Consider the following 56,158-nt stretch of genomic DNA (forward strand, 5'->3'; position numbering starts at 1 on the left):
GGTGAAGCCCGCATTCGCGCAGCGCCCACTCCGCGACCAGCCGCAGCGCGTCGGTCGCGTAGCCGCGCCCGCGCAGGCCGGGCCGCATGCCGTAGCCGACCTCGCAGGTCAGCTGCGACCAGTCGACCCGGAACAGCCCGATCGTTCCGCAGAACGCGCCGCTCTCGCGGTCGATCACCGCGAAGTGCGCGGCCAGCCCGTACCGCCGGGGCTGGTGCACGCCCTCGGTCAGCCACCACGCCAGCAGCTCGGCGTCGAGCTCCTTCGGGAAGTTGGGCGGCAGGAAGCCCTCGCCCGCCCGGATGATCTCGATCAGCGCCTCGGCGTCGTCCAGCCCGTAGGCGCGCAGCTCCACCCGCCCACCGACCAGCGGCGTCTCGGTCCGGAACGTCTCTTCGCCACTCATCGGCAGGCCTCCACGAACCTCTGCGCGAACCACGGCGTGCCGGCCCAGTGCAGGTGCAGGTACGAGGCGACGACGCCGCCCCGCACGAAGCCTTCCGGCCCCGCCTTGGACCACTGCCAGGCCGCGGTCTCGCCCGCTCCCGGCTCGGTGACGGTCCGGTGGAACTCGTGCCCGTGCACGCGTTCACCCGCGCGTGCCACGGGCGAGTCGGAGACCGCGACGGCGGCACGGTAACCCAGCGTGAGCCGCGGCGCCATCGTCGCGGTCACTCCGGTCAGGACGCCGCACATCGGCTGCCCGTCCAGTTCCTCGGCCAGGTAGAGCAGCCCGGCGCACTCGGCGTACACGGGCCCGCCGAACGCGGCGACCTCCTTGCGGAGCGGCTCGTTGGCCGACAGGTCCGCCGCGTACACCTCGGGGAAGCCGCCGCCGATCACGATGCCGCGCGTGCCGTCGGGCAGCCGTTCGTCGCGCAGCGGATCGAAGCGCACGACCTCGGCTCCGGCGGCCGCCAGCAGCTCCTCGTTCTCGGCGTACCCGAAGGTGAACGCCTCGCCGCCCGCCACCGCGACCCGCACCGTCGCGCCCCGTTCCACGCGCTCGCCGCGCTCGATGCGTTCACCACGCTCGATGCGTTCACCACGTTCGGCGCGTTCACCACGCTCGATGCGTTCACCACGTTCGGCGCGTTCGGCCCCAGGCGCCCACGCCGGGCCCGCCAGTCCGGGCGCGCTCCGAGCGAGCGCCAGCACGGCATCGAGATCGCACGACTCGGCCACCAGCGCGCCCAGCCGTTCGACCGTCTCGACGGCCTCGGCGCTGCGTTCGGCCGCCGGAACGAGCCCGAGGTGGCGCGACGGCTTGGCCACGTCATCGCGCCGCCGCAGCGCACCCAGCACCGGAACGCCGAGCTCCTCCACAGCCTCACGGCACAGCCGCTCGTGCCCCTGCGACCCGATCTGGTTGAGGATCACGCCGCCGAGCTGCACGCCGTCCCCGTACGTGCGGAACCCGTGCACCATCGCGGCCACCGAACGCCCCGCCGCCGACGCGTCGACCACCAGGATCACGGGCGCGTCCAGCAGCCGTGCCGCATGCGCCGTCGAGGCGAAGTCCCCCTCGCCCGAGGCTCCGTCGTACAGCCCCATCACGCCCTCGACCACGGCCACATCAGCGCCCGCTGCCCCGTGCAGGAACAGCGGCGCGATCAGCTCCTCCGACGTGAGCCACGGATCGAGGTTGCGTCCCGGGCGCCCGGTCGCCAGCGCGTGGTAGCCGGGGTCGATGTAGTCCGGACCGACCTTGTGCGGCGACACCCGCAGGCCGCGCGCCGCGAACGCCGCCATCAGCCCGGTGGCCACGGTCGTCTTGCCGCTGCCCGACGCGGGCGCGGCCACGACGACGCGCGGGACCCGGGACATCACGACCGTCACCACTCGATGCCCTTCTGGCCCTTCTGACCGCGGTCCATCGGGTGCTTGACCTTGCCCATCTCGGTCACCAGGTCGGCGAACTCGATCAGGCGCGGGTCGGCGTCGCGGCCGGTGATGACGACGTGCTGGTTGCCCGGCCGGTCCTTCAGTACGGAGAGGACGTCCTCGACGTCGATCCAGCCCCACTTCATCGGGTAGGTGAACTCGTCGAGCACGTAGAACCGGTAGGTCTCGGCGGCGAAGTCGCGCTTGATCTGCTCCCAGCCCTCGCGCGCGTCGGCCTCATGGTCGGCCTCGGTGCCTGGCCGCTGGATCCACGACCAGCCCTCGCCCATCTTGTTCCAGGTGACCAGGCCGCCCTCGCCGCTCTCGCCGAGGACGTGCAGCGCACGCTCCTCGCCGATCCGCCACTTGGCCGACTTCACGAACTGGAACACCCCGATCGGCCAGCCCTGGTTCCAGGCGCGCAGCGCGAGCCCGAACGCGGCGGTCGACTTGCCCTTGCCGGGCCCGGTGTGCACGACCACGAGCGGCCGGTTGCGGCGCTCGCGCGTGGTCAGCCCGTCCTCGGGCACGTACTCCGGCTTGCCCTGCGGCATCTCAGGCCACCTCCCGCTTCCGTACGTCCCGGACGACACCCGCGAGCGAGTCGGCGGCGAGGTCCTCCAGCCGTACGACCTCGCCCTCCAGCAGCCCACCGAGCCGTCCCGCCAGCCCCAGCCTGACCGGCCCGGACTCGCAGTCGACGACGACCGACGCGACGCCGTTCAGCAGTCCGGCCGCGGCGGCCGGGTCGGGGCCGTGGGTGGCGCGGCCGTCGGTCACGACGACCAGCAGCGGGCGGCGGGCCGGGTCGCGCAGCCGTTCGACGCGCAGCACCTCGGCGGCGCGCAGGAGCCCGGCGGCCAGCGGGGTGCGGCCGCCGGTCGGCAGGCGTTCCAGCCGCCGCGCGCCCGCCTCGACCGAGGAGGTCGGCGGCAGCGCCAGGTCGGCGCCGGTGCCGCGGAACGTGATGAGGCCGACCTTGTCGCGGCGCTGGTAGGCGTCCAGCAGCAGGCTCAGCACCGCGCCCTTGACCGCGCGCATCCGCTGCCGCGCCGCCATCGACCCGCTCGCGTCGACCACGAACAGCACGAGGTTGCCCTCGCGGCCCTCCCGTACGGTCTCGCGCAGGTCGTCGGCGGCGACGATCAGGCCGGGGCCGCTGCGGCCGCGTGCGCGCTGGTGCGGCGCGGCGGCGCGCAGGGTCGCGGTGAGGTGCAGGTTGCGTGCGCCTGGCCGGGCGCCGGAGACGCGTCCGTACGGGCTGCGCGCCTTGGAGCGGCGGCCGGGCGCGCCGGTGCCGGTCCCGGGGACGGTGAAGAGCTTCGGCTTGTACGCGGCGTCCGCCGGAGCGGGCTGCTGCTCGCCGTGCTGTTGCTGCTGTGCCGGGCTCGATCCGTTGGACGGCTCCTGCTCCTGTTCAGGACCCGAACCGTCACCATCGACGGGACCGCCACCGGATGGGCCGGGTCCCGGGCCGTCGTCGTCGGGCGGCTGGGGGTCGTCGTCGTGCTCGTCCAGGACCTCGTCGAGCTTCTCGCGGTCCAGGCCGGGCGCGTCGAACGGGTCGCGGCGGCGCCGGTGCGGGAGCGCGAGGCGGGCGGCCGTCCGCACGTCGTCGGAGTTCACGCTCGTCCGCCCGTTCCAGGCCGCCAGCGCGATCGCGGCCCGCGCGGTGACCAGGTCGGCGCGCAGCCCGTCCACCTCGAACGCGGCGCACACGGCGGTGATCTGGCGGAGCGCGGCGTCGGTCAGCTCGACGCCGCCGACCAGGTCGCGGGCGGCGGCGATCCGTTCGGCCAGCTCGGCCTCGGCCTCGCGCCAGCCCGCCGCGAAGCCGGCCGGGTCGTCGTCGTAGCGCAGCCGCCGCCGGACGACCTCGGCGCGTTCCTCGGGCTCGCGGGTGGCGGCCACCTCGACGGTCAGCCCGAACCTGTCGAGCAGCTGCGGCCGCAGCTCGCCCTCCTCCGGGTTCATGGTGCCGACCAGCAGGAAGCGCGCCGCGTGCCGGACCGAGACGCCCTCGCGTTCGACGTAGGACTCTCCCATCGCGGCGGCGTCCAGCAGCAGGTCCACCAGGTGGTCGTGCAGGAGGTTGACCTCGTCGACGTACAGCACGCCGCGGTGCGCGGCGGCGAGCAGGCCGGGCTCGAAGGCCTTCACGCCCTCGGTCAGCGCCCGTTCGATGTCCAGCGAGCCGGTGAGCCGATCCTCGGAGGCACCGACCGGCAGCTCCACCAGGCGCGCCTGCCGTTCGGCACGCGAGCCGGGATCACCGGCGTCGGCATCGGCGTCACCGGCGTCAGCGGCGGCGTTGTGCGGCCCGTCGGGACAGGCAGGATCAGGGTCGTCAGGATCGCAGGAGAAGCGGCAGCCGGGCACGACGGCGACCGCGGGCAGCAGCCCGGCGAGCGCCCGGACGATCGTCGACTTGGCGGTGCCCTTCTCGCCGCGCACGAGCACCCCGCCGACGCCCGGCGACACCGCGTTGATCAGCAGCGCGAGCTTGAGGTCGTCCATCCCGACGATCGCCGAGAACGGGTAGCGCGCGGCGCCACCCCTGCTGCCTGAGGCCATGCCTCATGTCCTTCCCTCGGGTGTCCACGCCCGTGGCGGTCCTGTCCGACGGCCGGAGTCTCCTGGCTCCCGGATCGACGTCCTCCCCCAGCCTTCCAGCGTTGCCGCCGTGGCTTACGAGCGAGAGAGAACTCCCCTGGTCACAGTTGCGGGACAGCCCCGGAATCGCACCGGGTTCCTCCGCTTCCGTCGCAGGCCAAGGATGGCATACCGCCCTCGGGCGCCCAAGTCGCGGCGGGGTGACAGCACTATTGGCGTAGCGCCAATAACGTGTTCTACTGGACCCATGGAGCGATCCGACGAGCTGCCGTTCCGGCCCGGCGACATGTCCTGGAAGATCATGCGCGAGCCCGTCCTCGGGCTGGGCGCCGCGCCCACGCTGCTGCTGCAGGTGACGCATCCGCTGGTCGCGGCGGGCGTCGCGCAGTACTCCAACTTCGAGTCCGACCCGTTCGCGCGGCTGTGGCGAACGGCCGACATCATGCTGAAGCTGTCGTTCGGCGCGCCCGAGGTCTCGGCCAAGCAGTCGCGCATCCTGCGGCAGATGCACAAGCGCGTCGAGGGCGTGTCCGACGAGGGCGTCGCCTACCGCGCGCTCGACCCCGACCTGCTGATGTGGGTCTGGGCGACGCTCGTGCACAACGGGATCGACCTCTACCAGCGGACGTTCGGCCGCCTGAGCGACGACGAGCGGGAGCGCTTCTACTCCGAGCAGAAGCTGATCGCCTACGCGTGCGGCGTCCCCGAGGGGCACTGCCCGGAGACCTACGTCGCGTTCCGCGCCTACGTCCAGCGGGTCGTACGGGAGGAACTGCGCCCGACCACGATCTCGGCCAAGCTGCTGGACACCGAGCGCAAGCTGCCGATGCCCTGGCCGCTCGGCTCCGCCTACATCCACCTCAACCTGCTGGCCGCCGGCGCCCTCCTCCCTGCCCCGCTGCGGCGCGAGCTCGGCATCCCGTGGAACTCCCGGCGCGCGCTCACCTTCGCCGCGCTCATCGAGGCCAACCGCGCCGCCGCCAAGGTGACGCCCACCGCCGTACGGCACCGCCCCACCGACTACGTGGTGAACCGTGAACGTCCCCTCAACCTCTTCTCCCCGTCGCGCGGACGGCGGCGCGGGACGCTCCCCGGCCGCGCCGCATAGGCTGGCGGGGTGGCAGCTTCTCCGTCCTCACCTCGCGCTTCGCGGGCCGGCTATCAGCGGCTCCCCCGGGACGAACGCCGGGACCAGATCCTCGGCGTGGCCCGGCGGATGTTCACCGAACTCCCCTACGCCGACGTCTCCACGGCGGCGATCGCCCGGGAGTCCGGCGTGCAGCGCGGGCTGATCCACTACTACTTCGGCACCAAGCGCGAGCTGTTCCTCGAGGTGGTCCGGGGCCTCACGGTCGACTACAGCGACCAGGCCCCGCCGCCGGACGACGACATGCCGCTGCAGGAGACCGTGGACCTGTGCGTTCACCTGTTCCTGGACGCCGCGGAGACCAACGCCGACACCTGGCTCGCCGCGCTCGACGCCGAGGGCTTCGGCCAGGACCCCGAGCTGCGCCGCATCGTCAACAAGACGCGCGACATCACCGTCGAGCACATGCTGACCGTTCTGCACGTTCAGGAGCCGACCGACACCCTGCGCGCGGTGCTGCGCGCGTACTCCGGTCTGGCCGAGGTGGCGACCCGGCAGTGGCTCCAGGAGAAGACCCTGAGCCGCGCCCAGGCCCACACGCTGCTGGCGGGGTCCCTGCTCAGCCTCATCACCGACATCGCCCCAGCCGTCGAAAGCGCTGTGTTTCAAGAACCCCGGCCCACGGCCTCGCCTGGCGGCTCGTCCTGACCGGGCTTCGGCGAGCGCTGCACCGCTTCGCGATCTAGCCTCGTTCCTCGGCCAGACCTTCGGCCGCGCTCGCGCGGCAGATGGTGTCCTCAGGGAGCGAGGCGGGAGCCGAGGGGGCGTTCATGGACAGGGCGCGGACGGAGACCTCGGCGGGGACGGCGAACCAGACGGCCTTGCCCGGCACCGACGGGCCGAGCCGCGACAGCGTGCGCAGCATGCCCCAGCGCCCCTCCGACAGCTCGCGGACGATGCTGAGCCCGCGCCCGCAGTCGCCCGACGTCCAGGAGTAGCCCGGCAGCTTGGCGTCGGCGTGCGCGTCGAAGACCGCGCACCGCACCTCTGCCGAGTGGCCGTTGCCCTCGGGCTCGGCCAGATAGAGCCACAGCTCGTGCGGCCCGTGGTCGGACGCGTGCTGGTGCGCGTTGGTCGCCAGCTCGCTCACCATGAGCTGCGCGTCGCCCACCGTGTCCCGGGACACGCCGAGCGAGCCGAGCGCCTCGGCGAGCACCGACCTGGCGTGGCCGGCGCAGCCCGGACCGCGCGGCAGCGCCCAGACCCAGCCGGGCATCGCGCCCTGCCGGTCCGGCGGCGCCTGGGCGGGCACGCGACGGCGCCCGCCGCCCATATCCTCGAGCGACATACTGCCGTCGTCGTCCTCCGCGTCGTCCGCGGTCTCCATCGACGTTTTCACGGGTTCCTCCCGCGGTTCACGTGCCGATTCGTACGGTTTCCTACCGCCCCGTTACTTTCAGTCCCCGAGTCGTCACATTTTCAAGCGTGTCGTGAGAATCTCAGGTCCGCAACACCGTTGGGGAGATTGCTCTACCGTCTTGTGCAATCGCGTTGTAAAACTCGGGCCGGATACGAGACTCTCACCTTCATGACGTACCGGCCGACCGTAAGGGGCCGCCGGCTCGCACGCGAACTCCGCCGACTGCGCGAGGACCAGGGCCTCACCCTGCAGGAGGTGGCCGACCGTCTCGGCTGGTCGCGCGCGACGGTGTCCCGCCTAGAGACCCGCCAGACCCGGCCGCGGCACGGCGATGTCGCCAACATGCTGGACCTGTACGGCGTCGCGAGCCCGGACCGCGACGCCCTCATCACCCTCGCCAAGCAGGCGGGTCAACGCGGCTGGTGGACCGCGTACGCGGACGTGTTCACCGGCAGCTACGTGGCGCTGGAGGACGAGGCCGACGAGATCCGCGCGTGGGATCCGCAACTGGTGCACGGGCTGCTGCAGACCGAGGACTACGCCCGTACGGTCATCACCGCGGGCCGCATGCTTCCCGGCCCCGCCCACATCGAACGCCGCATCGCCGCGCGCAAGGCACGCCAGGCGCTCCTGGACAGACCCGACCCTCCGCACCTGAACCTCATCTTCGACGAGGCCGTCCTCTACCGTCCGATAGGGGGCGCGGAGGTCATGCGCGCGCAGCTGGAGTCGCTCGCCGAGAGCGCCCGGCGACCCCGGGTGACGATCCGGCTGCTGCCGCGCTCGGCGGGCGAGCACGCGGGGCTCGACGGCCGGTTCACGATCCTGTCGTTCGAGGAGCCCGCCGACCCAGATATCGCCTACGTCGAGGGCACGATGGGCGACGTTTACATCGAGAGTGAGCAGGCAATAGCCCAACATAAGGCCCGTTTCGAACGGATCGAGGCCCTCACCCTCCCGCCCGAGGAGTCCGCGTCCCTCCTCCACGAGGCTGCAAGGAGCGGCACGTGAACAAGGTGCAGACCGAAACCACCCCCACCGACCTCACCCTCAGCCGAACCACCTGGCGCAAGTCGTCCCACAGCGGCAGCGGCGACCAGTGCGTCGAGGTCGCGGCGCTGCCCGGCAACGGCCGCGCGGTGCGCGACTCCAAGGACCCGGACGGTCCCGCGCTGCTGTTCTCGGCCGCCGAGTGGCGGACTCTCCTGGACGCGGTCCGCTAACTCCACGCGCTCAGCCTCACGCGCTCGCGCTGAACTCCACGCGTTCGGCCGGCCCTGCTCGCGCACGATCGGGCAGGGCCCTTCGCATGCCCGGTACGCGGCAGGCGGCCCTTCCGTGAAAATAGAACGTGTTCTAGTATCTGCGGTGCGTACCGAACCGGAGGGTGCAGATCCGTGACCGCAGAACTGAAGCTCGGCATCAACGTCGGCTACTGGCAGCGTGACCCCGACGACCAGACCGAGACGGTGCTGGCCGCCGAACGTCTGGGATACGACTCGGTCTTCACGGCCGAGGCCTACGGGTCGGACGCGTTCACGCCGCTCACCTGGTACGCGGCGCGGACGTCGCGGATCAAGCTGGGCACGGCGGTGACGCAGATGTCGGCGCGGACGCCGGCGGCGACGGCGATGCACGCGCTGACGCTGGACGCGCTGTCGGGCGGGCGGATGATCCTCGGGCTCGGCGCCTCGGGGCCGCAGGTCGTGGAGGGCTGGTACGGGGTGCCGTTCCCCAAACCCCTCGCGCGCACGAGGGAGTATCTGGACATCGTTCGGCAGGTGTGGAGGAGGGAGGCGCCGGTCACTAATCCGGGGCCGCACTATCCGCTGCCGTACGTGGGGGGCGCGGGGCTCGGGAAGCCGCTCAAGTCGATCGTGCATCCGGTACGGCCGGAGATCCCGATCTACCTGGGGGCGGAGGGGCCGAAGAACATCGCGCTCGGCGCCGAGCTGACGCAGGGGTGGCTGCCGCTGTTCGTGGATCCGTCACAGATCGAGGCGCTGTTCGGGGCGTCGCTGGCGGGGCGTGCGGACGACTTCGAGATCGCGGCGACGGTCACGACGATCGTTACTGATGATCTGGACGCGGCCTTGGAGTTCGCCAAGATGCCGCTCGCGTTCTACATCGGCGGCATGGGCGCGCGCGACCACAACTTCCACCTCGACATGATCGGCCGGCTCGGGTACGCGGAGCAGGCCAAGGAGGTGCAGCGGCTCTTCCTGGACGGCGACCGGGCCGCGGCCATCCGGGCGGTGCCGGACGAGCTCGCCGACTCCATCTCGCTGCTCGGCCCGATCGGCCGCATCAAGGAACGCCTGCAGCTGTGGCGGGACAGCCCCGTCACCACGATGCTGATCGCGGGAGTGCGGGACGAGCCCACACTCCGCGCGATCAAGGACCTCGTCTAGAACGGGTACGGGGCGATGTCGCCCCGCATCGTCAGCCACTGCGTCTCGGTGAAGGCCTCGAGGTTGGCCTCGGGGCCGCCGAAGCGCGAGCCGTTGCCGGAGGCGCCGACGCCGCCGAACGGGATGACGGGCTCGTCGTTGACGGTCTGGTCGTTGATGTGGACCAGGCCTGAGGGGACCGCGTCGGCGATCGCCATCGCGCGGCCGACGTCGCCGAGGACGCCCAGCGACAGGCCGTACTCGGTGGCGGTGGCCAGCGCGACCGCCTCGTCGTCGGTGGAGAACGGCAGCACCGGCGCGACAGGGCCGAAGACCTCGCGGGCGTAGGCGGGCATGTCGGGCCGCACCTGCGCGAGCACGGTCGGGCGGTAGAACGGGCCGGTGTGCTTGCCGCCGGCGGCCAGGCGCGCGCCCGCGTCGACCGTGGCCGACACCAGCCCGTCGATGCGTTCGAGCTGGGCGTGGTCGATGATCGGGCCGAGCGCGACCTGCTCGGTGGCCGGGTTGCCGACCGGCAGCTTGTCGGCCTTCTCCGCGAGCGCCTCGACGTACTCCTCGTGCAGGCTCTCGTGGACCAGGTGGCGGCCGGTGGTCATGCAGATCTGGCCCTGATGCAGGAACGAACCCCACGCGCCCGCCGAGACCGCCCGTTCGATGTCGGCGCCGGGCAGGACGATCAGCGCGTTGTTGCCGCCGAGCTCCAGGTGGGCGCGCTTCAGCAGCCGCCCGCAGACCTCACCGATCGCGCGGCCCGCGGCGGTCGATCCGGTGAACGAGACGACGCGGACCTCGGGGGCCGAAACGACGGCCTGGCCGACGTCGGCGCCGCCGGGCAGCAGGTGCAGCAGGCCGGGCGGCAGGCCCGCCTCCTCGAAGAGGCGCGCGATCACCACGCCGCCGCACACCGCCGTACGGGGGTCTGGCTTCAGCAGCACCGCGTTGCCGAGCGCCAGCGCGGGCGCCACCGAACGCATCGCCAGCAGCAGCGGAAAGTTGAACGGCGCGATCACGGTCACCACGCCCGCCGGGCGACGCCGCGCGAGGCTCCAGCGCGGCTGCGCGGACGGCAGCACCAGGCCCTGCGGGTGGGAGGCGAGGCCCGCCGCCTCGTAACAGACGCCGGTGATGAAGCCCGTCTCGATCCCGGCCTTGGGCGGCACCGAGCCCGACTCCCGGACGATCCACTCCTCGATCTCGGCGGCGTGCTCCTCGACGAGGTCGCCCACCTTGCGGAGGATCGCGGCGCGTTCGGCGTACGGGCGCGCCGCCCAGTCGCGCTGGGCCGCGGCGGCCGACGCGGCGGCGGCCGAGGCGTCCTCGGCGGTCGCGAGGCCGAGGCTGCCGAGCACGTCGCCGGTGGCCGGCTCGACGACGTCGTAGACGCCGCCCGCGGAGCTCGCCCAGCCGCCATTGAAGATCTTGCCGGTCCAGTGGCCCGGCTCCAGCAACGCCATCGTTCCTCCTCAACGCGGGTACGGGCCCGCCCTGGGACCCTGCCCTACATCGCGCCCGAACGCCACGACATCGTTCCGCTGAGCGGAAGACCGCCGAAGGTAAGAGGATTCGTATTTTCTTGCCCACCTTCCTTACGAAAGGGAAAGTTCCCAACATAACGGAGCGCATTTAGATTCGCGTTCAGACCACACACCCAGTGACTGGGGCATGGGGAGGGGCGGTCCGGATCCCACCGGGCCGCCCCTCCCCATGCCTGCGCCGCCCCACCACGCCGCCCCACCACGCGTCCCGCCGCCCGACCCGCCGCCCGACCCGCCTCCGGCGCGCCACGGCCCGGCCGCCTGACCCGCCTCCGGGGTGCCGCGGGCCACACGGTTGGATGGAATGCGCCAGGTCGCCCGGACGCTGAAGCGGATGCCCGACCCGGCACCCCAGATGGTCTACAACGCGTAAGGAAGAAGGACACACGATGTCCACCCAGGCCGACGCCGCCCGGCTGCTGGTCCGCACCCTCGAGGCCGAAGGCGTCGAGTACGTCTTCGGTATCCCGGGCGAGGAGAACATCCACTTCGTCGACGCCCTCAACGATTCCTCGATCCGCTACATCCTCGTCCGCCACGAGCAGGGCGCGGCCTTCATGGCCGAGATCTACGGCCGCCTGACCGGCAAGGCCGGGGTCGCCTCCGCCACGCTCGGCCCGGGCGCCATCAACCTTCAGCTCGGCGTCGCCGACGCCACCACCAACTCCACGCCCGTCGTCGCGATCTCCGCCCAGGTCGGGCTGGACCGCATCTACAAGGAGTCCCACCAGATCGTCGACCTGGTGTCGCTCTTCCGGCCGATCACCAAGTGGTCCGAGCTGGCGCCGACCGCCGAGGCCCTGCCCGAGATGGTCCGCAAGGCGTTCAAGACCGCGCAGACCGAGCGGCCGGGCGCCGTCTACCTGGCGATCCCCGAGGACGTCGAGTCCGCGAAGGTCGACGCGGCGCTGAAGCCGCTGAAGGTGAACGTCGTCCGCCCGCAGGAGCCCTCCCCCGCGCAGATCGCCCGCGCCGCCGACGTGATCGCGCTCGCCCGGCAGCCGATCATCCTGGCCGGCCACGGCGCCACCCGGGCGCACGCGGGCCACGCGCTGGTGCACTTCTCCGAGCAGCTCGGCCTGCCGGTCGCCACCACGTTCAACGGCAAGGGCGTCTTTCCCGACGACCACCGCAACGCGCTCGGCGCGGTCGGCTTCATGCGCCACGACTACGTCAACTTCGGCTTCGACGAGGCGGACGTGCTGATCGCGGTCGGGTACGAGCTCCAGGAGTTCGACCCGGTCAAGATCAACCCCCACTCGGACAAGAAGATCATCCACATTCACCAGTTCCCGGCCGAGGTGGACGACCACTACCCGGTCGAGGTCGGCATCCAGGGCGACATCTCCCGCACCCTGCACACCCTCGCCGACTCGGTGCACCGCCGCTTCCCTGAGCCTCTCTCAACCACGGGCGGCACCGGCCGCAAGATCCGCGAGCTGATGGCCGAGGAACTGCGCCAGGGCAAGGCCGACGACGCCTTCCCGCTGTCGCCGCGCCGCATCGTCGCCGACGTCCGCGAGGCCATGGGCCGCGAGGACATCGTGCTCGCCGACACCGGCGCGGTGAAGATGTGGATGGCCCGCATGTACCCGACGTACGAGCCGAACACGCTGCTGGTCTCCAACGGCCTGTCCTCGATGGGCTTCTCGGTGCCCGGCGCGCTCGCCGCCAAGCTCGCCCACCCCGAACGCAGGGTGCTGGCCGCGACCGGCGACGGCGCGTTCCTGATGAACTCCCAGGAGCTCGAGACCGCCGTCCGCGAGAACATCCCGATCACGGTGCTGATCTGGGAGGACGACGCGTACGGCCTGATCGAGTGGAAGATGGACCTGGAGATGGGCCGCAACTCCCACATCAAGTTCACCAACCCCGACTTCGTGAAGTACGCGGAGAGCTTCGGGGCCAAGGGCTACCGCGTCACCTCCGCGGGCGAGCTGCTGCCGACGCTGCGCAAGGCGCTGGACGACGACGGCGTCTCGGTCGTCACCGTCCCGGTCGACTACTCGCACAACCTGCAGCTGACCAGCAAGCTCGGCGAGCTCACCGGCCCGTTCTGACCGAACGGCGCCCATCGGCGCGTCCCACCGGCGCGTCCCACCGGCGCGCTCCACCGGCGCGTCCGATCGGCGACCATCGGCGGCCCGCTCGGCCTCCCTTCGCGGGGAGCGCCGGGCGGGTCGTCCCGATTTTTTGATCATGACGGCATAGGTTCGCGTCCGCGGGCGGTCGTAGAGGGTGACCGCGCATTCGGAGGCGATGTGAGCGACGAGCACCCTCGTTCGAGGTTCGGCCGGTTTCTGGAGTGGCTGACTCCCGAGGCCAGGGACGACGACTGGCTGGATCCCGGCGACGACGAGCCGGACGGGCCGGACGGGCCCACCAGCCCGACCGGCCTGGCCGAGCGGGTGGCGGCGCTGGAGGCCGAGATCCACGGCCTGAAGGAGGGTTCGCTCCCGGCCGTCCCGGAGTAACGTGGCGACGAGGATCATGTCCGGCGACCGGAGGACCCCTCCCATGCAGAACGACGATCGTTGCGTCGAGACCGGCGGTCTCGAGTCGCTTCTCCGGGTGAAGGTCACCAAGGGCTCGCGCGAGCCGAGGACCACGCTCGGGGACCTGCTCGGCCTGATCAGCGGCATCCGTACCGGCCACCACGGCCGCCTGGACGTCGGTGACCCGCCCGGGTCCGCGTGCCGCGGCTGGGGAACGGCGCCCGGCAAGCGATGACTTTCGCGGGGGACGCGAGTCTTCTTCTGTGCAAGGAGTGAATGGACAGAGGAGCCGCATGAACCCCGATCTCGGGTCCGCCACCCGCACGCTGGCCGAGCTGGTCGCCGCGGTGACCGACGAGCAGCTGGCGCTCAGCACGCCGTGCCCCGCCTACACGGTCGCCGACCTGCTGGACCATGTCGACGGCGTCACGCTGGCGTTCCGCATGGCGGCGGAGAAGACCTTCGCGCCCGGCTCGCCGCCGCCGGAGGTCGACGCCTCGCGGCTCGGCGACGACTGGCGGACGCGCATCCCCGAACGGCTGGCGGCGCTCGCGGAGGCCTGGCGCAAGCCCGACGCCTGGGAGGGCATGACCGAGGCGGGCAACGTCACGCTGCCGGGCGCGGTCGGCGGCCGGGTCGCGCTGAACGAGGTCGTCGTGCACGGCTGGGACATCGCCCGCGCGATCGGCGCGGACTACCGCGTCGACGACGCGACGGCCGAGGCCTGCCTGGCGTTCATCGTGCCCGCGACCGCCGACTCCGACCCGGGGCCCGACGGCGCCTTCGGCCCTCCGGTCGAGGTCGCGGCGGACGCGCCCGTGCTCGACCGCCTCGTCGGCGCGAACGGCCGCGACCCCGACTGGCAGCGCTGACCGCCGGGCCGTTCGGCGTCATGCGCGGCAGATGATCTCGCCGTGCGTGACGCTGTACCAGCCGTCCTCGGCGGCGGCCCACTGCTTCCAGCCGTCGTAGATGCGCTGCAGGTCCTCGCGCGTGGCGTGGCCCCCGGCGACCGCGTGGTCGGCGACCGAGGAGTTCAGGAGGCGGCCGCCCCATGACTCGCTCCACCACTCGCGTTCCTCGGGCGTGGAGTAGCACCAGGTGGACGAGCTGGCGGCGACGTCGGTGAAGCCCGCGCGCATCGCCCATGCCTTCAGCATCCGGCCGCCGTTGGGCTCGCCGCCGTTGCCGCGCGCGACCGCGTAGTAGACCGGCAACCAGTCGTCCATGCCGGGCGGGCTCGGGTACCAGATCATGGCGCCGAAGTCGGCGTCGCGGGCCGCGACGATCCCGCCCGGCTTGCACACGCGCCGCATCTCCTCCAGCGCGTGTACGGGGTCACCGACGTGCTGCAGCACCTGGTGGGCGTGCACGACGTCGAAGGTGTCGTCGGCGAAGCTCAGCGCGTGGACGTCCTCCGCGGCGAACGAGACGTTCCGCAGCCCGCGCGCCTCGATCTCGGCCCGCGCCTTGGCCAGGACCTCCTCGGAGGAGTCGGCCGCGGTCACGGCGGCGACGCGTTCGGCGATCCCGGCGGTGATCGTGCCCGGGCCGCAGCCGATGTCCAGGACGGTGTCCTCCGGCCGCAGGTGCTCGATGAGGTAGGCCGCCGAGTTCTCGACCGTGCGCCAGCTGTGCGCGCTCAGCACGGTCGTGTGGAAGCCGTGCGTGTACGTCGCCTGCGTGGACATCGACATCACCTCTCAAGCCGTCGGTTCCGATGTCCTCGACACTAGACCCTCTTCTCATCATCTGAGAACTGTGTCTTGCTATTTGAGACGTAGGTGGGCAGCGGCGTCACCTTCCTGGGCGCCATGATCCGTTCCATCCCCGCCAGCGGAAGGCGCGCGACCAGGTTGCGGACGCGCATGCCGAGACGGGTCCGCGGCACCATCAGCCGGACGTTGGGCCCGATCTGCTGCTTGCGCGTGACGAGCTCCCGCTGACCCTCCTCGTACCGGCGGAACGCGGCCTCGTGGTCACCGCCCGCCATGGCGAGCTCGATCGCGAGCCGGTAGGCGCCGGTCAGCGCCAGCTCGGCGCCGGCGCCGGACGCCGGTGAGGCGCAGTAGGCCGCGTCACCCACCAGCACCACACGGCCGGACGACCACGACTCCATCCGGACCTGGCTGAGCGAGTCGAAGTACATGGCGGGGTCGGCCAGGGCGCTGGCGAGCAGCCCTTGCGTGTGCCAGGACGAGACGTCCGCGAACTGCTCGCGCAGCATCGCCCGCTGCTGCTCCAGGTCCCGGTGGTCGTAGTCCACCTCCGGGCTGCGGTAGATGAAGTAGGCCTTGGCCTGCGCGTGGTTACCCGAGCGGTAGACGCCGGCCATCTTGCCGGGCAGGTTGTGAACGGTCATCTGCCGGTCCACGCCCAGGCTCGCGTCGGCGTTGGCGAACGCGAAGTAGTGGTCGCGGTGCTGGAGGAAACGCGACTCCGGCCCGAACGCCAGCCGCCGCACGTTGGAGTGGAGCCCGTCGGCCCCGACGACCAGCTCGAACCGCCGCTCCAGACCGCTCTCGAACGTGACCGTGACGCCCTCGGCATCCTGGTCCAGGGCCTGGATGGAGTCGCCGAAGAGGTACTCGACGTCGGTCGCCGCGTGTAGCAGCCCGACGAGGTCGCCGCGCATGATCTCGACCTCGCCGGTCGCGTTCTTGGCCTTGATCGCGTCGATGTCGATCCGGGCCTGGTCGCGCCCGGCGCCGTTCACGAACGTCATCGCGCCGACGTCGGCGGCGCGGGCCCGCACGTCGGCCATGAGCCCCATCCGCTCCACGACCTCGATCGCCTGGTCCCGCACGTCCACGCCCTGGCCGCCCTCACGCAGCCCCGGCGCCCGCTCGACCACGGTCGGCGTGAACCCGTGCCGCGCCAGCCAGTGCGCCAGCGTCAGTCCCGCGATGCTCGCTCCAGAGATCAGAACCCTCATGTCGTCCTCCTCGGCCGTTGTGCCGTCTCATTTCTGACCATCGGTCAGTGAATGAGACTCTAAACGGCAGACCGCCGGTCAGTCAATGGCGATATAATTTGAGACGTGAAGGACGACACCCGCACGCGCATCCTCGAGGTCGCACTCGACCTCTTCGCCTCCCGCGGCTTCCACGCGACCTCCCTACGGGAGATCGCCGAGCGGCTCGGCCTCACCAAGACCGCGGTGCTCTACCACTTCCCGAGCAAGCAGGACATCGTGTCGGCGCTGGCAGAACCGCTGCTGCGCGACATGAAGGCTGCGCTCGACGCCGCCACCCGGCTGGACGATCCCATCGAACGGCGCTGGGCGGTCATCGAGGGCCTGCTGGAGGTCTGGCTGACGCATCGCGGCCTGCTCCGCATGCAGACCCAGGACCTCGCGCTCGCCGCCGACGGCCCCGTCTTCGAGAGCTTCCGCGACACAGCCGTCCAGGCCGAACACCTCATCGCCGGTCCGGACCCCGACCTGGCTGCACGCGTGCGCGCCGTGCAGGCGTTCGCCGTGCTGAGCGACCCCGTCGTGATGCTCGCCGACGAGTCCGCCGAGGCGCTCCGGCCCGTCGTCCTTGAGGGCGTTCAGCGGCTGCTCGCCGAGACTCCCCCGCCCCGTTCGGCCCCTCGCCCGCAGCCCGAGCCACCTGCGAAGACACCCCTCCCGCCACCGGCGAAGCCCGGCCGCGGGCGCGGGCGCCCGGCGGCGATGAACGACGAGATGATCGAGCGGGCGCGGCGGATGCACGCCTCGGGCGAGCACGGCGCCGAGGAGATCGCGAGGGCCCTGGGCGTCTCACGGGCGACCGTCTACCGCCATCTCGGCCAGCCCAATTGAGAGACTAATTTTGAGACAGTTCTGAGGCGGTTCTGAGACGGGAGGTCATCCAACTCTCAGGATCGGCTCAGCCGCGTTCCAGGTTGGCGGTCGACGCTCTGGGCGCATGAGAATCAGGCATGCCGTCCTTCGTTCGCGCCCCGTGCGCTCGCGCATCGTGCGTGCGGGCGTCGTGCGTGCGGGCGTCGTGCGTGCGGGCGTCGTGCGTGCGGGCGTCGTGCGTGTCTGCGGCGCGCTGCTCGCGGCGGTGGCGATGGTGGGCCTGACCGCCGACTCCGCCGACAGCCCCGAACCCGGCGCGGCGTACTACCTGTACTGGCTGGCCGCGGCGCCGACGCAGACGCAGCCCACCCCGAAGGAGACCGCCACGCCCTCCCCCACGTGGTCGTCGGCGGATCGCAAGCGGCTCAGCAAGCAGGTGGCCGCCTACCTCGCCGAACGCGGCCGCGACGGCGACCTCGCGGTGGCCGTACGGGATGTGAAGAGCGGCGCCGCGTTCTCCTACGGCGGCGGCCTGCGGCCCGCGACCGCGAGCATCGTGAAGGTCGACATCCTGATGGCGCTGCTGCTGCGTCACGGCCTCAGCACCACCGAGAGGTCGCTGGCCGAGAACATGATCCGGCACAGCGACAACGCGTCGACGACCGCGCTCTGGAACGCGCTCGGCGGCGGTGACGCGCTCGCCAAGGCCAATCGCCGCTTCGGCCTGAAGAGCACCGTCCCCGGCCCCGGCGGCGCGTGGGGATCGACCACGACGAGCGCCGCCGACCAGGTCAGGCTGCTGAACGCGCTGACCTCGTCGAAGAGCCCGCTGTCGGCGGCCAGGCGCCGCTACGTGCTGGGCCTCATGGGCTCGGTCGCGACCGACCAGGCCTGGGGCGTGAGCGCCGGCGCCGCGGACGGCGACGACGTGGCGCTCAAGAACGGCTGGCTGCCCCGTACCGTCGACGGCGGTGCATGGACGATCAACAGCATCGGCCGGATCAGCGGAGACGACCACGACTACCTGATCGCGGTCGTCTCCCGCGGTCATCCCTCGATGGCCGCGGGGGTGGCGACGGTCGAGCACGTCGCCACCCTCGTGACCCACGCGCTCGGGCGCGCGGCCTGATCGCCGTCAGGCGGCCAGGGCGACGCGACGCGGCGCGACCAGCGGGCGGGGAGCCGGGACGGGCTCCACCGCGGCGAGCTTGCGGGCGAGCGGAGCCACCCGGGTGTCGGTCTCGTGGATCTCGGTATAGGCGTTCAGCGCGAGGTGGGCAGGCGAGTAGGTGAGCCAGGGCTCGATCAGGGTCCGCTCGGCGGGCCCCGCGAGCCAAGGTCCGGAAAGGTGGAACGTCGCTATCATGCCGCTGCCCCTTCCTGCTGCACCGGCTGTCGCCGGGCGGTGATACCAGGTGGTACGGATCGAACAGCTCTCTGGTTCGACGATTGATTCCCGTTGCACAAGTGACGCTACCCACCACGTCTGACACTTCTGATCTGCGAATACGGGCCGGATGCGGACGGCTCCAGCGCGTTTACGCGGCGGGCTCGCGGGCTAGGAGCAGTTCGGCGGCGAGGCCTGCGCGGATACCACGCGGTACGCGACACTGGACGCATGGTCGCCGAAAGCAAGGCTCCCCTCGGGCGTCCGCGCGATCCGCGGGTGGACGCGGCGGCCCTGCGCGCCACCCGAGAGCTGTTGTGCGAGCTCGGATACGCCGACACCACCATCGACCGGATCGCTCGCCGCGCCCGCGTGAGCCGTACGGCGATCTACCGGCGCTGGCCGTCCAAGGCGCTGATCGTTCACGAGGCGGTGTTCCCGCCCGCGGACAACCGGCTGCACGTGGCCGCATGCGGCAACCTGGAAACCGATCTCCGCGAGCTGGTGACGGGCGCCGTCGCGCTTTTCGGACGCCCCGAAGTCGTGGCCGCGCTGCCCGGTCTGATGGCGGACGCGGCGGCCGACGAACGGCTGCGCCAGGCGTTCCGCGCGGGCCTGGAGGCCTCCGCCGGAAACGAGCTGGCCCGGCTCCTCGACGAGGCGAGGAGCCGGGGTGAGGTGCGTTCGGGTGTGACCGCGGGAACCCTCATGCACCTGGTCGCGGGGACCCTGCTGGTCCGCGCGGTGGCCTGGGGCACGGACGAGCTGGACCCGCTAGCCGACGAGCTCAGCGATCTCCTGCTCCACGCCTGCCGCGGCTGACCCGCTCTCCGTGGCCGACCCGCTCTCCGTGGCCGACCCGCCCTCCGTGGCCGACCCGCCCTCCGTGGTCGCAACGCCCTCCGCAGCCGACGCCGACCGAGCCTCGAGGATCACTGCCAGCCGCGTTCGGTAGGCGAGGGCCACCAGGAGCGAGGCGGCGCCGAACCCGGCCGCGATCAGGAACCCGGCGGTCGAGCCCTGCAGGTCGATCAGGTGCCCGGCCAGCGGGGCGCCGATCGCGGTACCGAGGCCGGACGCGGAGGTCAGCCAGGTCATGCCCTCGGCCTTGCTCGCCGCGGGCACGATCTCCTCGACGATCGCGTAGGCGCAGACCAGGGTGGGCGCGATGCCGAGGCCCGCTCCGAACAGCGCCAGCATCAGCCACCACTGGTTCGGCGCGAACGCCAGCGGGGCCACACCCGCGATCATCGCCGTCAGGCTGACCATGAACTGGGTGTGCAGGGAGGCGCGGTGCTTGCGCGCTCCGAACCAGAGGGCCGACACCCCGCTGCCGACGCCCCACACCGACAGCATCGGCCCGGCCATCGCGGTGCCGCCGTGCTGGCGGGCGAACGCGAGGGTGGCGATGTCGATGACGACGAACATGGCGCCGTTGCAGGCGAAGACGACCAGGAACATCCACAGGCCCGGGGTGCGCAGCACGCCGCGGCGCCCGCGCCCGTGCTCGCGGGGGTGCGCGGGCGGCTCGGTGCCGCGCTGCGCGGTGAAGAACACGACGCCGACGACGCTCAGCGCGGCGGAGGCGAGCACGCCCGCCGCCGGGAGTACCTGGGTGGCCAGCACGGTGGCGAGCACCGGTCCTGAGATGAAGATCAGCTCGTCCGCGATCGACTCCAGCGAGAACGCGGTCCGCAGCAGCGGCGAGCCCTTCAGCCGGTGGCTCCAGCGGGCCCGGACCATCGAGCCGATCGACGGCATGCTCGCCCGGGTCAGCCCGCCGGTGATGAACAGCGTCCACAGCGGCAGGTGCGCCGTCGCGCACAGCACCAGCGCCATGGTGAACAGCCCGTGCAGCGCGACCTGCGGCCGCAGCACCCGGCGCTGCCCGTACCGGTCGGTGAGGCCGGAGATCCGGGGCGCCAGCAGCGCGTAGGCGAGCGCACCGCCCGCCGACACCGCACCCGCCGACCCGTAGCTGCCGGTGGTCGCCGACACCAGCAGGACGATGCCGAGGGCGGCCATCCCGATCGGCATCCGGCCGATCAGCCCGGGGATCATGAAGCCGAGCGCGCCGGGCGTGCGCAGCGTCGCCCTGTAGCCGGTGGGCTGCGCGGCCTGAACGTTCTGAACGGGCCGAGCAGGCTCGACGGCCGTCGTCGCGGGCGTTTCTTCCGTCATCAGTGCGGTCATAGCACTGAACGTAGATTCGCGAGCAGCCCACGCTAAGCTCCAATTTCATGCCGATTGAGTGGGCCGGTTTGAGTCCGCAGCTCCTGCTGCCCCTGGATCGCTCCCTCCCGGAGCCGCTGCGCACGCAGCTGGAGGAGGGCCTGCGCCAGGCGATCAGGGGCGGCCGCCTGCAACCCGGCGAACGCCTGCCGTCCTCCCGCGAGCTGGCCGCCGAGCTCGGCGTCTCGCGCGGCCTCGTTCAGGAGTGCTACGGCCAGCTGGTCGCCGAGGGATACCTGCACGCACGCGGCGGATCGGCCACCCGCGTCGCCTCCGTCGGAACGAGCACCGAGGTTCCTGCGCCGCCACCTCCCCCGCAGCAAGCACCGCGCTTGATCGCCGACTTCGCGCACGGCGTGCCCGACCTGGCGAGCTTCCCTCGTACGGACTGGCTGTGGGCGCAGCGCGAGGTGATCCGCCACGTTCCGAACGCCGACCTGGACTACGGCGACCCGCGCGGCAGCCTGAAGCTGCGCGAGGTCCTCACCGGCTATCTGCGGCGGGTGCGAGGCTCGGCGACCGACCCGCACCGCATCGTCGTCTGCGCGGGCTTCGCCCAGGGCCTCAACATCGTTCTGCACGTGCTCGCCGAGTCGGGTGTGCGCGTGGTCGCGTTCGAGGACCCGGGTACGCCGCGCGGCAGCAGGACCGCGGCCCGCAGAGTCGGCGCCGAGGCGGTCCCCGTTCCGGTGGACGAGCAGGGCATCGACGTCGCCGCACTCGCCGCGACCGGCGCCCGCGCGGTGATCGTGACCCCGGCCCACCAGTGGCCGACCGGCGTCGTTCTCACCCCGGAACGCCGCCACGAGCTGGTCGCCTGGGCGCAGGAACGGCACGCGTTCATCATCGAGGACGACTACGACGCCGAGTTCCGCTACGACCGCGAGCCGGTCGGGTCGCTGCAGGGCCTGGCCCCCGACCGCGTCTTCTCCATCGGCACGGCCAGCAAGTCGCTCGTTCCCGCGTTGCGCCTGGCCTGGATCGTCTGCCCGCCCTCGGCGGCCGAGGCGGTCGCGGGCGAGAAGGGCTTCCGCGACCGGGGCTCGCCCACCCTCGACCAGCTCGCCGTCGCGACGCTCATGGAGTCCGGACGCTACGACCGGCACCTGCGCCGCACACGGATCACCTACGCCGAACGATGCCGCGCGCTCGGGGAGGCCATGACCGAGCACGCGCCGGACGTCGCGCTCACCGGCCTCGCCGCCGGATTCCACGCCGTCGCCCACCTCCCGGACGGCGTGGACGAGACCGAGGTCATCGCCGCCGCCCGGGAACGTTCGGTGGGCCTGTACGGCATGAGCGCCAACCGTGCGGACGGGTCGACGACCCCGCCGCGGCTCGTGCTCGGCTTCGGCAATCTGCCCGAACGTGCGATCCGTACGGGCATCGAGACCATCGCCGACCTGCTCCGCACTCCCTAGCCAACCCCTGGCCACCCCTAGTCGGGGCGCGGCGCCGGGTCCGCCGTCACCGACCGCAGCAGTGGCCGGCTGAGCGCGCTCGCCCCGAGGATCCCGGCGAAGCCGAGCACCACGAACGCGACCAGCGTCAGCGCGCCCGAGAATCCGAAGCCGGCAGCGAACGGCGAGGCGAAGAACAGCCCGGTCAGCACCGACCCGCCACCCATCACCGCGAGCGGGATCAGCGTCTCCTGCCGCCGCGCCTTGTCGAGCACGGGCAGCGGCGTGCCCGCGAGCCGCAGCATCGCGTACGTCTGCCGCCGGTCCAGCACCGCCGACGCCCCGGTGATCCCGGCGCTGGTGATCGCGATGAGGAACGAGACCGTCAGCACGGTGAACGCGCCGGTGCGCAGGTCCCCCAGCAGGTAGGTCTCGCCGGTCTGGTCCGCCTCGGTGATCGCCGGCTGCCCGGGGACGACCCCGGTGAGCGCGGTCCGGGCGCGGTCCACGTTCTGCTGCCCGCCCGACACGGTCGCGGCGACGGTCGAGTGCCGCGCGCCCTCCTTCGGCCTGTCCCGCGGCCCATCCTGCGGCCCGGCTTGCGGCCCGTCTTGCGGCCCGTCCGGCTCGACCTTCTTGACCGTGACGTCGGCGGGCAGCCCGGCCAGCCGTTCCTTGGCCTTGGCGGCGACCTCGGCCGACTGCGACGCCGGAACGGTCAGCTCCAGGCGGTCCTTGGACTCGCCGTTGAGCGTCGACATCGACGGGTTCATCAGGCACAGGAAGCCCGCGACGAATCCGGTGAGCGCGACGCCCGCGACCGTTCGCCAGGCCGCGCGCGGATCGTCCACCAGCCGCCGCCCGGCCAGCAGGCGTGCGGGCCCGCGCGCCGTGGCGACCGTGATCCGGCCGATCAGCGCGACCACCCACGGACCGACCAGGTTGATCGCCAGGAACGCCATCCCCAGGAAGATCACGAGGATGACCGCGCCGGTCCGGCCCAGTTGCGTCAGGCCGCCGCTCACTCCGGCGAACGCGATCACGGTGACGGCGAGCGCGACGAGCCGGACGGCCCTCATCCCCGGCGGCGTCTCCCGCCGCGCGACGCCGAGCGGGCTGACGACCACCCGGCGCAGGCCCATCACCGCGCTGACTCCGACGAGCACAGGCACCGCGAGCAGCACGGCGAGCACCCACACGCCGGGCCACAGATCACCGGCGAACCACGTTCCGCCGCCGATCGTGATCTGCGTGAGCAACGGGATCGCCGCCGCGTACAGCACCACGCCGACCACGGCGCCGACCGCCGCCGTCAGCACCGCCTCCGCCACGGTGATCGCGACCACCTGGCCGGGCGTCGCGCCGACCAGCCGCAGCGCCGCCAGCCGCTGGTCCCGCCGCGCCACGGTCAGCCGGGCGGCGGCACCGCCGAAGACCAGCAGCGGCACGACCATCAGCACCGACGCGATGATCGCGAGGATCTGGTAGATCTGCGGAACGGTCGACACCGCCCCGGTCGCGTACCCGTCGATCGCCTTCGGCGACGCGACCGTCTCGACCCCGAGGTCGCTCGACCGCCCGGCCTTCATGACCGGGTCGGACGGCGCGTGCCCCGCGACCGCCACCAGCTCGCCCGAATGCACCAGCGCGCCGTCGCCGAGCACGCCCGTCACCGCCGGGAACCGCTTGGCCAGCTGGTCCCCCGGCAGCTTCTTGATCAGATCCGCGAGCGCCGGCGAGACCCACAGGTCGCCGGGCTTCGGGAAGCTCTTCATGCCGGGCGGAACGGGTGCGTCCCCGTTCAGCGCGGCAAGGTCCACGACGGCGATCGGCTTGCCCCGCACCGAATCGGTCGACAGTGCCTCGATCGCGCCGGCCGTCCCCTTCGCCGTGGCGGGATGCCGCCAGGCGTCGGCGTCGGCCCGTTGCGAGAACGCGTGGTTGGCGCCGACCGCGAACAGCAGCAGCCCGGTCGAGACCGCGACCGCCGCCAGCGTCAGCAAGGAGCCGAGCATGCCCCGGCGGCCCCCGCCGCGCAGGAGCCGCCAGGCGAGGTCAAGGGCGTGTCTCAAAGCCGGCGCCCGTAGCGAGCGGCGTCCAGGTGCGTGCATCGCGAGGGCGGAGGAGGGAGTCGGCCCGGGTTTGGCCGTCGACCGACGACAACCTCGCGAGGTGCGTGCCTGGGCGTCGCGCAGTAGGGCAGCCGGCTTTGAGACACGCCCTCGGGTCGTGCGCATCAGAAGGCCCCGGCGGGCAGCAGCAGCCTGCCGTCGCGAACCTCGACCATGCGGTCGCACCAGCGCGCGACGTTGGGGTCGTGCGTCACCACGACCAGCGAGGCGCCGTTGTGCTTGGTGGCGTCCACCAGGAGCCGCATCGTCTCGTGCCCGGTGTTCTGGTCGAGCGCGCCCGTCGGCTCGTCCGCGAAGACGACGGCGGGCCGCGACACCAGAGCACGCGCGATCGCGACCCGCTGGGCCTGCCCGCCGGACAGCTCGCCCGGCCTGCGCTTCTCCATGCCCGACAGGCCCAGCGGCCCGAACCAGCCGCGCGCGGCCTTGACCGCCTCGCCCCGCGCGACGCCGCCCAGCATCAGCGGCAGCGCCACGTTCTCGTCGGCGGGCAGTTCGGGCAGCAGTTGCCCGAACTGGAACACGAAGCCGAACCGGGTGCGCCGCAGCTCGCTGCGGCGCCGCTCGCCGAGCGAGTCGATGCGCTGCCCGAGCAGCCGCACCTCGCCCGCGTCCGGCTTCATGATCCCGGCCAGGCAGTGCAACAGCGTGGACTTCCCAGACCCGCTCGGGCCCATGATCGCCACGGCCTCACCGGCGGCGATCGCCAGGTCCACCCCGTCGAGGGCGACCGTGGGCCCGAACCGCTTGACCAGCCCGTAACCGGCCAGCACAGCCTCGTTCACGCGGCGACCCTCTCTCGCTCGTCGCTCTTCTCGGACCGGATCGGCACGACCTTCTGGGCCGGCTTCCGCGCCGGCTTCTCCCCGGTGTCGTCGGGCCCGCGCGGGTGCCGGCGGTCGCGGACCGACTCACCGATCTCCTTGAACGGCATCACGACGCCCGCGTAGACCACGAAGGCGACGAACAGGACGGCGACCGGGACGTAGATCAGATACATGGCGTTCATGTCTCAAGCGTGCGCGAACGGGCAGGTCAGCCACATCGGACCCAGGGCCGGTCCTGACACGCCCGGATCGGCCGAATGGTCGATACGAGCGTCGCGCCCGGGTCGTAGCCTGCTACGGATGAACGACTCCGGAGCACGGCTGGACCGCATCACCTCGCTCGGGGGCTGCCTGGTGCGCGGCGTCCTCGGCGGGTGCGCGGCCCTGTTCCTGATGCTCTGCCTCGTCCCGACCTACACCGAGCGCAGCCTGCCCGACCTCGGACTGATCATGGTCGCGGTGCTGGCCACCTGGTCGGCCCTGGCCGTACGGCACTTCCAGCAGTGGGCCACCGCCACCGCGCTGGTCTCGATCCTGGCCACGGTCCTGCTGGCGGTGTACGAGCCGTCCTTCCACAGCCCGTCCATGATCCAGGAAGGGGCCTCGCTGCTCCTGCTGGTCACCCGGGTGGTCTGGACGACCCGGCGCGAACGGCTGGTCGCGCTGACCGCGCTGACCGGCGTCGCGCTGATCATCATGCCGTTCCGCGCCTCCGTGCTCGGCGCCATCGTGGGCTCGGCGCCGCTCGCCGTGCTGGTCGCGATCGCCATCGGCGTCGGGCTCTACCTGCGCGCCATGGACGCCCGCCGGGCCAGGGCCCTCACCGACGCGCGCCGCGACGAACGCCTGGAGCTGGCCCGCGACCTGCACGACTTCGTCGCCCACCACGTCACCGGCATCGTCGTCCAGGCGCAGGCGGCCCGGTTCGCCTCCCAGTCCGGGGCGGGCCAGTCCCCCGAGCAGCTCGACACGATGTTCGCCGGGATCGAGAAGGCCGGCACCGAGGCCCTCACCTCGATGCGCCGCATGGTGGGCCTGCTGCGCGAGGCCCAGGACGAGGGCTCCCCCGGCGGCCGGACCCGCCCGGTCGGCGACCTGGCCCAGGTCCAGGAGCTGGTGGACGGCTTCACCGACCCGCCCGCCACCCTCACGATCACCGACGACCTCGGCTCGCTGGCCCCCGAGGTGGCGACCTCGGTGCACCGCATCGTCCAGGAGGCCCTGACCAACGCCCGCAAGCACGCCGCCGACGCCACCTCGGTCCGCGTCACCATCCGCCGGATCGGCCCCGACATCGAGGTCTCCGTCCGCGACAACGGCCAGGGCAGAGGCCGCCGGATGCCCTCCAGCGGCTACGGCCTGGCCGGCCTGTCCGAACGCGCCGAGACCCTGGGCGGCCAGATCCACGCCGGCCCCCGCCCCGAGGGCGGCTGGGAGGTCGTGGCGACCCTCCCCCGCACCCTGCAAGAATCATCGCCGTGACCATCCGGGTGCTGATCGCCGACGACCAGGAGATGGTGCGGACCGGCTTCTCCATGATCATCAACTCGCAGGCGGACATGGAGGTGGTGGGCGAGGCCGCGGACGGGTCCGCGGCGGTGGAGATGGCGCGGCGCCTGCGGCCCGACGTGTGCCTGTTCGACATCCGGATGCCCCGGATGGACGGGCTGGAGGCGACCCGGCTGGTGGCCGGGCCCGGGGTGGCCGATCCGCTGCGGGTGGTGATCGTCACCACGTTCGACATGGACGACTACGTGTACGCGGCGCTGCGCGGCGGCGCGGTGGGGTTCCTGCTGAAGGACAGCGGGCCCGCGCTGCTGGTCGAGGCCGTCCGGGCAGCGGCGAACGGGGAGGCGCTGGTCTCGCCGTCGATCACCGTGCGGCTGCTGGAGAACCTGGCCACGCCCCCTGCCGCGCCGACCCCGCCCAGAGAGGCGCTGACGGACCGGGAGCTGGACGTCGTCCGGCTGGTCGCGCGGGGGCGCACGAACGAGGAGATCGCCGCGGAGCTGTTCGTCTCGCTCTCGACGGTCAAGACCCATCTGGGCAGCGTCCAGCGCAAGCTGGGCGCCAGGAACCGGACCGAGACCGCCATCTGGGCCTGGGAATCGGGTCTGGTGCGCTGATTCCCCGGTCACTGCTCCCCGAGTCGTTCGGCGGCATCCCCGCGGCCGTCGCCCTGCTGTGGGTCGCCACGGCGGTGGGCTGGGGCGTGATCCTCGGCGGTCTGCGGCGCTGGCCGGAGAGCTACACGCGCCGGTACGCTCTGATCGCGCACTGGCTCACGCCGCCCGGGATCATCCTGACGTTCTCGATCCTCGGCTTCGGCTCGCTGTACGCGACGATGGCGCTCGGCGCCGAGTACTGGGCGTTCGTCCTGGCGACCGGCGTGCGCCCCGAACGGCTCCTGTACGACGGGAGCATGCCCCGGCTGGCCGCGTTCCTCGCGATCGCCGCCGCGGGGACGTACATGGTACGGGCCTTGATCTTTTGACGCGGGAATGACCCGTCGTTGGGCAAGCATCGACAAACGTACGTAGTATCCGAGGGCAACGTAGTCTTTGTGTCAACGCAGCGCCAAGAACGGACACAGACCACAGGCCCGGAGGTCGATATGCCGTGTGCTTTGTGCGGCGACATCATCCCCACCGAGGTCGCCCGCTGCCCAGCCTGCGGCGCGTGGGCCAGGCGCCGTGACTTCAGGGCGATCGGGATCGCCGTCTTCATGCTCCTCGGGTTCAACGCGTTCATCGCGCTCGGCTCGGGCATCAGCCTGCTGAGACTGATCGAACCGCTGAACGGCGCCACCCACGACTCCTACGACGCGGCCACGACCGGTCACCAGCTGGCTCCCTACGGCGACGTCTTCCTCATCTGCGGGATCATGGCCATGATCACTGGCCTGCTCTACATGGCCTGGCTGTGGCGGGCCTACCGGCAGTCGGCGGGCCCGCACCGGCACCGGCAGGCCTGGGTGGTCTTCGGCTTCGTGGTCCCAGTGGTCAACCTGTGGCTGCCGCCCCGCCTGGTCTACGACGTCTGGGTCAACAGCGGCCGCTACCGGACGGCGCAGCGCCACGCGGTCGGGCTGCTGGTCACCTGCTGGTGGGCCTGCGCGCTCTTGGGGATCGTCCTCGCCCGGCTGTTCTCGGGCAGCAGCGTCAACACGCTCGCCGACGCGCGCCTCTCGGTCCACCTGGGTGTAGCGGCGGCCGCGTTCCAGGCCCTGGCCGCCGCGCTCTGCATGGCGAACGTGTTCCAGATCACCCGCCTCCAGATCCGCACCTGTGCTTGATCTCTTCCAGTGATGACCCGCTCGCCTGGCGGCTCGCGGGTCATCACTCCAGAAGCGAACGCGACATCGCTTCGCGATCTTCGCCCGGGGCGACGCCTTCGGCTTGCCCCGGGCTCAGGTAGCGCGTTCGCGTGCGGGCTGGGCTATCCGCCGCCGGCGTGCCAGAGGTGGCTGGGCGGGCGCTTGACCGACTCTCCGGCGTGGCCGATGTCCGCGTACGGGGACATCGCGAAGCCGTTGGAGTAGATGATCCGGCGGCCGGATGCGAGGCGGGGCTTTCCGGGGCGGTCGACGGCGGCCATCGCGCGGCGGACGGCGGCGATCCCGCCCTGCCGCCACTCCTCGTGCAGGCCGACCAGGTCCCAGCAGTCGGTGCCGGTGAGCGTGACCGCGCGGGCGCCCGGGCGGCGCACCCGGCCGCGGATCACCAGCAGCCAGGAGCCGAAGAGGGTGGCCGCGCAGCGTTCCTGCACGGACTCGAAGAACGCCGCGTCCACCGGACCGGTCGCGTCGTCCACGGTCGCGAAGATCACCCGCTGGCCGGAACGGACCGCCGGGGTCTGGGTGGCCACCTTGACCCCGGCGACCAGGATCTCCTCACCCGCCGGGGCCGCCGCCAGATCGCGGGCGCGGACGACGCCGAGGGCGGCCAGCAGGTCGTCGTAGAAGGTCAGGACGTGGCGGCTGACGTCCATGCCGAGGATGTCCAGCTCCGCCTCGACGATCTCGGCGGGGGTCATCGCGGGCAGCTCGCCGTCCGGGATCTCCTCCACGAACTCGTCCTCGTCCAGGCCGAGCTGCCCCTCGATCTCCGGGCGGCCCGTGGCACGATCCAGGGCGCCCACCCTGCAGAGCAGGTCGCGGCGGGCGGTGCCGTGGAGACCGTCGAACGCGCCCGCCAGGACGAGCCGTTCGGTGGTCGGGCGGGACACCCGGGCGCGCCGCCAGAAGTCGCGGAGCGAGTCGTAGGGCCGCGCGGCCACGATCCGGCCCGTCTCCGCCTCGCTGATCCCTCGCACCTCGCTGAGCGAGACCCGGATCCCCTGCTTCGCGGGCACGGGCGCGGCGGGCGCAGGGTGCGCGGCGGGCGCGTGCGTGGAGCCGCCTTGCGAGAGCGGCTCCACGTGCCACGCGGCGCCCGAACGGTTCACGTCCAGCGGCAGGATCGGTATACCGAAGTGCCGGGCGTCGTCGAGGATGACCCGCTTCGGATACATCCCGGGGTCATGGGTCAGTACCCCTGCGTAGAAGGCGGCCGTATGGTGCCGCTTCAGCCAGGCCGACTGGTAGGTCGGCAAGGCGAAGGACGCCGCGTGCGCCTTGCAGAAGCCGAAGGCGCCGAACGCGGTGAGCATCCGCCAGACCCGGTCGATCGTGACGGCGTCGTGGCCGCGTTCCGCCGCCTGAGCCCGGAACCACTCGCCCACCAGCGTCTGCCCGGCCTCGGTGGCCAGCCGCCGCCGGGCCGCCTCGGCCGCCGACAGCCCGCAGCCGGTCATGACGTCCAGCACGCGCAGCACCTGCTCGTGGAAGACCACCACGCCGAGGCTCTCGCCCAGCACCGGCTCCAGGTCGGGGTGCGGGTAGGCGGGCGCGCGCAGGCCGTGGCGGCTCTCCAGGAACGGCGTGACCATGTCGGCGTTCACCGGGCCCGGCCGGAACAGCGAGATGTCGATCACCAGGTCGGCGAGGTTGTACGGCTGCATCTTGCCGAGCAGCTCGCGCTGGCCGGGCGACTCGATCTGGAAGCAGCCGAGCGTGCGGGAGGTACGGATCAGCTCGAAGGTCGGCCCGTCGTCCTGCGCCACGGCCTCCAGGTCGATCTCCACACCGTCCACCCGGGCGGCCTCGGCGACGGTGTGGGCCATCGCCGACTGCATCCGGACCCCGATGACGTCGAGCTTCAGCAGCCCCATCGCCTCGACGTCCTCCTTGTCGTACTGGCTCATGGGAAAGCCGAGCATGCTCTGCTCGACCGGCGTGCGGTCGCGCAGCGTCGCGTTGGACAGGATCACCCCGCACGGGTGCATGGCGATGTGGCGGGGCAGGCCGTCCAGGCGTTCGGCGATGCCGAAGAGCACCTCCAGGCGGCTCTCGGCGAGGCCGCTCTGGCGCAGCTCGGGCAGGTCGGCGAGGGCGGCGCGGATCTGCCGGGCCCGCACGTGCGGGAACGCCTTGGCGATCATGTCGATCTCGGCGGGCGGCAGCCCGACCGCGTTGCCGACGTCGCGCAGCGCGCTGCGCGCCCGGTAGGTCTCCATCATCGACACGCAGGCCGTGCCGTCGGAGCCGAACCGCCTGAACAGCGCCCGGTAGGCCTCCAGCCGCCGCGCCGACTCCACGTCCAGGTCGATGTCGGGCAGTCCCGGGCGGCTGTCGGCCAGGAACCGCTCCATCACCAGGTCGTGCCGGAGCGGGTCGAGGTCGCCGATGCCGAGCAGGTGGTTGACCAGGCTGCCGGCGCCCGAGCCGCGGATGGCGCAGCGGATGCCGAGCGAGCGGATCAGCGCGGCGGCGTCGGCGACGGTGAGGAAGTAGGAGGCCAGCCCCTTGCGGCCGATGATCGCCAGCTCGTGCGCCAGCCGTTCGGCGACCTCACCGGCGCGCCGCATCCCACGCCGCGCCAGCCCGTCGCCGCACCGCGCGACCAGCCTCTCGTACGGCTCGGGCCCGGTGTCGGGCAGGTGCACGGCATCCATGCCGAGGTCGCGGTCGGCGTCCAGCACGCAGCGTTCGGCGAGGCGCCGCGTCGCGGCCAGCAGCCCGGCCGCCGCGTCCGGGTCGGGCCCGCAGCTCAGCTCGGCGACCAGGCGCAGCTGCTCGGGCGACTTCAGGTAGGCGTGCCCGGTCTGGTCGTCCAGGTGGCGCCGGTGCAGCGGTACGAGGCGCCGCGAGGCGTCCAGCACCTGGGCGACCGCCGAGTCGGCGGGGTCCAGGTAGCGCACCGCGTTGCCCAGCACCGCCGGCGTACCGGTCTCGCGGGCCAGGGCGAGCATCCGGGCGGCCCGGTGCCCGTCGCCGACGTCGTGGTGGTTGACGATCTCGACGAACGTCTCGGCGGTCTCCCGCCAGGCACGCAGCCGCCGGGCGGCGAGGCCGGGCAGCCGCTCGGCGATCGCGTGCCCGACGTCGGAGGCGGGCCCGAGCAGCACGACCAGGCCCTCGGAGTGCTCGCCGATCAGCTCGCGGCTCGCGATCGGCTTGCCGCGTTCGCCCGCCGCGTGCGCGGCCGTGACCAGCCGGCACAGCGACGCCCAGCCGGTACGGCCGACCGCCAGCGCCACCACCCGTTCCCGGGCACCGAGGGTGAGGTCGGCGCCGAGGATCGGCGCGACGCCGGCGGCCCGGCAGGCCTCGACGTGCTTCACGGCGCCGTAGAGACCGTCGCGGTCGGTCAGCGCGAGCGCCTCCATGCCGAGCGCCGCGGCCCGCTCGGCGAGCGCCCGCGGCTGCGCGACGCCGAAGCGGAGCGAGAACGCCGAGGCCACATGCAGGTGCACGGTCATCTGGGCACCGCCCGTCCAGCCCGAACCGCCGGCTCAGCCCCGCGCGCGAACGCGCTACCTGAGCCCGGGGCAAGCCGAAGGCGCCGCCCCGGGCGAAGATCGCGAAGCGATGTCGCGTTCGCCTCTGGAGTGATGACCCGCGAGCCGCCAGGCGAGCGGGTCATCATGGAAGAAATCAAACTCAGTCCCACACCCGCGAGAGCATCCAGGTGTCGGTCGCCGCGTCGTGGCGCAGCTCGTAGACCCCGATCTCCTGGTCCGGGCTGGCCTCGACGCGCCAGAACTCCCGTTCACCGGGGGTCTCGGCCTCGGGCTGCTGCTCCCGCCACCAGTCGCGGGTCGTGACCCAGTGCTCCAGCACCCGCCGCACGGTGTAGAGCCGGCCCCGCCAGACGAATCTGGTCGGACGCCCGTCGGTCACCCAGACGTCCACAGGATCGCCGAATACGCGAGTCATCTGCCTCCCCCGGCCATTGATCATCCGATCGCCGCACGGGGGAAGGCATGCAGCCCGTTTCGAACATACGTTCGCCAACGAGTCTAGGGAAGGGCGCCCACGGGAGGCAAGGCGGGGGTCGTCCGGAAGGTCGCCCCCGATATGTCCGGATGTCCGTTTCAGCACACGGCGGCGGAACGTTCAGCGTGCGCCAGGCAGGTGCTAGACAGGCGCCGGGCAGGCGCTAGGCGAGGAGTTGCAGGAGCCGGTCGGCGACCCGGGCCACGTCCGCGACGTCGGCGATCCCGCCGCCGGACCACAGGTAGGACCAGCCCTCGCCGGACGGGGTGGCGACCACCATCACCTGCCGCCGGGTCGTCGCGTTCGCCACGCCGAGCACCGACTCCTCGGGGCCGGCGAGGCGCCAGCGCAGGCCGCGCGCCTCGGCCTCGTAGGCGAGTGCGGCGAGATGATGCCGCCGCACCTCGGCGATTTCCTGCGCACCGACAACAGACACCGCGACCAGCCGCCTCATTCGGGGCGCCCCCTCCGCGAACGGACGGGACACCGGCCGCCCGATGACCTCAGGTGATCGGACGGCGACATCCAGTGACCGGCTCCCAGCATGACCCGCGACAGTTGATCACCGCATGGAAATCGCCAAGAGTCGGGCAACCTATTTCTGCCCACCCTCGCGACCTGGGCTACCTATCTCAGCGTCACTTCCTCCTTACGTAGGGCGGCAGTGATCCGACGGGCCGGGGACGGCGCTGTGCGGTGCCAGTTGAGGGGCCGTGATAAACATGCCACCGCACCACCGAACGAAGGGGTCCTGATGGCCGCGTCCGGTTCGGCAGACCGCGCACTGTCCGGGAGCCTCGCGGGGCTGCGCGAGCGCAAGAAGCAGCGCACCCGCATCGCCCTCATCGACGCGGCGGCCGACCTGTTCCTGGCCAAGGGGTACGAGACGACGACGATCGACGAGATCGTCGCCGCGGTGAACGTCTCCCAGCGCACCTTCTTCCGCTACTTCGCGGCCAAGGAAGACGTCGTGATCGACGTCATGGGCGACTACGACCAGCTCATGCTCGACGGCCTGGCCGCGCGCCCGCCCGGGGAACGGCCGTTCACCGCGCTGTTCCAGAGCCTGCGGCTGGTCCTGCAGACCATCGCCGAGAGCGGGCCGGACGAGACCGAGCGGTTCCGCAAGCTGCAGCAGCTGGTGGAGACCACGCCCGCACTGCTGGCGGCCCGCATGGCGCGTTACTCCGAGGTCGAGAAGGTGCACGCCGACGTGATCGCCCGGCGGCTCGGCATGGACCCCGAGACCGACCTGCGCCCGCACCTGATCGTCGCCGCCCACTTCGGCGCCGTCCGGGTGGCGTTCGAGGACTGCGCCAAGCACGAGATCTGGGACCCGCGCACGGTCGCGGCCCGGGTCGAGGAGACCGTCGACCTCGCCCACACCGCGCTGCGCGAGCTGGTCTGATCCCCTGATGATCCCCTGACCGGCGGCCGTGCCGCCCGGTGCCGGAGCTTGTCAACCGAGCCCGGAACGCCCGTTCACCCCCTTAAGCTGATCTTTCATGACCACACACGCTCCCGGGCCGCTCCGCGCGGACGAGCCGCGCACGCTCGGCCCGTACAAGCTTCTGGGGCGCCTGGGCCGCGGGGGCATGGGCACCGTCTACCTGGCCGCCGACCCGACCGGCCGCCGGGTCGCGGTGAAGGTCGTGAACGCCGAGCTGGCGGGCCATCCGAACTTCGTGGAGCGGTTCCGGCGCGAGGTGACGGCGGCGCGGCAGGTCCGCCGGTTCTGCACCGCCCCGGTCATCGACGCCGAGCTGGAGAACGACCCGCTCTACGTGGTCACCGAGTACATCAAGGGCCCCAACCTGGAGTCCGCCGTCGCCCAGGACGGCCCGCTCGGCGGCGCCGACCTGGAGGCGCTCGCGGTCGGCGTCGCGACCGCGCTCACCGCGATCCACGGCGCCGGGATCGTGCACCGCGACCTCAAGCCGGAGAACGTGCTGCTGTCCCCGACCGGCCCGCGCGTGATCGACTTCGGCATCGCGCGGTCGGTCGACGGCTCCGAGGGGCACCTGACCAGCACCGGCCAGTTCGTCGGCACCCCGGCCTACATCGCCCCCGAGGTGCTGCGCGGCGAGCCGCTGTCCCCCGCCTCCGACGTGTTCGCCTGGGGCTGCGTGGTCGCGTTCGCCGGAACGGCACGGCCGCCGTTCCTGGGCAAGACCGTGCAGGAGACCTTCCAGCGCATCAGCGAGGACCCGCCCGCGCTCGTCGGCCTCGACCCCGACCTGCGGACCGTGGTCGCCGCCGCCCTGGACAAGAACCCGCGCCACCGGCCCGCCTCCAACGAACTGCTGGCCCGGCTGGTCGGCCAGCTCGACGCCGACCCGGCGCGGACGGCCGAGACCGTCTCGCAGACCTGGCATCGCTCGGCCTTCTCCCGGACCGACCTGCCGCCCGCCGGTCCGCCGCCCGCCCCGGGGCCTGGGCCTGTGACCGGGGGCATGCCTGTGACCGGGGCCGTGCCTGTGGTCGGAGCCGGGCCTGGGGCCGCGCCCGGGCCTGAGGGCTCGTACGTGCCGCCGCCTTCCCCACCGCCCGCTCCGGTGGTGCCGGGAGAGAAGACCTTCCAGGTGGATCTGCCCTATCCCGAGCAGTGGAACGGCTCCAACCGCTGGGTCCCGCTGCTCAAGGGGATCATGGTGCTGCCGCACCTGCTCGTGATGATCATCATGACCGCGGTGCTGGTGCTGGTGATGCTCGGCTGCTGGCTGGCCTTCCCGTTCACCAAGACCTACCCGCGCGGCCTCTACCTCTACGTGCAGGGCTTCCAGCGCTGGTCCGGCAGGGTCGTCGCGTACGCGTTCATGCTCACCGACGAGAAGGTCCCGCCGTTCCGGCCTCTGCCGCGACGCTAGGGTGTATCACCACAAATCCCTGAACCGACCCCCGTCAGGATCGAGATGACCACGCACGCAGGAGAGAACGCCGGCTCCCTCCAGCCCGACGACCCCCGGGAGCTCGGTCCGTACCGGCTCATCGGCCGGCTCGGGCGGGGCGGCATGGGAACGGTCTTCCTGGGCGAGGATCCGTCCGGCCGCCGCGTCGCGGTCAAGGTGATCAACAGGGAGCTGGCCGGCGAGGCCGCGTTCCGCGAGCGCTTCCGCCGCGAGGTGACGGCCGCCCGCCAGGTCCGCCGGTTCTGCACCGCGCCGGTGATCGGCGCCGAGCTGGACCGCGATCCGCTGTACGTGGTCACCGAGTTCATCGAGGGGCCGAGTCTGGACCAGGCGGTCGCCGACCGGGGCGCGCTGCCCGGCTCGGACCTGGAGGGTCTGGCGGTCGGCGTCGCGACCGCCCTGGCCGCCATCCACGGCGCCGGGATCGTGCACCGCGACCTGAAGCCCGCCAACGTGCTGCTGTCCTCGACCGGCCCGCGCGTGATCGACTTCGGCATCGCCCGCGCGCTGGACGCCGCCGAGGGCCCGACCCGTACCGGCCAGCTCGTCGGCACGCCCAACTACCTGCCACCCGAGCTGCTGCGCGGCGAGCCGATCACGCCCGCCTCCGACGTGTTCTCGTGGGGCTGCGTCGTGGCGTTCGCGGGCACCGGCAGCGCACCGTTCGCCGGCAAGACGGTCCCGGAGATCTTCTACCGCGTCGCGCACGAGGCGCCGTCGCTGGGGGGCCTGGACGAGGACCTGCGCGAGCTGGTCACCGCCGCGCTCGACAAGAACCCGGACAACCGCCCGTCCGTGCAGGAACTGCTGGCCCGCCTGGTCGGCCACCAGGAGGTCAACCCGGCCCAGATCGCCGAGACCGTTCAGGCAAGCTGGCACGGTCCGGGCCCGACCGAGGTCATCCCGCCGCCCAAGCCGACCGCGGTCATGGGCGCCGAGACCACCCGCCGCGACCCGCCGACCGGCTACGGCCCGCCGCCCACCCGGGTCTCCCCGCCACCACCGGGACGGTCCGGGCTCGCCGCGCTCCCCCGCAAGCCGCTCATCATCGGCGCCGCCGCCCTCGCCGCCGTCCTGGTGCTGGGCGTGGCCGCGTACGCGCTGCTGCGCTCGGACGGCCCGCCGAGCGCCACCACCTTCTTCAGCGACGACTTCTCCAGCGACAAGTCCGGCTGGTACGGCGGCAACTACACCAGCGGCCAGGGCTACGAGAACGGCCACTACCGGGTCGATCTGACCAGCGACGACTTCAACGTCGACTCCTCGCCGATCGACACCACCAAGAAGACGCTCCCAAAGAAGGTCCTGGTGAGCGCCTCCGCGACCGTGGCCTCCGGCCCCGACTACGGCCAGTTCGGCGTCTTCTGCCGCGGCTCGCAGAAGAGCGGCGAGGAGTCCGGCTACCAGTTCCTGGTACGCAAGGACGGCAAGGGCGCGACCCTCCGGAAGATGACCCCCGGTAAGGGCACCAAGGAGCTCGCCTCGGCCGACACGGCGAGCGGCTACCACAAAGGCAAGTCCAACCGGATCCAGCTGGCCTGCGAGGAGGAGAGCGGCGGCAAGAAGGTCGCGATGCACGCCTGGCTGAACGGGTCGTCGGTCCTGTCCGCCACCGATGAGGACGGCCCGAACCCGAACAACAACGCCGGCGTCGTCACCTCGCGGGTGAGCCAGTCCACCGAGATGGTGACCGTGGACTACGACGACTTCGAGATCGGCGAGATCAAGGGCTGACCTGGTCGGCGGACTCAACGGACTCGGCAGGCGCGGCGGGCCCAGCGGCGGACTCGCCGGGCGCGGCGGAGGCTGCGGGCAGGTAGGTGCGGAGCCAGCGGCTCAGCTCGGCGAAGACCTGGTCGCGGGCGGGCTTGGGCGACAGGACCAGGTCGTGCAGGCCGCCGTCGATCCGTACGAGCGTGACGTGGGGGCCGAGGCCCGGCGCCCAGCGGGCCATGTGCGCGACGTCCAGCACGGCGTCGGCGGCCGAGACCTCGCCCACGCCGAGCCCGCGCTTGATCCGTACGCTCCGTTCCGAGGCCATGACCAGCACCGGGACGTCGATGCCGAGCCCGGCGTGCACCCGCAGCTGGCCGCGCCGGATCGCCGCCAGCCACCCGGCCCGGACCGGGAAGCCGAGCAGCGGCTTCCAGCCCAGGTCGAAGCTCCATTCGCCCTCATGGTCACTGTGCAGGCTGCGCACATAGAGGTCGCTCACCCCGGCGGGCAGCTTGGCCTGCGGGAAACGGCCGCGCAGCGCCCTGGCCAGGCCCGCGCCGAGCTTGCGCATCACCAGCGGCTCGGCGATGTCCAGGAACGGGCTGTTGAGGAAGACCGCGTCCACCAGGCCCTGGCCCTTCACCCGGTCGGCCCACAGCGAGGCGATCAGGCCGCCGGTCGAGTGGCCGTTCAGCAGCAGGACGTCGTGACCGTCCTCCTCCCGGATGATCCGGACCGCCTCGTCGATCTCGGGGTAGTGGTCGGTGAGGCTGCCGACGAAGTTCGGGGTCTGGTGCGGGCGCAGCGACCGGCCGTACTTGCGCAGGTCGAGGGCGTAGAAGTCGAAGCCCTGCTCGACGTAGAAGTCGGCCAGGTGCGTCTGGAAGAAGTAGTCGACGAAACCGTGCACGTACAGAACGGCACGCCGGGAGGGGGCGGCGTCCGGCGTGCTTCCGCGGCGCCGCACGAGGGTGGCGACGACCTCGCCCTCGGAGTCGGTCCCCAGGGGGAGCTCGATGGCCTCGTAATCGGGCCCCAGCACGTCCACGGTCGCGTCCATGGTGTCAGCGTATGGGACGGTAGATCCTCGCCCCCGCGATCTTCCCCACCGGAACCACTGGAGCCCCGATGACCGAACCCCTGCGAACGGCCGACCCGACGCGGCTCGGCGCGTACCGGATCACCGGGCGCCTCGGCCGCGGCGGCATGGGCACGGTCTACCGGGGCGAGGACGAGGCCGGGCACCCGGTCGCGGTCAAGGTGATCAACCCCGAGCTGACCAGCGACCCGGCGTTCCGCGAACGGTTCCGGCGCGAGGTGACGGCGGCGCGCCGGGTCCGGCGCTTCTCGACCGCCGCGGTGCTGGACGCGCGGCTGGACGGCGAGCCGCTGTACGTGGTGACCGAGTTCGTGGACGGCCCGACGCTCGAGCAGGCCGTGGAGGAGAACGGGCCGCTGCGGGGCGGGGCGCTGGAGGGGCTGGCGGTCGGCATCGCCACCGCGCTCAGCACGATCCACGGGGCGGGGATCGTGCACCGCGACCTGAAGCCGGCGAACGTGATGCTCTCCCCGACCGGACCGCGTGTGATCGACTTCGGCATCGCGCGGGCGATGGACACCGAGAAGGGCGAGGCGAGCGGCATCACGCGGACCGGGCAGTTCGTCGGGACGCCCGCCTACATCGCGCCGGAGATCATGCAGGGCGGCGAGGTGACGGCCGCGGCGGACGTGTTCGCGTGGGGCTGCGTCGTCGCGTACGCCGGAACGGGCCGCGCACCGTTCGACGCCACCAACGTTCCGGCGATCCTTTACCAGGTTTCGCACGGGACGCCCGTGCTGGACGGCCTGGACGCGGACATGCACGATCTGGTCGCCGCCGCCCTCGACAAGGACCCGGCCAAGCGCCCGAGCTCCAAGGACCTGCTCGCGCAGCTGGTCGAGCACACCGGCGCCGAGACCGACCCGATGTCCGCGATGTCCGCGCGGACCAGGTCGGACGCCGCGTCGCAGTCGCCGACGCTCGTGGTGCCGCCCGCCATGCAGCCGCAGCCCGACTCGGGCGGGCGCCGGAACCTCTGGCGGTACCTGCCCTGGCTGATCCCCATCCCGCTCGTCGCGGCGGGGATCGTCGGGTGGACGCTCGTACGGTCCGACGACGCCAAGGGCGACGCCCGGGGCGACAACGGGACCGGGGCCGGGGCCGAGCGGCCTCCCGCGGCGGGCGCGCAGGTCATCCCGCAGGAGAACTTCTCGGTGGACGACTCCGACTGGACCTACGACATGCCCGGCTGCGGCAAGGTCGCCGACGGCACGTACAACGTGGAGGCCGGGGGCGCGCAGAGCTACAAGCTGTGCGACGTCCCCGGGTCGATCAACGAGCTGCCCGCGCGGATGCTCTACGACATGCGGATCAAGCTGGCCGCGGGCCCGACCGGCCGCGCGTGGGCCGCCGGGATCGTTCCGGTCGGCCACCCCGACGGCCGGTACTCGGTCGCGGTCCGCTCGGACGGCACCGTACGGCTGCGCAAGGCCCTGAAGGGCAAGGACACCGAGCTCCGGTCCGCGAAGATCAAGGGCTTCCGCGCGGACGGCTTCACCCGGCTCCAGGTCCTCATGGACGCGACCGGCAGCGGCGTCACGCTCAAGGTCTGGGCGAACGGCACGATGGCCTTCGCGCTCACCGACGACGAGCGGCCCCTCAAGGACGGCCAGATGCAGATCATGGTGAACCGCCCGGGCCAGGGCCCGAACGCCCTGGCCAAGTTCGACGACTTCTCGGTCTCCGCTCCCCCGGCCAGGCGCTGACCGGCGCTGACCGGCGCCGACGGGCGCCGACGGGCGCTGATCAAGCTACGGACATCCTCACTTACGATTATGGGATGTCCGAAATGAACTCCACCTCCGGAGGGCTCAAGACCGGGCTGCGCCGCCGCCACATGACGATGCTGGCGATCGGCGGCGCGGTCGGCGCCGGCCTGTTCGTCGGGTCCGGCGCGGTGATCAGGACGGCCGGGCCCGCCGCGATCCTGTCGTACGCGGTCGCCGGGCTCATCGTCCTGTGCGTGCTGCGGGCGCTCGGCGAGATGGTGGTGGCGCGGCCGGTGGCGGGATCGCTGGCCGAGTACGCCCGGATGGCGCTCGGGCCGTTCGCGGGGTTCACGATCGGCTGGCTCTACTGGTACCTGTACGTGATCCTCGTCGGCGCCGAGGCGGTCGCGGGCGCCGCCATCCTCGCCACCTGGATCGACCTCCCCCAGTGGACCCTGGCGGCGGCCCTCCTGATCGTCATGACGGCCGTCAACCTGATCTCGGTGCGGTCCTTCGGCGAGTTCGAGTTCTGGTTCGCCTCGATCAAGGTCGCGGCGATCCTGGTCTTCCTGGTCCTCGGCATCCTCTACGTCCTCGGGCTCTGGCCGGACTCCCGCGCGGGCCTGGGCAACCTCACCGACCATGGCGGCATGCTGCCGAACGGCCTGACCTCGGTCTTCACCGCGATCGTCGCCGTGATGTTCGCGTTCGGCGGCACCGAGATCGTCACCATCGCGGCCGCCGAGAGCAAGGAGCCGGGGCGCGCGGTCGCCAAGGCCACCGGCAACGTCCTGTGGCGCGTCGCGCTGTTCTACGTCGGCTCGATCTTCCTCGTCGTCGCGATCCTGCCGTGGAACGACGCCAAGGTCCTCACCAGCCCGTTCGTCAGCGCACTGAACGAGATCGGCATCCCGGCCGCCGGCACCGTCATGCAGGCCGTGATCCTCACCGCCGTCCTGTCGGTGCTCAACTCGGCGATCTACGTCTCGTCCCGCATGCTGTACGTGCTGACCCGCGACGGCGACGCGCCCGCGGGCCTGGTCAAGCTGAACGCCCGGGGCGTCCCGGTCCGCGCGATCCTGCTCGGCACGGTCGCCGCCTGGGCGGCGGTCATCGCCTCCTACGTCTCCCCCGACCAGGTGTTCAAGTTCTTGATGAACTCCATCGGGGTCATCCTGGCGTTCGTCTACCTGGCCATCCTGATCTCGCAGCTGCGCCTCCGCGTCCGTCTCCAGCGCGAGGACCCGGCCAGCCTCACCTACAAGATGTGGGGCTTCCCGGTCATCACGCTCCTGGTCATCGCCGCGCTCCTGGCCGTGCTGATCTCCATGGCGTTCATGGCCGAGCAGCGCTCCCAGCTGCTCGCGTCCATCATCAGCCTGGTCGTGGTCGCCGCCCTCTATCCCCTCCGCAAGCGCTTCGGCCGCACCCGGCCCGTCACCGGTGAGCAGGAACTGGCCAAGGTCGGCTGACCGTGCGAACGTGGATCTCGTCCTCCGCATCTCAAAGGTGTGGGAGGGGAGATGTCGACTACTCCACGGCCCGGCGACCCCGAGGTCCTCGGCCGCTATCAGGTGCTCGGCAGGCTCGGGCGGGGCGGGATGGGCACGGTCTATCTCGGTCGCGACGACGCCGGGCGCCGGGTGGCGATCAAGGTCATCAACGCCGAACTGGCCGATGACGAGGCGTTCCACCAGCGGTTCCGGCGTGAGGTGACGGCCGCACGCAAGGTGCGGCGCTTCAGCACGGCCGCGGTCCTGGACGCGCGCCTCGACGGCGAGCCGCTGTACGTGGTGACCGAGTTCGTGGACGGCCCGACCCTTGAGCAGGCCGTACGCGACGACGGGCCGCTGACCGGCGGCGCGCTGGAGGGCCTGGCGGTCAACATCGCCACCGCCCTGGGCGCGATCCACGGCGCGGGAGTCGTGCACCGCGACCTCAAGCCGTCGAACGTCATGCTCTCCCCCACCGGCCCACGCGTCATCGACTTCGGTATCGCCCGCGCCCTCGACGCCGAGCACGGGGCGGGCGGCCCGACCCGAACGGGCCAGTTCGTCGGCACGCCGTCCTACATCGCCCCCGAACTGATGCGCGGCGGCGCGCTCACCCCGGCCGCCGACGTCTTCTCCTGGGGCTGCGTCGTCACGTTCGCGGGCACCGGGCACTCCCCGTTCAACGGCCGCAACGTCCCGGAGATCATCAACCGCGTCGTCAACGACCCGCCCGACATCGACGACCTGGACCCGAGCCTGCGCGCCATCGTCGAACGGGCCCTGGCCAAGGATCCCGCCCAGCGCCCCGACACCGCCGAACTCCTCCGGGAGCTGACGGGCCAGCACCACCCCGTTCCCCCGCCTCGCCCGGCTCCCTCGATCCTGGAGCCCTCGCCCCCGTTCCTCCCGCCGCCCCCAGGGACCGCGCCCCCGTCGCCCCCGGTGACCGCGCTTCCGACGGCCACGCACGAGTCCCTGCCGAGGCGTTCCCCTTGGCTGAGGCGCGGAGCAGCGATAACCGCGCTGGGAATCGCCCTGGCAGGCGCCGGTTACGGCATCTCGCAGATGGACAACGGCAGCCGCAGCAACGCGACGCCCTCGGACAAACCCCCGAAGACCGCGCAGGCGCTGGTCAAGGACGACTTCGGCAAGCCGTCCTCCGGCTGGCCGAACGGCTCCTCCGACTGCGGCGGCTACCAGGACGGCGCCTACCGGATGACGATCCTGGCCAAGGACGGCACCGAGACCTGCACCGCGACCAACCGCCAGACCCTGGGCGCCGACCACGTCCTCGTCGGCGTCAAAGTGAAACTGGCCAACGGCCCGGCCGACGCCCCTTGGGAAGCGGGCCTCTTCCTGAACAAGGACTCCCGAGACAACGGCTACGCCGTGGTGCTGCGCCAGGACGGCCAGGTCCGCCTGGTGAAGGTGGTCGGCAACTCGTTCACCGAGATGGCCAGCGTGAAGGCGCCCGACGCCAAGCCCAACGACGACAACCGCCTCCAGGCCGAGCTCGACATGCGCACCGCCACCCCGCGCATCACCGTCTGGGTGAACGACCGCAAGGCCTTCACCCGCTCCGACGCCGCCGGCCCCCTCCCCAGCGGCCCGGCCGCCCTCGTCCTCTACGACGCCGGCTCAGCGCAACAGGTCTCCGCCGAGTTCACCGACTTCAGTGTGGGAACCGTCCGCTGAGCGACCTGCCTCTTTCTCTTCGCCGCCTTCGAGGTCGCCTTCGAGCTGGAGGTAGGTCTCGCGGAGGCGGTCGAGGACTTCGGGGTCGGGTTCGGCCCAGAGTTCGCGGTCGGCGGCCTCCAGCAACCGCTCGGTGACGCCGCGCAGAGCCCAGGGATTGGACTGCTCCATGAACGCGCGGGTGTCCTCGTCGAAGACGTACTCCTTGGCGAGCGTCTCGTACATCCAGTCGTCCACGACGCCCGCGGTGGCGTCGTAGCCGAAGAGGTAGTCGACGGTGGCGGCGAGTTCGAAGGCGCCCTTGTAGCCGTGGCGCTTCATCGCGGAGATCCAGCGGGGGTTGACGACGCGGGCGCGGAAGACGCGGTGGGTCTCCTCGGCGAGGGTGCGGGTCTTGACCTGTTCGGGGAGGGCCGAGTCGCCGACGTAGGCGGCCGGGTTCTGGCCGGTGAGGGAGCGGACCATGGCGACCATGCCGCCGTGGTACTGGAAGTAGTCGTCGGAGTCGACGATGTCGTGCTCGCGGGTGTCCTGGTTCTTGGCGGCGACGGAGATGCGGCGGAACGAGGCCTCCATGTCGGTGCGGGCCTCGCGGCCGTCGAGGCCGCGTCCGTAGGCGTAGCCGCCCCAGACCGCGTAGACCTCGGCGAGGTCGCGGTCGTCGCGCCAGTTGCGGGCGTCGATGAGCGGGAGGAGGCCCGCGCCGTACGCGCCGGGTTTGGAGCCGAAGATGCGGGTCGTGGCGCGGCGCCAGTCGCCGTGCGCCGACTGGTCTTCGAGGGCGTGGCGGCGCAGGAAGTTGCGGTCGGCGGGCTCGTCCAGCTCGGCCACGGTACGGATCGCGTCGTCGATGAGGGCGATGACGTGCGGGAACGCGTCGCGGAAGAAGCCGGAGATGCGCAGCGTCACGTCGATGCGGGGGCGGTCCAGCTCGTCCAGGGGAACGGTCTCGAAGCCGGTGACGCGTCGGGAGGCGTCGTCCCAGACCGGTCGGCAGCCGATCAGCGCGAGGATCTCGGCGATGTCGTCGCCCTGGGTGCGCATGGCCGACGTTCCCCAGACCGTGAGGCCGACACTGGAGGGGTACTCGCCGGTGTCCTCAAGGTGGCGCGCGATGAGGGAGTCGGCGAGCGCGACGCCGACGTCCCAGGAGTTGCGGGACGGGATCGCCTTCGGGTCGACGGAGTAGAAGTTGCGGCCGGTCGGCAGGACGTTGACCAGGCCGCGGGTGGGCGAGCCGGAAGGCCCGGCGGGGATGTAGCCGCCGTCCAGGGCGTGCAGGACCGCGCCGATCTCGTCGGTGGTCGCGTTCAGGCGCGGCACGACCTCGGCGGCGCCGAACTCCAGCAGCCGAACGACGTCGGGCACCTCCTGGCCCAGCACCTCGGCGCAGACCGCGGAAGCCTTGGCCACGTCCCAGTCGAGGCGTTCCATGCCCTCGACCAGGCGGCGGGCGACGGCCTCCAGGAGGTCGACGATGTCGGACGCGGTACGGGACGGGCCTTCGGCCAGCTCGACCAAGGAAGCGGCGTCGCCGGCCGGGGCGCCGGGGTCGGCGAGGAGCTCCTTCTCGTCGAAGCCGTGGTCGGCGGCCAGCGCGGCGCGCAGGCCGGGCATGGCTCCGGCCACACCGCCCCAGACCTGGGAGGCGCGCAGAACGGCCAGGACCAGGTTGACGCGCGCCTCGGCCTCCGGCGCCTGCCCGAGGATGTGCAGGCCGTCGCGGATCTGCACGTCCTTGATCTCGCACAGGTAGCCGTCGATGTGCATGACGAAGTCGTCGAACTCGTCCTCGCCCGGCATCTCGTCCTGGTGGAGGTCGTGGTGCAGCTGCGCGGCCTGCAGCAGCGTCCAGATCTGCGCCCGTACGGCCGGGAGCTTGGTCGGGTCGAGGTCGTGGACGGTCGCGTACTCGTCGAGGAGCTGCTCCAGCTTGGCCAGGTCGCCGTAGGTATCGGCGCGCGCCATCGGCGGCACGAGGTGGTCGACGACCGTGGCGTGCCCGCGCCGCTTGGCCTGCGTGCCCTCGCCCGGGTCGTTCACGATGAACGGGTAGACCAGCGGCAGGTCGCCCAGCACCCCGTCGGGCGCGCAGGACCGCGACAGACCGAGGCCCTTGCCCGGCAGCCACTCCAGCGTGCCGTGCTTGCCCAGGTGAACGACCGCGTCCGCACCGAACTCGTGGTCCAGCCAGCGGTAGGCGGCCAGGTAGTGGTGCGAGGGCGGCAGGTCGGGGTCGTGGTAGATCGCGACCGGGTTCTCACCGAAGCCGCGCGGCGGCTGGATCATCAGCACGATGTTGCCGAACCGCAGCGACGCCAGCACGATGTCGTCGCCGTCGACGTACAGCTCGCCGGGCGGTTCGCCCCAGTGCCGGCGCACGCCCTCGCGCAGGTCCTCGGGCAGCGCCTCGAACCAGCGGCGGTACGCGGCGAGCGACGCGCGCGCCGGGGCCTGCCGCAGCTGGTCCTCGGTCAGCCATTCGACGTCGTGCCCGCCCGCCGCGATCAGCGCGTGGATGAGCGCGTCGCCGGTGTCGGCGTTCTCTGCACTCCCACCGCCCACCCCGATGTCCCGCCAGAACGTGTCGTCGCCGCCGAGCTCGTAGCCCGCGTCGGCCATCTGCCGCAGCATCCGTACGGCCGAGGTCGGGGTGTCGAGGCCGACCGCGTTGCCGACCCGGGCGTGCTTGGTGGGGTACGACGACAGGACGAGCGCGACCTTCTTCTCGGCGTTCGGCACGTGCCGGAGCCGTGCGTGCCGTATAGCCAGACCGGCCACGCGTGCGGCCCGCTCGGGGTCGGCGACGTAGACCGGGATGCCGTCGCGGTTCTCCTCCTTGAACGAGAACGGCACGGAGATCAGGCGCCCGTCGAACTCGGGGATGGCGACCTGCATGGCCGCGTCCATCGGGGTCAGCGCCGAGTCCGAGGCCTCCCACGTCGCGCGCGACGAAGTGAGGCACAGGCCCTGGATCACCGTCACGTCCAGGGTGGCCAGCGCACCCGCGTCCCAGGAGTCCTCGTCGCCGCCCGCGGACGCGTTGCTCGCCACCGCACCGCCCGCCGCCAGCACGGTCGCGATCAATGCGTCCGCGCCGCGCAACAGCTCCAGCAGTCCCTCGTCGGCGCCGCGCAGCGATCCGCAGAACACCGGCAGCGGGTTCGCGCCCTGCTTCTCGATCGCCTCGCACAGCGTCTCGACGAACGCGGTGTTGCCCGACAGCTCGTGCGCCCGATAGAAGACGACGCCGACCGTCGGCCTCCCCTCGGCCCGCTCGTACGAGCCGTGCACCCCATGCGAGGGCATCGTGATCGGCGGCGCGAAGCCCTCACCGGTCAGCAGCACGGTGTCAGACAGGAACCGTGCGAGCTCCCGCAGGTTGGCGACGCCGCCCTCGCGCAGGTAGTCCAGCGCCTCCGCCGTGACGCCCGCCGGAACGGTCGACAGCGCCATCAGCTCGGCGTCGGGGTCGGCCTCGCCGCCGAGCAGCACCAGCGGCAGCCCGCTGCCCCGCAGCCGCTCCACGCCGTCTGGCCAGGTCTTGCGCCCGCCCAGCAGCCGTACGACCACGACGTCGACGCCCTCCAGCAGGCCATCGAGCTCGCCGGGGTCGACCCGGACGGGGTTGGCGGTCCGGTAACCGGCGTCCGCCGCACGCGCGGCGAGCAGTTCGGTATCGGCGGTGGACAGCAGCAAAGCGCGCATGAGCCAGGCCTCCCCCGGGGTTTCCGCGCCCCGGCTCGGTGACGAGATCCGCGACGGCTGGAGTCTCTGGCTTCCGGATCGCCCAAGGGCGAAATTCCCGGTCACAGTTGCGGGACAGCTCCGGAGTCACACCGGATTCCTCGCTCACCGTCGCCGCGCCAGTCTACGTGGACAGCATGTCGGCGATGAGCTCGAGCTGCTCGTTCTGCCCCTTGATGTCCGGTGCGGCGATCCGCACGGCCAGCTGCCGCGCGCCGGCCTCCACGTAGCTCTCCAGGTAGGCGCGAACGTGCTCGGACGGACCGGCGACCAGGCACTGGATCGTCCGCAGTTGCTCCAGCGGAACGCCGTAGTTGGCCTGCGCGTAGTCCGCCAGCATCGCCTCACCGCTCGCCACGTCGCCGGTGATCGCGACCGAGACGAACAGCGCCGGTGTGATCGCGTCCGGGTCGCGTCCCGCCTGGGCCGCCGCCGAACGCACGCCCGCCAGCCCGGTCCGATAGTCATCGGCATCCGGCGGGTAAGGCAGCCAGCCGTCGTACATCCGTCCCGTTCGGGCCAGCGCCGCCGGGGTCGCGCCGCCAAGCCAGATCGGCGGCCCGCCCGAACGGAACGGCGCGGTCTGCACCGGCACGTCCTCGACATCGATGATCTCTCCATGAAAGGAGATCGGCCCCTCGGCGGTCCACAGCCGCCGCCACAGCTCCACGGTCTCATCCAGCCGCTTGAAGCGCCGCTCCCAGGGCAGCTCCGACATGTCGTACAGCGGCCGCCCGAACTGGCCCGGGAAGCCCGCCCCGACCGTGACCGCCAGGCGCCCGCGGCTGAGCTGGTCGATCGACGCGAGCTGCTGCGCCGCCTGGATGGGCCGACGCAGGAACGGCATGAGCGCCGCCGTTCCCAACGTCACCCGTTCGGTCACCGGCGCCAGCGCGGCGAGCAGGGTGAGCGGCTCGATGCGCGGGTTCAGCAGCGAGTCGTTCACGAACAACGACCGGTATCCGAGCTCCTCGGCCCGCCGCCCCAGCTCGATGAGCTCGCGGGCGTCGGTCCACTGGTTGCTGCCGGTCGGGAGGATGACCCCGGCCTTCACCTCGGTGTTCATGCCTCAACACTGACCAGTCGGGCGATCGCTCTCAATTCCCCATAAGGAATGACAAAGCCCTACGATCACCAAGATCGTTAGGAGCTCCATGACGCAGTACGAAAGCAGCCGCACGAGCAACGCGCTCGAGTGCGCGCTCTCCTTCATAACGACGTGGAACGGCAATCCGAAGGTCGCCGCCACGCTGAGGTACGACCCGCAGGACGCGCTCAGCATCCTGCGCGGCGATACCAGGGCGCGCGAACGCGCCGAGCGGGAGCTGGGCGCGAACTTCCGCTACATCGGACCCGACGGCTCGGCGCTGCGGGCCATCGCCGACCGGCTGCTGCACCTGGGTCACGGCCATGCCGCGGTCATCGTCAACGGCTGGCCTCCGCACGAGGGCACCGGCACGCACGCCTGGAACGCCTGCAACCACGAGGGCACGATCACCTGGATCGACCCCAACACCGGCGACCGCGGCGCCGAGCCGCTCTACCCCGAGCCGTACGGCGTCTGGGCCATCATCACCGACACCACCGGACGGGGGATGCCGTGATCACCCGCGAGTTCGCGCTGGAGCGCACCCGGGCCATGTTCAACGCCTCGCCGACCGCGAACGGGCCGGTCGAGGCGGGCCTGTACGAGTTCGAGCTCGGCTTCGTGCTGTGGCCGGTCGAGCCGCCGCCCGCCGACTGGTCCCGCCCGCCGGAAATGATCGGCGGCAGCGTCATCGTCCTGGACAAGCAGTCGGGCCAGGTGAGCTTCTGGCCGCGCCTGTCGGGCCCGCATGTGGCCGCTCTCTATCGCAAGAGCCTCCAACAGGGTTAGCGAAAGGTGACGGTCTCCTGAACTAGAACGGTCGATCGCGCTCAGTCACGGGATGTTTCCGCATAGGTGGGCATACGACCTACTGAGCGACGTGAGTCCCGCTATGCTCGCGGCGCCGAAGGGATGTACGTACATGAGCGTGTTCGGAGTGGACTACGCCTGGGGCCGTCCGAGCGTCACCGCCCTGAAGAAGGCGGGCGTGAAGTTCGTCTGCCGGTACCTGTCGCACGACACCACCGGCAAGAACCTCACCCGGAGCGAGGCCGAGACGCTGTCCAAGGCCGGCATCTGGCTCGTGGTCATCTGGGAGACGACGGCCAAGCGGGCGCTGTCGGGCCGTTCGGGCGGCAAGGCCGACGCCGAGGACGCCGCGAAGATGGCGCGGGGCCTCGGGATGCCGAACGACCGGCCGATCTACTTCGCGGTGGACTGGGACGCGACCGCCGCCGACCAGGCCGCGATCAACGCCTACCTGGACGGCGCGGCGTCGGTGATCGGCCGCGCCCGGGTCGGCGTCTACGCCGGCTACTGGCCGGTGAAGCGCTCACTGGACGGCAAGCACGCGACCTACGGGTGGCAGACCTACGCCTGGTCGAGCGGGCACTGGGACAAGCGCGCCCAGCTGCAGCAGTACTCCAACGAGCACACCATCGACGGCGTCGACTGCGACTACGACCGCGGCGTCCACGACGACTACGGGCAGTGGCGCATCGGCGTCAGCCCGAAGCCCCCGACAGAACCACCTCCGGAGGAAGAACCCGTGCGCTACTACGGACAGCTCAACAACGGCCCCGGCGCGGTCACCCCCATCTCGCTGCACCCCGGGGACGTCGGCGCGATCGGGTTCATCGCCGACAACGGCATCGCGCAGAAGCCGCCGGTGAAGCTGCGCGTCGCGCTGCACGACCACAAGGGCTGGTACGCCCGCGAGATCGAGGTCGACTCGGCCAAGGGGAAGACCTGGTTCGACTTCCGCGACACCAAGACCACCGACGGCGTCAGCGTCGTCCGCGAGGACGACGGATCGGTGCCGGTGGCCTGGGACGCCAGCTAGCCCCGCACCGGCCGGTCATCGGCCTTACTTGCCGATGAAGCCCTTGGACTGGAGCCAGGTCTGGGCGACCTCGCTGGGCTCCTTGCCCTTGATGTCGACCTGGGCGTTCAGGTCCTGCAGGGTCGCGTCGTCCAGCGCGGCCGCCACCGGATTGATGATCTTCTCGATCTCCGGGTGGTCCTTGAGGGTCTTCTCCTGCAGCGTCAGCGCCGGGTTGTAGATCGGGAAGAACTTCTTGTCATCGGTGAGCGGCGTCAGGCTGAGGCCCTTGATCCGGCCGTCGGTCGTGGTGACCTCGCCGAACGCGCAGGGGTTGCCCTTGTCGACGGCGCTGTAGATGGCGCCCTCGGCCAGCGTCGCGGTGTTGCCCTTGGGCAGCTTGAAGCCGTACGCCTTCTGCACGCCCGGCCAGCCGTCGCTGCGCCCGGCGAACTCGCTGGCGATGCACATCGACGCCTTCTTGGGGTCGGAGTTGGCGAGCTTGGCGTAGTCCGACAGCGACGCGACCTTGAGCTGCTGCGCGGTCGCGGTCTTCACGCCGATCGCGTAGGTGTTGTTGGCGGGCGCGGCGGCGAGCCACTTGATGTGGTTCTTGGCCAGGTCCTGCTGCGCGGCCTGCTGGTACTGCTGCGCCGGGTCCTTGATCGGCTGCGTGTTCTTCAGATAGTTGATCCAGGCCGTCCCGGTGTACTCCCAGTACATGTCGATGCTGCCCGACGTGAGCGCGGCCCGGGTGGTGTCACTGCCGTTCAGCCCGCACTTCTCCTTCACCGTCGCGTCCGCCGACCGCAGCGCCTGCGCGGTGATCTGGCACAGCACGAGCTGCTCGGTGAACTCCTTGGACCCGACGGTGAACGTGGCGCCCTTCAGCGAGTTGCCCTTGGCGAGGCTGCCCTCCTTGGCCTTGGTTCCGCTGGAGCTGAAGCAGCCCGCGGTCAGCGCCATGACGGCGAGGCCGGAGGCGGCGATGGGGAGCAGACGCATGTGAGTCTCCTTGGGGGGTTCAGACGCCACGGGGACGCAGAAAGCGCTCGGCCAGGCCGACGAGCCAGTCGAAGGCCAGGGCGAGCACGGCGGTGAGCACGCTTCCGGTGATCAGGACGGGCGTCCGGTTCAGCGCGAGGCCGGTGTTGATGAGGTCGCCGAGGCCGCCGGCGTTGGTGAACGCGGCGAGCGTGGCGGTGCCGACGTTCAGGATCACCGCGACCCGGACGCTGGCCAGGATCACCGGGACGGCGAGCGGCAGCTCGACCCGGAACAGCACCGAGGTCTTGCTGAGCCCGATGCCGCGGCCCGCGTCGATCAGCGACCGGTCGACGCCCTGCAGCCCGACCATGGTGTTGCGCAGCACGGGCAGCGCCGACACCAGGACCAGGGCGAAGATCGCCTTGCCGAAACCGATGCCGACCGTGACCGCCAGCAGCACCAGCACGCCCACCGACGGGACGGCCTGCCCCACGTTCGCCAGCGCGAGGAACGGGGTGCCGAGCCAGCGCACCCGCGGCCGGGTGAGCAGCACGCCGACCGGGATCGCGATCACCAGCACCAGCGCGGTCGAGACCAGCGTCAGCTGGATGTGCTCCCAGAACCGCTGCGTGATGATGTCACTGTTGATCGACCGGCGCTCGATCTCGTCCAGGTCCTGCCCCTGGATGTAGACGTACAGCGCCGCGGTGATCAGCACCAGGACCGCGGGCGTGACGATCAGCCCGAGCACCGTCCGCCCGTTGCCTTCGCGGCCGGACGCGGCGCGCCGTTCGGGCTCGTCGAGCATCACGGTGATGCTCATCAGCGGCCGCCCGCCATGTCCGCCTCGCTGTCGTTCTCCGGCCTGTTCTCGGGCTCCGGATGCGGCGTCTCGCGCACGATCGTCGACCAGGACAGCGAGCCGACGGGGTCGCCGGAGTCGTCGGTGACGACCACACCGGCCGTCCCGGCTCGCAGCATCGCGTCGAGCGCCTCGTACAGGCTCTGCGCGGTCCGGACGGCGGGCGAACCGGCCGGGACCTCCTCGACCGCCTCCAGCCCGATCGACCCGGCCTCGACCAGCCGCAGCCGGCGCATCGCGGCGCCCGCGCCCACGAACGAGGCGACGAAGTCGTCGGCGGGCTCGGCCAGGATCGTCGCCGGGGCGTCGTACTGCACGAGCTTGGCGTGCTGCCCGAGCATCGCGATCCGGTCGCCGAGCTTCAGCGCCTCGGTGAGGTCGTGGGTGACCAGCACGATCGTCTTGCCGATCTGCTCCTGGAGCTCCAGGAACGCGTCCTGCAGCCGCTCGCGCGTGATCGGGTCGAGCGCGCCGAACGGCTCGTCCATCAGCATCGCGGGCGGGTCGGCGGCGAGCGCCCGCGCGACGCCGACGCGCTGCTGCTGGCCGCCCGACAGCTCCTTCGGGTAGCGGCGCCGGTACGCGGCGGGCTCCAGCCCGACCAGGTCCAGCAGCTCCTCGACGCGGGTCTGGATGCGCTTCTTGTCCCAGCCGAGCGCGCGCGGGATCAGCCCGACGTTCGCCTCGATCGTCATGTGCGGGAACAGGCCGATCTGCTGGATGACATAGCCGATCCGGCGGCGCAGCTCGTCGGGGTCGGCCTGGGTGACGTCCTCCCCGTTCAGGAAGATGCGGCCCTCGGTCGGCTCGATCAGCCGGTTGATGAGCCGCAGCGTGGTGGTCTTGCCGCAGCCCGACGGGCCGAGCAGCACGACGATCTCGCCGTCCTCCACGCTCAGCGACAGATTGTCGACGGCGGGGTCTGTTTGCCCGGGATAGCGCTTGGTGACGCCGTCCAGGCGGATCATCTCTGCCACTGGAAAGCCCCTGTCATCGGATCCCCCTGGAGGTGGTGAGGCGGGACAGCACGACGAACAGCAGGTCCAGAACGAGCGCCAGGATCGCGACGCCGAGTGTGCCCGCCAGCGTGTCGTTCAAAGCGTTCGCGCCGCCGATCCTGGCGAGCCCCTGGAAGATGAGCTCGCCGAGACCCGGCCCGGCGACCGCGGCGGCGATGGCCGCGATCGCGACCGTCATGATCGTGGCGACCCTGACGCCGGTGAGCACGACCGGCCAGGCGAGCGGCATCCGCACCCGCACCAGCGTGTTCAGCCGGCCGAGGCCCATGCCGCGCGCCGCGTCCTCCACCGCGGCGGGAACGCCTTCCAGGCCGGTGATGGTGTTGCGCAGGATCGGGAAGATCGCGTACAGCACGAGCGCGGTGATGGTGGGCGTCACGCCCAGCCCGAACAGCGGGATGAGCAGGCCGAACAGCGCCAGCGAGGGAACGGTGAGCATCGCCCCCGACAGCGCCAGGGCGAGGCGCGCGAGCGCGGGGCGGCTCTCGACGGCGACGCCGAGCCCGATCCCCACCACCGCGGCGATGCCGACGGCGATGAGCACGACCTCGGCGTGCTCGGCCATCATCCGCAGGATGGTCGGCCAGCGGTCGGACAGGTACTCGGAGAAGCTCATAGCGGGGTAAGGCTCTCGTCTGCCATGTCACAAGAGCCTTACGCACAGCTGATCAATCCCGCAAGCGGGTCTTTCCGCCGGGCTTCACCACCGACAGTGCCACGGCGGTCCACAACAGGGCGAGATAGACCAGCATGCAAACGACCAGCGCGACACCTAGACCACCCGGTTCACCTGCGGGATCGCGGGTTCGGCGCTGCAGTTCCTCGATCCACGAACTCTCCACCGTCGCGATCGCCGGGATGACGAGAGAAATCACGAATTTGATGAGCACCCACCAGTGCTTGATGAGCCCCCACTTGGTGCCGAGCGAAACCACCAGGCCGGTGATGATGGACAGCAGCACGCTGGGGATCACGATGGCGAGGTCGAAGACGTGCATCAGCTCGTAGGCGCCGTGCCGTACGGCATGCCCGTCGGCGGTCGCGCCCGCGATGGCGAGCAGGGACATGGCCAGCGAGAGACCGAGCCAGCCGACGCTGAAGCCGACGTGCAGAACGAGCCACACGCGCCGCGTTCCGCGGCGCAAACGTGGAAAGCGCGGCCTCATCCGGCCGACCGCGACCGCGCCCAGCACCATCCCGGCGACCTGCGTCAGGTCTCCCACGAACAGGAACAGGAACTGCGTCGGGATGAAGACGAGGTGGAAGACGATCAGGGTTCTGCGGGCCGGGGCTGCGAAGCGTGCGGGCAGCGAGACGCAGGTGACGATCAGCGCGGCGGCCAGCACGTAGCAGCCCGCGGCGAAGAGCATGCCGGGGGTGGCGTCGCCGCCGGTCAGCAGGAGGGCGGCGATGATGCTGAACGCGGCGAAGACGAGCTGCGCGGCCGGCCGCTGTGGCGGGCCGGGTCTGTGTTCCGGGGCTGACCGGGCCTCGGCTCTGGTGCCAGTGCCGGTGCCAGTGCCAGTGCCGGTGTCAGTGTCGGTGTGGGTGTCCATGCGGCCAGCGTCGCCGGGGCGGACGGGCCGCCGCATCGGGCGTTGGGCGGCGGCGTATCGGCGGAACGGAGGCGGCCCGGCTACAACTTTCCACTGATGCCGGGCGCGCGGGCCGCGGTTAGCGTGGTCGTTCATGGGACGGCGGTGGGAGACCGCGGCGATCGTCGACGCCGCGGTGGCGCTCGTGGTGGCGGTCGCCACCGCGACGGCCGAGGGCGGCGGCGGGCGCGCCATCGGCGACCAGAACATCACCTACGTCGACTGGAACCCGCCGCTGTGGTTCGCGATCCCGTTCGGGCTGGCGGCGGGCGCGGTCGCGTGGCGGCGCCGCCGGTGGCCCGCGTCGTTCGTCGCGGTCGCGCTGGCGGTGTGGGTGGTGATGGCCGCGTTCGGCGCGCTGATGATCGCGCAGTACACGCTCGCCGACCGCACGACGTCGTGGTGGAAGACGCTCGTCAGCACGGTGGTGACCGCGTCCGTCGTCGGCGTCCCGATCTGGGTGCGGGCCGGGCCCGACGCCGCGTTGCCGCTCAGCGCCGGGATCTGCGTCGCGCCCGCGCTGCTCGGCCTGTACGTGGGAACGCGGCGCGAGCTGATCGCCGGGATCAGGGAGCGGGCCGCGCGGGCCGAACGCGAGCACGAGCAGCGGGTGCTGAGGGCGCGCGGTGAGGAACGCGCGCAGATCGCCCGCGACATGCACGACGTCGTCACCCACCGGGTCTCGCTGATGGTGCTGCATGCCACCGCGCTGGAGGCGACGCAGGGCCGGGACGCGGTCGCGATCGGCCGGCGGATCGGCTCGATCGGGCGCGCGGCGCTCGGCGAACTGCGGTCGCTGGTGGAGGTGTTGCGCGAGGACGGTGCGGTGCCGCTCGCGCCGCAGCCCGGCCTCGCCGATCTGGAGGCCCTGGCCGCCGAGTCCCGCCGCCTCGGCCTGCCGGTCACGCTCGACCTTCCCCACGTGCCGGAGGTGTCGGCTCCGGCGCTCGTCGAGCACGCCGTCTACCGGGTCGTTCAGGAGGCGCTGACCAACGTGCACAAGCACGGCGGCTCGACGGCGCACGTCTCGGTGCGGCGAACGGACGGGGCGCTGCGCCTGCGCGTGACGAACGAGGGCGGTCGCCCGGCCGGTCCGGAACTGCCGGGCGGCGGGCACGGGTTGATCGGCGTCTCGGAGCGGATCAGGCTGGTCGGCGGCGAGCTGACCGCGCGCCCGACCGGCGGCGGCTTCGAGGTCGCCGCCGACATCCCGCTGAAGCCGGAGCGCACGGAACCGGAACGCACGGAACCGGAGCGGCCGTGATCCGCGTGCTGATCGTCGACGACGAGTGGATGGTGCGGGCCATGCTGCGCACGATCATGGAGTCCGCCGGGGACGTCGTCGTGGTCGGCGAGGCGTCCGACGGCGACGAGGCGGTCCGGCTGGCGCGCGCCGAACGGCCCGACGTCGTGCTGATGGACATCCGGATGCCGCACGCCGACGGCCTGTCGGCCACCGAGCGCCTCGCCCGCTTCGACCGGCCGCCGAGCGTGGTCGTGCTCACCACGTTCGACCTGGACGAGTACGTGCGGACCGCCCTGCGGCACGGCGCGGCGGGCTTCCTGCTGAAGGACGCCTCGGCGGCGGAGATGCTGACGGCGGTGCGCAGCGCGGCGCGCGGCGACGCGATGCTCTCCCCCAAGGTGACGCGCCGCATCCTTTCGTACCTGAACGAGGCGGACCCCGGGCTGCGGCCCGAGTCGCGGGCGCGCCTGGAGGTGCTCACCGCCAAGGAACGCGAGGTCCTGGTCGCGGTCGGCGACGGCCTGTCGAACGTCGAGATCGCCGCACGCCTCTACATGAGCGAGGCGACGGTGAAGACCCACGTCAGCCGGATCCTCACCAAGCTCTCGCTCACCAACCGCGTTCAGGCCGCGATCCTCGCCTAC

52 protein-coding genes and 2 riboswitches (2 of these 54 cut by a window edge) are annotated in these 56,158 nt (G+C 71.8%); of the genes, 28 read left to right on the top strand and 24 right to left on the bottom strand.

The genetic code is table 11. The features are described from left to right. The 4 genes in view from cobI to J4573_RS01755 are tightly spaced (at most 8 nt apart) and all read right to left on the bottom strand, a layout consistent with a single transcriptional unit that may run on beyond the window. A protein-coding gene (gene cobI / locus J4573_RS53535) for a precorrin-2 C(20)-methyltransferase (RefSeq protein WP_243772294.1) crosses the window boundary here: on the bottom strand, nt 1-406 show its start. Its footprint begins 911 nt before the window's first position; only the first 406 of its 1,317 coding nucleotides appear in the window; the start codon lies at nt 404-406; its stop codon lies beyond the left edge, outside the window. Next, nucleotides 403-1,827, bottom strand: coding sequence for a cobyrinic acid a,c-diamide synthase CobB (locus J4573_RS01745; RefSeq protein ID WP_208253810.1), 1,425 nt, complete (start codon nt 1,825-1,827; stop codon nt 403-405). The genes cobI and J4573_RS01745 overlap by 4 nt, the downstream gene beginning before the upstream one ends. A gap of 8 nt (nt 1,828-1,835) precedes the next feature. Continuing rightward, on the bottom strand, nt 1,836-2,438 hold the full coding sequence (cobO, locus tag J4573_RS01750) for a cob(I)yrinic acid a,c-diamide adenosyltransferase (RefSeq protein WP_208253396.1): 603 nt from the start codon (nt 2,436-2,438) through the stop codon (nt 1,836-1,838). A 1-nt stretch (nt 2,439) separates the two neighbouring features. Continuing rightward, nucleotides 2,440-4,458, bottom strand: a complete 2,019-nt coding sequence (locus J4573_RS01755; protein ID WP_208253397.1) for a putative cobaltochelatase — start codon at nt 4,456-4,458, stop codon at nt 2,440-2,442. Between the two features lie 55 nt (nt 4,459-4,513). Then, nucleotides 4,514-4,639: riboswitch (cobalamin riboswitch) on the bottom strand. A 105-nt stretch (nt 4,640-4,744) separates the two neighbouring features. Here J4573_RS01755 and J4573_RS01760 point away from each other — a divergent pair. Together J4573_RS01760 and J4573_RS01765 are read left to right on the top strand one after the other, a co-directional pair. Beyond that, nucleotides 4,745-5,605 carry an oxygenase MpaB family protein gene (locus tag J4573_RS01760; protein WP_208253398.1) on the top strand — a complete coding sequence of 287 codons (861 nt, stop codon included), beginning with the start codon at nt 4,745-4,747 and terminating at the stop codon, nt 5,603-5,605. A gap of 9 nt (nt 5,606-5,614) precedes the next feature. Further along, nucleotides 5,615-6,292, top strand: coding sequence for a TetR/AcrR family transcriptional regulator (locus J4573_RS01765; RefSeq protein WP_208253399.1), 678 nt, complete (start codon nt 5,615-5,617; stop codon nt 6,290-6,292). Between the two features lie 34 nt (nt 6,293-6,326). Here J4573_RS01765 and J4573_RS01770 read toward each other — a convergent pair whose 3' ends face one another. Next, nucleotides 6,327-6,983 (bottom strand): ATP-binding protein, encoded by a 657-nt coding sequence (locus J4573_RS01770; protein WP_208253400.1) that lies wholly within the window; start codon nt 6,981-6,983, stop codon nt 6,327-6,329. 189 nt (nt 6,984-7,172) lie between these two features. Here J4573_RS01770 and J4573_RS01775 point away from each other — a divergent pair, with 189 nt between their 5' ends. From J4573_RS01775 to J4573_RS01785, 3 genes are all read left to right on the top strand, one after another. Then, nucleotides 7,173-8,015: a helix-turn-helix domain-containing protein gene (locus J4573_RS01775; RefSeq protein WP_208253401.1), complete on the top strand. Its 843-nt coding sequence runs from the start codon at nt 7,173-7,175 to the stop codon at nt 8,013-8,015. Then, nucleotides 8,012-8,227, top strand: coding sequence for a DUF397 domain-containing protein (locus J4573_RS01780; protein ID WP_307796450.1), 216 nt, complete (start codon nt 8,012-8,014; stop codon nt 8,225-8,227). The genes J4573_RS01775 and J4573_RS01780 overlap by 4 nt, the downstream gene beginning before the upstream one ends. 174 nt (nt 8,228-8,401) lie before the next feature. Then, nucleotides 8,402-9,415: an LLM class F420-dependent oxidoreductase gene (locus J4573_RS01785; protein WP_208253402.1), complete on the top strand. Its 1,014-nt coding sequence runs from the start codon at nt 8,402-8,404 to the stop codon at nt 9,413-9,415. On the opposite strand, the gene J4573_RS01790 is transcribed toward J4573_RS01785, so the two are convergent. After that, nucleotides 9,412-10,869 (bottom strand): benzaldehyde dehydrogenase, encoded by a 1,458-nt coding sequence (locus J4573_RS01790; protein WP_208253403.1) that lies wholly within the window; start codon nt 10,867-10,869, stop codon nt 9,412-9,414. The two genes, J4573_RS01785 and J4573_RS01790, sit on opposite strands and share 4 nt — an antisense overlap. 470 nt (nt 10,870-11,339) lie before the next feature. On the opposite strand from J4573_RS01790, the gene J4573_RS01795 reads away from it, so the two are divergent. The 4 genes from J4573_RS01795 to J4573_RS01810 all read left to right on the top strand — a co-directional run bounded on the left by J4573_RS01795 (nt 11,340) and on the right by J4573_RS01810 (nt 14,317). Further along, the gene (locus tag J4573_RS01795) at nt 11,340-13,010 is read left to right on the top strand and encodes an acetolactate synthase large subunit (protein ID WP_208253404.1); all 1,671 of its coding nucleotides are present in this window, start codon (nt 11,340-11,342) and stop codon (nt 13,008-13,010) included. Between the two features lie 201 nt (nt 13,011-13,211). Further along, the gene (locus tag J4573_RS01800) at nt 13,212-13,424 is read left to right on the top strand and encodes a hypothetical protein (protein ID WP_208253405.1); all 213 of its coding nucleotides are present in this window, start codon (nt 13,212-13,214) and stop codon (nt 13,422-13,424) included. 43 nt (nt 13,425-13,467) lie between these two features. Further along, the gene (locus J4573_RS01805) at nt 13,468-13,680 is read left to right on the top strand and encodes a hypothetical protein (RefSeq protein ID WP_208253406.1); all 213 of its coding nucleotides are present in this window, start codon (nt 13,468-13,470) and stop codon (nt 13,678-13,680) included. A gap of 58 nt (nt 13,681-13,738) precedes the next feature. Continuing rightward, nucleotides 13,739-14,317 (top strand): TIGR03086 family metal-binding protein, encoded by a 579-nt coding sequence (locus tag J4573_RS01810; protein ID WP_208253407.1) that lies wholly within the window; start codon nt 13,739-13,741, stop codon nt 14,315-14,317. 18 nt (nt 14,318-14,335) lie between these two features. Here the strand turns inward: J4573_RS01810 and J4573_RS01815 are convergent, their stop codons facing one another. Both J4573_RS01815 and J4573_RS01820 read right to left on the bottom strand, forming a co-directional pair. Beyond that, nucleotides 14,336-15,136, bottom strand: a complete 801-nt coding sequence (locus J4573_RS01815; RefSeq protein WP_208253408.1) for a class I SAM-dependent methyltransferase — start codon at nt 15,134-15,136, stop codon at nt 14,336-14,338. 41 nt (nt 15,137-15,177) lie between these two features. Then, entirely contained in the window at nt 15,178-16,380 is a 1,203-nt protein-coding gene (locus tag J4573_RS01820; protein WP_208253409.1) for an FAD-dependent monooxygenase, read from the bottom strand. A gap of 105 nt (nt 16,381-16,485) precedes the next feature. Here J4573_RS01820 and J4573_RS55890 point away from each other — a divergent pair, with 105 nt between their 5' ends. After that, nucleotides 16,486-17,250 (top strand): TetR family transcriptional regulator, encoded by a 765-nt coding sequence (locus J4573_RS55890; protein ID WP_208253410.1) that lies wholly within the window; start codon nt 16,486-16,488, stop codon nt 17,248-17,250. A gap of 106 nt (nt 17,251-17,356) precedes the next feature. Further along, nucleotides 17,357-18,361, top strand: a complete 1,005-nt coding sequence (locus tag J4573_RS01830; protein WP_208253411.1) for a serine hydrolase — start codon at nt 17,357-17,359, stop codon at nt 18,359-18,361. A gap of 6 nt (nt 18,362-18,367) precedes the next feature. On the opposite strand, the gene J4573_RS01835 is transcribed toward J4573_RS01830, so the two are convergent. Further along, complete coding sequence (locus J4573_RS01835) at nt 18,368-18,598, bottom strand: hypothetical protein (RefSeq protein ID WP_208253412.1); 231 nt, start codon at nt 18,596-18,598, stop codon at nt 18,368-18,370. Nucleotides 18,599-18,850: 252 nt separating this feature from the next. Between J4573_RS01835 and J4573_RS01840 the strand changes: the two genes are divergently transcribed. Beyond that, a complete protein-coding gene (locus J4573_RS01840) occupies nt 18,851-19,441 on the top strand; it encodes a TetR/AcrR family transcriptional regulator (protein WP_208253413.1) in 591 nt (196 codons plus the stop codon). On the opposite strand, the gene J4573_RS01845 is transcribed toward J4573_RS01840, so the two are convergent. Beyond that, nucleotides 19,394-20,812 (bottom strand): MFS transporter, encoded by a 1,419-nt coding sequence (locus J4573_RS01845; RefSeq protein ID WP_208253414.1) that lies wholly within the window; start codon nt 20,810-20,812, stop codon nt 19,394-19,396. The two genes, J4573_RS01840 and J4573_RS01845, sit on opposite strands and share 48 nt — an antisense overlap. Nucleotides 20,813-20,859: 47 nt before the next feature. Here J4573_RS01845 and pdxR point away from each other — a divergent pair, with 47 nt between their 5' ends. After that, complete coding sequence (pdxR, locus tag J4573_RS01850; RefSeq protein ID WP_208253415.1) at nt 20,860-22,272, top strand: MocR-like pyridoxine biosynthesis transcription factor PdxR; 1,413 nt, start codon at nt 20,860-20,862, stop codon at nt 22,270-22,272. Nucleotides 22,273-22,289: 17 nt separating this feature from the next. Here pdxR and J4573_RS01855 read toward each other — a convergent pair whose 3' ends face one another. The 3 genes from J4573_RS01855 to J4573_RS01865 form a co-directional block, all read right to left on the bottom strand. After that, nucleotides 22,290-24,323 carry an FtsX-like permease family protein gene (locus J4573_RS01855; RefSeq protein ID WP_243772295.1) on the bottom strand — a complete coding sequence of 678 codons (2,034 nt, stop codon included), beginning with the start codon at nt 24,321-24,323 and terminating at the stop codon, nt 22,290-22,292. Between the two features lie 164 nt (nt 24,324-24,487). Further along, the gene (locus tag J4573_RS01860) at nt 24,488-25,168 is read right to left on the bottom strand and encodes an ABC transporter ATP-binding protein (RefSeq protein ID WP_208253417.1); all 681 of its coding nucleotides are present in this window, start codon (nt 25,166-25,168) and stop codon (nt 24,488-24,490) included. Next, on the bottom strand, nt 25,165-25,392 hold the full coding sequence (locus tag J4573_RS01865; protein ID WP_208253418.1) for a hypothetical protein: 228 nt from the start codon (nt 25,390-25,392) through the stop codon (nt 25,165-25,167). Before J4573_RS01865 ends, J4573_RS01860 begins: the two co-directional genes overlap by 4 nt. Before the next feature lie 118 nt (nt 25,393-25,510). On the opposite strand from J4573_RS01865, the gene J4573_RS01870 reads away from it, so the two are divergent. From J4573_RS01870 to J4573_RS01885, 4 genes are all read left to right on the top strand, one after another. Further along, nucleotides 25,511-26,692, top strand: a complete 1,182-nt coding sequence (locus J4573_RS01870; protein ID WP_208253419.1) for a sensor histidine kinase — start codon at nt 25,511-25,513, stop codon at nt 26,690-26,692. Next, entirely contained in the window at nt 26,689-27,336 is a 648-nt protein-coding gene (locus J4573_RS01875) for a response regulator (RefSeq protein WP_208253420.1), read from the top strand. The genes J4573_RS01870 and J4573_RS01875 overlap by 4 nt, the downstream gene beginning before the upstream one ends. A gap of 86 nt (nt 27,337-27,422) precedes the next feature. Beyond that, entirely contained in the window at nt 27,423-27,704 is a 282-nt protein-coding gene (locus J4573_RS01880) for a hypothetical protein (protein ID WP_307796451.1), read from the top strand. A 120-nt stretch (nt 27,705-27,824) separates the two neighbouring features. Next, a complete protein-coding gene (locus tag J4573_RS01885) occupies nt 27,825-28,505 on the top strand; it encodes a DUF4328 domain-containing protein (RefSeq protein WP_208253421.1) in 681 nt (226 codons plus the stop codon). 143 nt (nt 28,506-28,648) lie between these two features. Here the strand turns inward: J4573_RS01885 and J4573_RS01890 are convergent, their stop codons facing one another. The 3 genes from J4573_RS01890 to J4573_RS01900 form a co-directional block, all read right to left on the bottom strand. Next, complete coding sequence (locus J4573_RS01890; RefSeq protein ID WP_208253422.1) at nt 28,649-32,011, bottom strand: DNA polymerase III subunit alpha; 3,363 nt, start codon at nt 32,009-32,011, stop codon at nt 28,649-28,651. Between the two features lie 181 nt (nt 32,012-32,192). Next, nucleotides 32,193-32,468, bottom strand: a complete 276-nt coding sequence (locus J4573_RS01895; protein WP_208253423.1) for a DUF6504 family protein — start codon at nt 32,466-32,468, stop codon at nt 32,193-32,195. 223 nt (nt 32,469-32,691) lie between these two features. Next, nucleotides 32,692-32,982 carry a hypothetical protein gene (locus J4573_RS01900; RefSeq protein ID WP_208253424.1) on the bottom strand — a complete coding sequence of 97 codons (291 nt, stop codon included), beginning with the start codon at nt 32,980-32,982 and terminating at the stop codon, nt 32,692-32,694. 300 nt (nt 32,983-33,282) lie between these two features. Here J4573_RS01900 and J4573_RS01905 point away from each other — a divergent pair, with 300 nt between their 5' ends. The 3 genes from J4573_RS01905 to J4573_RS01915 all read left to right on the top strand — a co-directional run bounded on the left by J4573_RS01905 (nt 33,283) and on the right by J4573_RS01915 (nt 37,171). After that, on the top strand, nt 33,283-33,936 hold the full coding sequence (locus J4573_RS01905) for a TetR family transcriptional regulator (RefSeq protein WP_208253425.1): 654 nt from the start codon (nt 33,283-33,285) through the stop codon (nt 33,934-33,936). A 97-nt stretch (nt 33,937-34,033) separates the two neighbouring features. Next, nucleotides 34,034-35,395, top strand: a complete 1,362-nt coding sequence (locus J4573_RS01910) for a protein kinase domain-containing protein (RefSeq protein ID WP_208253426.1) — start codon at nt 34,034-34,036, stop codon at nt 35,393-35,395. Nucleotides 35,396-35,440: 45 nt separating this feature from the next. Then, entirely contained in the window at nt 35,441-37,171 is a 1,731-nt protein-coding gene (locus J4573_RS01915) for a serine/threonine protein kinase (protein ID WP_208253427.1), read from the top strand. Here J4573_RS01915 and J4573_RS01920 read toward each other — a convergent pair. Then, nucleotides 37,161-38,213: an alpha/beta hydrolase gene (locus J4573_RS01920; protein WP_208253428.1), complete on the bottom strand. Its 1,053-nt coding sequence runs from the start codon at nt 38,211-38,213 to the stop codon at nt 37,161-37,163. The genes J4573_RS01915 and J4573_RS01920 overlap by 11 nt on opposite strands. A 68-nt stretch (nt 38,214-38,281) precedes the next feature. Here J4573_RS01920 and J4573_RS55895 point away from each other — a divergent pair, with 68 nt between their 5' ends. From J4573_RS55895 to J4573_RS55100, 3 genes are all read left to right on the top strand, one after another. Beyond that, a complete protein-coding gene (locus J4573_RS55895; RefSeq protein ID WP_208253429.1) occupies nt 38,282-39,958 on the top strand; it encodes a serine/threonine-protein kinase in 1,677 nt (558 codons plus the stop codon). Between the two features lie 74 nt (nt 39,959-40,032). Beyond that, entirely contained in the window at nt 40,033-41,433 is a 1,401-nt protein-coding gene (locus J4573_RS01930; RefSeq protein ID WP_243772296.1) for an amino acid permease, read from the top strand. A 51-nt stretch (nt 41,434-41,484) separates the two neighbouring features. Next, nucleotides 41,485-43,149, top strand: a complete 1,665-nt coding sequence (locus tag J4573_RS55100; protein WP_279575321.1) for a serine/threonine-protein kinase — start codon at nt 41,485-41,487, stop codon at nt 43,147-43,149. On the opposite strand, the gene cobN is transcribed toward J4573_RS55100, so the two are convergent. Both cobN and J4573_RS01945 read right to left on the bottom strand, forming a co-directional pair. Next, on the bottom strand, nt 43,093-46,857 hold the full coding sequence (gene cobN, locus J4573_RS01940) for a cobaltochelatase subunit CobN (RefSeq protein ID WP_208253430.1): 3,765 nt from the start codon (nt 46,855-46,857) through the stop codon (nt 43,093-43,095). The genes J4573_RS55100 and cobN overlap by 57 nt on opposite strands. A 38-nt stretch (nt 46,858-46,895) precedes the next feature. Next, nucleotides 46,896-47,024, bottom strand: a riboswitch (cobalamin riboswitch). Next, nucleotides 47,021-47,962 carry an LLM class flavin-dependent oxidoreductase gene (locus tag J4573_RS01945; RefSeq protein WP_208253431.1) on the bottom strand — a complete coding sequence of 314 codons (942 nt, stop codon included), beginning with the start codon at nt 47,960-47,962 and terminating at the stop codon, nt 47,021-47,023. (Overlaps the previous riboswitch by 4 nt.) An 88-nt stretch (nt 47,963-48,050) precedes the next feature. On the opposite strand from J4573_RS01945, the gene J4573_RS01950 reads away from it, so the two are divergent. From J4573_RS01950 to J4573_RS01960, 3 genes are all read left to right on the top strand, one after another. After that, the gene (locus J4573_RS01950) at nt 48,051-48,500 is read left to right on the top strand and encodes a toxin glutamine deamidase domain-containing protein (RefSeq protein ID WP_208253432.1); all 450 of its coding nucleotides are present in this window, start codon (nt 48,051-48,053) and stop codon (nt 48,498-48,500) included. Then, entirely contained in the window at nt 48,497-48,772 is a 276-nt protein-coding gene (locus J4573_RS01955; protein WP_208253433.1) for an SUKH-4 family immunity protein, read from the top strand. Before J4573_RS01950 ends, J4573_RS01955 begins: the two co-directional genes overlap by 4 nt. A gap of 133 nt (nt 48,773-48,905) precedes the next feature. After that, nucleotides 48,906-49,826, top strand: coding sequence for a DUF1906 domain-containing protein (locus tag J4573_RS01960; RefSeq protein WP_208253434.1), 921 nt, complete (start codon nt 48,906-48,908; stop codon nt 49,824-49,826). 24 nt (nt 49,827-49,850) lie between these two features. Here the strand turns inward: J4573_RS01960 and J4573_RS01965 are convergent, their stop codons facing one another. The 5 genes from J4573_RS01965 to J4573_RS01985 are packed head-to-tail and all read right to left on the bottom strand — an operon-like array spanning nt 49,851 to nt 54,229. After that, the gene (locus tag J4573_RS01965; RefSeq protein WP_208253435.1) at nt 49,851-50,810 is read right to left on the bottom strand and encodes a glycine betaine ABC transporter substrate-binding protein; all 960 of its coding nucleotides are present in this window, start codon (nt 50,808-50,810) and stop codon (nt 49,851-49,853) included. A gap of 19 nt (nt 50,811-50,829) precedes the next feature. After that, complete coding sequence (locus J4573_RS01970) at nt 50,830-51,615, bottom strand: ABC transporter permease (RefSeq protein ID WP_208253436.1); 786 nt, start codon at nt 51,613-51,615, stop codon at nt 50,830-50,832. Continuing rightward, entirely contained in the window at nt 51,615-52,622 is a 1,008-nt protein-coding gene (locus J4573_RS01975; protein ID WP_208253814.1) for an ABC transporter ATP-binding protein, read from the bottom strand. The genes J4573_RS01970 and J4573_RS01975 overlap by 1 nt, the downstream gene beginning before the upstream one ends. A 22-nt stretch (nt 52,623-52,644) precedes the next feature. After that, nucleotides 52,645-53,289 carry an ABC transporter permease gene (locus J4573_RS01980; RefSeq protein ID WP_208253437.1) on the bottom strand — a complete coding sequence of 215 codons (645 nt, stop codon included), beginning with the start codon at nt 53,287-53,289 and terminating at the stop codon, nt 52,645-52,647. Nucleotides 53,290-53,341: 52 nt separating this feature from the next. Further along, entirely contained in the window at nt 53,342-54,229 is an 888-nt protein-coding gene (locus J4573_RS01985; RefSeq protein ID WP_208253438.1) for a hypothetical protein, read from the bottom strand. Between the two features lie 133 nt (nt 54,230-54,362). Here J4573_RS01985 and J4573_RS01990 point away from each other — a divergent pair, with 133 nt between their 5' ends. Both J4573_RS01990 and J4573_RS01995 read left to right on the top strand, forming a co-directional pair. Then, complete coding sequence (locus tag J4573_RS01990) at nt 54,363-55,532, top strand: sensor histidine kinase (protein WP_208253439.1); 1,170 nt, start codon at nt 54,363-54,365, stop codon at nt 55,530-55,532. Continuing rightward, on the top strand, nt 55,529-56,158 hold the 5' portion of the coding sequence (locus J4573_RS01995) for a response regulator (RefSeq protein ID WP_208253440.1). Its footprint extends 21 nt past the window's final position; 630 of the gene's 651 nt are visible here — the first part of the coding sequence; it begins with the start codon at nt 55,529-55,531; the stop codon falls past the right edge of the window. Before J4573_RS01990 ends, J4573_RS01995 begins: the two co-directional genes overlap by 4 nt.

Origin of the sequence: Actinomadura barringtoniae, from assembly GCF_017573505.1 — a bacterium.
Lineage (GTDB): Bacteria > Actinomycetota > Actinomycetes > Streptosporangiales > Streptosporangiaceae > Spirillospora > Spirillospora barringtoniae.

Coding starts and splice junctions, on each gene's coding strand:
- J4573_RS01830 (WP_208253411.1), top strand. CDS start 17,357: ATGAGAATCAGGCATGCCGTCCTTCGTTCGCGCCCCGTGCGCTCGCGC.
- J4573_RS01930 (WP_243772296.1), top strand. CDS start 40,033: ATGTCCGAAATGAACTCCACCTCCGGAGGGCTCAAGACCGGGCTGCGC.
- J4573_RS01835 (WP_208253412.1), bottom strand. CDS start 18,598: ATGATAGCGACGTTCCACCTTTCCGGACCTTGGCTCGCGGGGCCCGCC.
- J4573_RS55895 (WP_208253429.1), top strand. CDS start 38,282: ATGACCGAACCCCTGCGAACGGCCGACCCGACGCGGCTCGGCGCGTAC.
- J4573_RS01900 (WP_208253424.1), bottom strand. CDS start 32,982: ATGAGGCGGCTGGTCGCGGTGTCTGTTGTCGGTGCGCAGGAAATCGCC.
- J4573_RS01805 (WP_208253406.1), top strand. CDS start 13,468: ATGCAGAACGACGATCGTTGCGTCGAGACCGGCGGTCTCGAGTCGCTT.
- J4573_RS01840 (WP_208253413.1), top strand. CDS start 18,851: ATGGTCGCCGAAAGCAAGGCTCCCCTCGGGCGTCCGCGCGATCCGCGG.
- J4573_RS01865 (WP_208253418.1), bottom strand. CDS start 25,392: ATGAACGCCATGTATCTGATCTACGTCCCGGTCGCCGTCCTGTTCGTC.
- pdxR (WP_208253415.1), top strand. CDS start 20,860: ATGCCGATTGAGTGGGCCGGTTTGAGTCCGCAGCTCCTGCTGCCCCTG.
- J4573_RS01920 (WP_208253428.1), bottom strand. CDS start 38,213: ATGGACGCGACCGTGGACGTGCTGGGGCCCGATTACGAGGCCATCGAG.
- J4573_RS01885 (WP_208253421.1), top strand. CDS start 27,825: ATGCCGTGTGCTTTGTGCGGCGACATCATCCCCACCGAGGTCGCCCGC.
- J4573_RS01820 (WP_208253409.1), bottom strand. CDS start 16,380: ATGAGGGTTCTGATCTCTGGAGCGAGCATCGCGGGACTGACGCTGGCG.
- J4573_RS01790 (WP_208253403.1), bottom strand. CDS start 10,869: ATGGCGTTGCTGGAGCCGGGCCACTGGACCGGCAAGATCTTCAATGGC.
- J4573_RS01970 (WP_208253436.1), bottom strand. CDS start 51,615: ATGAGCATCACCGTGATGCTCGACGAGCCCGAACGGCGCGCCGCGTCC.
- J4573_RS01960 (WP_208253434.1), top strand. CDS start 48,906: ATGAGCGTGTTCGGAGTGGACTACGCCTGGGGCCGTCCGAGCGTCACC.
- J4573_RS01965 (WP_208253435.1), bottom strand. CDS start 50,810: ATGCGTCTGCTCCCCATCGCCGCCTCCGGCCTCGCCGTCATGGCGCTG.
- J4573_RS01945 (WP_208253431.1), bottom strand. CDS start 47,962: ATGAACACCGAGGTGAAGGCCGGGGTCATCCTCCCGACCGGCAGCAAC.
- J4573_RS01845 (WP_208253414.1), bottom strand. CDS start 20,812: ATGACCGCACTGATGACGGAAGAAACGCCCGCGACGACGGCCGTCGAG.
- J4573_RS01810 (WP_208253407.1), top strand. CDS start 13,739: ATGAACCCCGATCTCGGGTCCGCCACCCGCACGCTGGCCGAGCTGGTC.
- J4573_RS01990 (WP_208253439.1), top strand. CDS start 54,363: ATGGGACGGCGGTGGGAGACCGCGGCGATCGTCGACGCCGCGGTGGCG.
- J4573_RS01980 (WP_208253437.1), bottom strand. CDS start 53,289: ATGAGCTTCTCCGAGTACCTGTCCGACCGCTGGCCGACCATCCTGCGG.
- J4573_RS01755 (WP_208253397.1), bottom strand. CDS start 4,458: ATGGCCTCAGGCAGCAGGGGTGGCGCCGCGCGCTACCCGTTCTCGGCG.
- J4573_RS01950 (WP_208253432.1), top strand. CDS start 48,051: ATGACGCAGTACGAAAGCAGCCGCACGAGCAACGCGCTCGAGTGCGCG.
- J4573_RS55100 (WP_279575321.1), top strand. CDS start 41,485: ATGTCGACTACTCCACGGCCCGGCGACCCCGAGGTCCTCGGCCGCTAT.
- cobO (WP_208253396.1), bottom strand. CDS start 2,438: ATGCCGCAGGGCAAGCCGGAGTACGTGCCCGAGGACGGGCTGACCACG.
- J4573_RS01915 (WP_208253427.1), top strand. CDS start 35,441: ATGACCACGCACGCAGGAGAGAACGCCGGCTCCCTCCAGCCCGACGAC.
- J4573_RS01775 (WP_208253401.1), top strand. CDS start 7,173: ATGACGTACCGGCCGACCGTAAGGGGCCGCCGGCTCGCACGCGAACTC.
- J4573_RS01815 (WP_208253408.1), bottom strand. CDS start 15,136: ATGTCCACGCAGGCGACGTACACGCACGGCTTCCACACGACCGTGCTG.
- J4573_RS01985 (WP_208253438.1), bottom strand. CDS start 54,229: ATGGACACCCACACCGACACTGACACCGGCACTGGCACTGGCACCGGC.
- J4573_RS01890 (WP_208253422.1), bottom strand. CDS start 32,011: ATGACCGTGCACCTGCATGTGGCCTCGGCGTTCTCGCTCCGCTTCGGC.
- J4573_RS01745 (WP_208253810.1), bottom strand. CDS start 1,827: ATGTCCCGGGTCCCGCGCGTCGTCGTGGCCGCGCCCGCGTCGGGCAGC.
- J4573_RS01975 (WP_208253814.1), bottom strand. CDS start 52,622: ATGATCCGCCTGGACGGCGTCACCAAGCGCTATCCCGGGCAAACAGAC.
- J4573_RS01760 (WP_208253398.1), top strand. CDS start 4,745: ATGGAGCGATCCGACGAGCTGCCGTTCCGGCCCGGCGACATGTCCTGG.
- J4573_RS01895 (WP_208253423.1), bottom strand. CDS start 32,468: ATGACTCGCGTATTCGGCGATCCTGTGGACGTCTGGGTGACCGACGGG.
- J4573_RS01795 (WP_208253404.1), top strand. CDS start 11,340: ATGTCCACCCAGGCCGACGCCGCCCGGCTGCTGGTCCGCACCCTCGAG.
- J4573_RS01870 (WP_208253419.1), top strand. CDS start 25,511: ATGAACGACTCCGGAGCACGGCTGGACCGCATCACCTCGCTCGGGGGC.
- J4573_RS01910 (WP_208253426.1), top strand. CDS start 34,034: ATGACCACACACGCTCCCGGGCCGCTCCGCGCGGACGAGCCGCGCACG.
- cobN (WP_208253430.1), bottom strand. CDS start 46,857: ATGCGCGCTTTGCTGCTGTCCACCGCCGATACCGAACTGCTCGCCGCG.
- J4573_RS01905 (WP_208253425.1), top strand. CDS start 33,283: ATGGCCGCGTCCGGTTCGGCAGACCGCGCACTGTCCGGGAGCCTCGCG.